The organism is Krasilnikovia sp. M28-CT-15 (assembly GCF_047159595.1).
Lineage (GTDB): Bacteria > Actinomycetota > Actinomycetes > Mycobacteriales > Micromonosporaceae > Actinoplanes.
In genome coordinates, this window is sequence record NZ_BAAGAK010000001.1 from 1,027,178 (window position 1) to 1,084,848 (window position 57,671).

The following is a 57,671-nucleotide window of genomic DNA, read 5'->3' on the forward strand; positions in this document are numbered from 1 at the left end:
TGGGCCGGTGACGGCTGGTCGATGTGGCCGGGGTTCATCGAGCGCCGTTACAACTCCTGCGCGGACTCGAACCCGCAACACAAGACCGGGGACCTGTGCTGGTTCAACAGCAACGCCACCCTGTCGCTCAACGGCCACGCCGGTGAGCTGATCAAGGACGGGCCGGTGTGGCGGCTGAAGAACGACGACGGCACCATCGCCGAGAAGATCACCGACAACGCCCGCGGCAACGGCGACAACGACAACGAGTACTGGAAGGTCACCACCGCCGACGGAGTTCAGTTCTTCTTCGGCTACCACAAGCTGCCCGGCTGGAGCAGCGGCAACCCGGTCACCGACTCGACCTGGACCGTCCCCGTGTACGGCGACGACGCGGACGACCCTTGCCATGACGACGACTTCGACAAGGCCTGGTGCCAGCAGGCGTGGCGGTGGAATCTCGACTACGTCGTCGACCCGCACGGCAACTCGATGGCCTACTTCTACGGCCACGAGACCGGCGCGTACGGCCGGAACCTGGATGCGGACAAGCGCACGACCTACGACCGTGGCGGCTACCTCAAACGGGTCGAGTACGGGATGCGCCGCGGCGCCGAGTACGACCAGGCCGCCCCGCTGCGCGTGGTGTTCGACACCGCGGAACGCTGCAAGTCCGACTGCTGGAACGGCGCGGCGTGGGATTCCACGCCGAAGAAGTCGGCGTGGCCCGACACCCCGTGGGACCAGTACTGCGAGCAGGGCGACCGCTGCACCGACCAGATCTCGCCCACGTTCTGGTCCTCGCGGCGCCTCGCGAAGATCACCACGCAGAAGCGGACCGGTGCGAGCGCGTACGCCGACATCGACTCGTGGACGCTGCGGCAGGACTTCATCAACGCCGGCACGGGCGAGTCCACCCCGATGTGGCTCAGCGGGGTTACCCACACCGGCCTGCTGAAGGACGTCGCGGACGACCCGAATCCGCACGACCCGGAAAGCAGCCCGGAGATCACGTTCGGCACCGGCGCGGAACCGCTGGACAACCGGGTCGACGCGGTCGGCGACGGCCGCAGCGACCTGGCCCGGTGGCGGATCAAGCAGATCCGCAACGAATCCGGCGGCGACCTGATCATCAGCTACTCACCCGAATCGGACTGCGACCGCGACCACCTGCCGAAGCCGGACAGCAACACCACCCGCTGCATGCCCGCCTACTACTCGTGGCCGGGCACCGGTGAGCCGACCCTGGACTGGTTCCACAAGTACGTCGTCACCCGGGTCGACCAGAACGACCTCGCCACCGACCAGCCGTCCACCACCACGTTCTATGACTACCTGGATGCCCCGGCCTGGCACTACCAGGACGACGAGATCACCAAGGACAAGTTCAAGACCTGGGGCGACTGGCGCGGTTACAGCAAGATGCGGGTTCGGCAAGGCATTGGTACGGGCGAGCAGAGCGTCGTCGAGTACCGGTACCTGCGCGGCATGGACGGCGACAAGCTCGCCGACGGCGGCAAACGCAGCGAATCCGTCAGCGACTGGGGCGGCACGGTCACCGACCATGAAGCGCTCAACGGGTTCCTGCGCCAGGAGATCACCTACAACGGGGCCACCGGCAGCAACGTCGGCCCCGAGATCAGTGCGACGGTGAACACCCCCTGGCGACGTGGACCCACCGCCACCCGTACCCGCAGCGGGGTGACCACCAACGCCTACATGGTGCACACCGGCACGTCGCGGACCCGCACCGCGCTGGCCGCGGGCGGATACCGCTACCGCACCACGACATCCGCGTTCAACGACGACGGCCTGGCCACCACCGTCAACGACACCGGCGACGAGGCCGTCAGCACCGACGACACCTGCATCCGCAACACCTATGCCCGCAACTCTGACGCCTGGATCCTCGACAAGGTCGTCATGAGCGAGAAGCTGTCGGTGCCGTGCGCCGACGCTCCCGAGACGGCGACGCCCGCGACGGTCGTCTCCCGCACCCGCACGTTCTACGACACCTACACCGACGACGCGTCATTCGGGAAAGCCCCGACCCGGGGTGACGTCGTCCGGGTCGAACAGCTCGACTCATGGTCCGGCAGCACCCCGAAATACGCCCGTACCCAATCGAGCGCCTACGACGCGGTGGGGCGGGTCACGGCGACCACGGACGCCCGCGGCTACACGACCAGTACGGACTACACGGTGACGAACGGGCTGGTCACCCGGACCGTGGTCACGAACCCGCTGCAGCAGAAGACCACCACGACCGTGGAACCCGCGTGGGGCGCGTCCACGACGATCAGCGACGCCAACAAAATCACGGCCACCCTGCGCTACGACGCATTCGGCCGGCTGACCACGGTCTGGCTGCCCGGGACCAGCACGAGTGCTCCCGCGGACACCAAGTTCACCTACAAGCTGCGCCAGACGGGCGGGCCCAGCTACGTCACCGCGGATAACCTGCTGCACAACGGCACCTACAAGAAGTCCGTCACCCTCTACGACGGATTCCTGCGCCAGCGGCAGTTGCAGACGCCCGCCACCGGCGGCGGCCGGCTGCTTACCGACACCTTCTACACCACCCGCGGGGTCGTCGACTGGACCTCCGAGCCGTATTACGACTCCACCAACAGTGGCGTCAGTACCGACCTCGGACGTCCGCAAGGACAGATCCCCGCCATCAACCAGACCGTCTACGACGGCGCCGGACGGGCCAAGGCCACCATCCTCACCGCCAACGGCACCGAGAAGTGGCGCACCACCACCACCTACGGTGGCGACCGGACCAGCGTCACCCCACCGTCGGGCGGGACCGCCACCACCACCCTGACCGACATCGCGGGCCGCCCCACCGTGCTGCGGCAGTACAAGAACCCCGCCGATGTCGGCAAAAACGACCCCGCCCTGTTCGACACATCGAGGTTCACCTACGACCTCGCCGGTAACCTCAAGACGCTGACCGACGCCGCCGGCAACACCTGGTCCTACACCTACGACCTGCGTGGACGGCGGACCGCCGCCAAGGACCCCGACACCGGGACCAGCACCACGACCTACGACGCGGCCGGCAACATCAGCACCGCCACCGACAGCCTCAACCACGTTCTCGCCTACACCTACGACGAACTCGGCCGCAAGACCAGCGTCCGCGACGGCTCCGCCACCGGCACCAAACGCGCCGAATGGCTGTACGACACCCTGACCAACGGCATCGGCAAACTGACCAAGTCGATCCGCTGGGCCGGCGGCGTCGCCTACGAGAACCGCGTCGACGGCTACAACACCCGTGGAGCGCCCACCGGCACCTCCGTGGTCCTGCCCGCCAGCGCCGGGGCGCTGTGCGCCAGCGAATCCGCCGCCCCCTGCACCTACAGCAGTCCGGTCACCTACAAGAGCCCCGGCACCCTGCTCAGCAGTACCCGCCCCCAGGCCGGCGGGATGGCCAAGGAGAAACTCACCTTCGGCTACAACGACGTCGGCGCGCCGACCAGCATCATCTCGCCCATCCAGATCTACGCCGACGCCGGGTACAACAAACTCGGCCAGCCCATCAGCCAGACGTTCGGCAACTACGGCTCCCGCGTCGCGGTCACCTCCAGCTTCGACGAACCGACCCGCCGGCTGATGAGCACCAACGTCGTCCCCGAGCTGAAGAACGAAGCCGTCAACTTCGGCTACGAGTACGCCAATTCCGGCAACGTCACCAAGATCACCGACACGGCGCAGGGCCAGACGCCCGACATCCAGTGTTTCGACTACGACTACCTCGGCCGCCTCACCACCGCCCGCACCACCGCGACCAACGACTGCGGCAGCGCACCCGGCCTCGGCAACCTCGGCAGCTCCTCGCCGTACTGGTATGCCTGGCAGTACAACACCATCGGCAACCGGACCAAGGAAACCCGCTACGCCGCGGCGGGTAACGCGGTCACCGACTACGCCTACCCCGCCTCCGGTTCTGCGTCGGTGCGCCCGCACGCGCTGACCCAGGTCATCACGACCATCGGCGGCCAGAGCACCACCCGCGCGTTCGGCTACGACAACGCAGGCAACACCACGACCCGGACCACCGAGTCCGGCACCCCGCAAACCCTGACCTGGGACGCCGAGAGCCACCTCGACACCCTCACCGAGGCCGGCAAGACAACCGCGTTCATCTACGACGCCGACGGCAACCGCCTCATCCGCAAGACCCCTTCGGGCAGCACCCTGTACCTGCCTGACGGCACCGAAGTCGCGGTGGCCGCGGGTTCCAGCACCGCCACCGCCACCCGCTACTACAACCACCTCGGCGCGACCATCGCCATGCGCACCACTGGCGGGCTGAACTGGATCGTCGGTGACCACCACGGCACCGCCGAACTCACCATCGCCGCCAGCGGCCTCGCCGTCACCAAACGCCGCACCCTGCCATTCGGCGACGCCCGCAGCAACCCCACCGGATGGCCTACGGCGTTCGACAAGGGCTTCCTTGGCGGCACCAAGGACCCCACCGAGCTGACCCACCTCGGCGCCCGCGAGTACGACCCCGGCCTCGGCCGGTTCATCTCCGTCGACCCGCTGCAGAACACCGCCGACCCGCAACAGTGGAACGCCTACGCGTACGCCGGCAACAACCCCGCCACCCTCGCCGACCCCAGCGGGCTCATGCCCCCGCTCAGCGACCGCGGCGACGTCCAGCACAGCTCCTGCTACGACGCGTGCCAGCGGGCGGCCACCGCCTCCTACCGCCGGTCCATCCCGTCCGGCACCGCCGAGGTCGACTACACCGAGGGCCACCCGAACGTCTGCGTCCGTGGCTACTTCTGCATGGACGACCGGCAGGTCACCCGCCCTCACGAGTACATCAACGCCTACAACGCGGAACTCGACCGCAGCCGCGCGAAATGGGGTGAGCTCACCGACGTCCAGATCAGTAACGCGATGGCCACCGCGTGCATGGCCCACGGCGACCAAGACCCCAACGACAACAACTGCAGCACCTGGACCTACAACGACCTGCAGAACATCGCCGGCGCCAAGACCGTAGCCGCCTACGAGAAGGCGCACGGCGTCAACAAATTCCGTGCTGCCGAGGCCTCCGGCTTCGCCATCCTCGAATTTGTCGCCGGCCTACCCGGCTGCATGCTCAAGGGTGCCGTCGGCGCAGACCGGCGCAGAAGTTTCTCCGGCGACACCGAAGTCTTCATCAGCGAGCACACCACCAAGAAGATCAAGGACCTCCGGGCCGGTGACGAAGTCTTCGCTACCGACCCCGAAACCGGCGACCACGGACTCCGCACGGTCGACATCGTGTGGGTCCACAAAGATGACCTTTACACCCTCATCGTCAACGGCGAACGCCTCACCACCACCGAAGACCACCCCTTCTGGAACGACACCGACCAGCAATGGGAACGTGCCGACCAACTCGACGTCGGCGATCGCCTCCGCACCCCCGACGGCGCCGCCGCCCGCGTCGATGGATTCACCACAGCCACGCACCACATCGCAGACGCCTACAACCTCACCATCGACGGCATTCACACGTACTATGTGCTCGCTGGCAACACCCCGGTGCTCGTGCACAACGACGGCGAATACCCAACTAGTGGCACCATCGTGTCCCGCGGTACGATGAAGATTCAAATCTATGCGAACGACCACGGGCCGCCCCATGCTCATCTCAAGGATGGTAAGTTCGATATTCAGATTGGCCAGAATGGTAAGCCGCTGAACTCGGATGTGACGCTGAATTCCAAGCAGCAGGCATTCGTCGATGAGAACATAAAAACAATTCGGGGAAGCATCGGAGCGAAGATGCGCGAGTATCGGCTGAGCGGTGGTGGATGCTGATGGGATCGCTTGATGACGCGGTAGGGCGGCTTGCTCGAGTTGTCGGCGTCACCCCTGGTGACTTGGGCGATGAACACGCTCGCTGGGAAATCTACCTTAAAGCGATGAACCTTCCTGCTGCACATGAGCTGCTGATTCGGGCTGTCGACGCTGAAAGTGACGACAACCTCGCGACTTCCGTCGTTCTGCGTATGATTGAAAAAAACGGCGAGGCGGAACGTATTGATTGGGTAAATGCGCTTCGAGGAGACAAACGGGACTACGCTCATCGTCGCGCGCTGGAACTGTTGGTCCTGGAGCGCATTATATCGGGAGCGATCGACTCGACCGAGGTGGCACAAAAAATAGACGGATGGACGGATTGGCTTCAGATGCGAATAGCTGATTCGGCTACCAGCCCGGGAATTCTCGATATCGTGGGCGAGGTTGGGAGAACTCGACGTATCCGCAACGCGGCTAAGGGTCGGCGAGCGGAAGTCGGAGGAGAGTGATGGCGGCCAATGGTGAACAGTTTGTGCGTGGTACGGCGGCTACAGTCGGTCAAGGCGGTGCCTCCAGAGGCGTGATGGTGCGCTCGGGTTGCCGTCATCGGGTGGATTGCGTCGGCCAGCATCGATCTTCGGGCCGGTGCGCGGAAATCGGATGGCGGCAGACCTTGTAGACCCAGGGCAGTCAAACCTGTCCTGGGTCTCGGCGAAGCACCTCGCGGCCCCATTGGGGGACGATCTGGACTGCACGTTGGTGCCATCGGCGATGGTGGCGTGCGCGCGGGGTCGGAACGGCTTTAGCGCGTGCGCGCAGTCCGGCGCAGCCGGGCCGTTTCTTGATTATGTAGAGCAGTTTTGAACCAGCCTGGTCGCGGCCGGATTACTGCTTGGGTTCGCGGGTGCGGCTGCTGCGCAGCTTGGCGGGCGCGGCTGGCGGCTCGGCGTCACTGGTGACTGCCGCGATGGCGGGTGGCTTGGCGAAGTTGCCGTGGTCGGTCTGGTATCTGATCACTTCGTCGATGAGCGGGCCGTGGGTGTCGGCGTGGTCGAGCAGGTCTTGCAGGGCGGCGTTTTTGTCGGCGATGGTGTGGGCCTGGTGGGTTGTGACGCAGGAATCATTCATTACACGATCGCGCACGACCGCTATGGGGGATGCCCGTCGTTGGTCGAGCACAGGTGCTCCAGAACTCGAGAAATGACGGAGCTCCGCCGGTAATTCTTGCTACCCCGCCGTTGGAACCTGGCGCTGGCATGGGCTCGGATAGGGAAGTCGAAGTGGTGAATAATGCGTCGCGAATGATTGGCCTGGCAGTCGCTGAATGGGTAGGTTCTCCACTCTTTCCCAGCCATTCCGCTGATGCCGTGTGCTTGATACATATCGAGGGCGCTGGGCTCGACTTCGGCGATTTCGCTGCGATAGCACGAGGCGCTAGTCGGGCGATCGAGGTTCATGGCGGTGAGCCCAGGTAGATTGCAGAGAGAGTGCGGGATGGGTGATAATTGGTATGCGACTGAATGGGAGATGTACAAGTCTGGTCTTGCCGTTCGGGTCGGCAACCGTTCGTGGGATAGCAGAACATTCTATGATGGCGGAAAGGTTGTGAACTTCCCGCAGCCAACTTTCCCCAAGCCAGGGGCTGAGTTGTTGCAGGTCATGACGTCTTGGGATAGATCCTTCAGGTTGTGGGACTACTCTATAAGCCACTCGACGCTACTTCTGCGCAGTGTTGGCAGTGGCAGCGAAATGCCGAGTCGGATCGATGTCGCATTCTTTGGAGTTCGAGCGCTCCATCTTCGGGACGACTATCAGAGCCTCAGTATCGAGAAGTCCTCAGAAATGTTTGCGGACGGAGTCCTCGACGTAAGTGTCACGGCAGCTGAGCCGCTCGCAAGATATCTGGTCAACGGCGGACCGGACTACATATCGGCAACGAATGTCGCTTGGGAAGAGGACGACGGAGATCATCGAAGCCCATCACGTTTCGGACCGCTGCGGGGGACGCCCTGAGGGTGAGGGCTGATGGGGCTGCAGGGCGATCAATCGTGGCGGCGTGCAAATTCGTGCCCTGGCGTGCGCCCCGGTTGCTGCCACGATTGATGTCAGGTGATCATCGACATGCGTGACATTCGATGTAATTGGGGGATCACGTGCATGAGGTTGGCGGTCCGCGTTTGCTCGGCGTGCATGCGGGCCGTAGGCCTTCGGCGGTGCGCGCGGCCCGGTCGTGGCTTCGACTACGTGTGAGGGACGCCCTGACGGCGGGGTTGGGCGGGCTGTAGCGACGACGTGTCCTCGCGGCGTGCTCCCGCCGACGTCGCCGCTGCTGCCGTTCGACCGCAAGGCCGAGCACTTCCAGGCCTTCACCGACATCGCCTGCGCCCTGGTCGGCTACCGCCGCCCTCAGAAGATCACCAGTTGAGACGCACCCTACGCATCTAACTCCACCTACTACTGGAGCTTGACGAAGCCATAGGGACACTGCCCGCCGCTCAGCAAGGGGTGCCCGGGCACGCAGAGCGTGCCGGGCACCCGGATCCCCGTGTTACGGACGGACTCGCTCGACGGCCAGCGTCCAGTCGTCGAGGCGCACCAGGGTCGCACCGGCCACCGTGCCGGCCTGGACCTGCACCCGGTAGGCGCCCGCCGGCAGGAACGGCGAGGTGCGTTCGATGGCGTGGCTCTCCCAGGTGTCGGAGGTGCTGCCCGAGTCGAACGCGAAGTCGGTGCCGACCACCGGGTTGAGTTCGAAGATGGTGCCGTTGGGCCGGATCACGATGATGCGCACGGAGCACCAGCCGCCGCCCGCGCAGTACGACTCCGCGCTGAACCGGGCGTCGATCATCTTGCGGGTGCCGGCGGGCACGACGACCGTGGTGGCGGCGCCGGGCACATTGACGTAGGCGGCAGCGGCGGTGGCCCAGGCGTCCGTCTGGTGGACGTACCGCTGCTGGTCGGTGAACGTGCCGACGCGACCGGTGAGTACCGCGTGCGCGACCGTGCCGGTGAGTACGACGGCCGCGAACGCGGCGACTGCCGTGACAATCTTGGCGAGCCTGGACATTGTGATCCCCCTCGATTCCGGCGCCGCGGCCCCCCTGCCGGGCGCTGGGTATTCAGAGTGGGGGTACAAAAGGTGTATTGCCACAAGAATCGGTGCGGGGTCCTTGATCCGACACTTCGGTGTGGATCGTCCTCGGAGGACTTCCCGTGGTCGGCATGCACCGGGTCGACGGCGATTGTCCCCGCCCTGCTCTGAGCGTGTTCATCCACGATGGATGGTGACGATCGTGGCGTGGTGAATGCGGAACCGCAGGCCGTTTTCGCATGATCAAGTTAGGTTGGGCTAACTTCTGCGGATAGCGGACGAACTGGCCGAAACGGATGCACGACCCGGTGGCCGGATGGAGACTACGGTCATGACGGCGACCTCGACGGACCTCGACCAACTGTCGATCAACGCGATCCGTGCGCTCGCGATGGACGCGGTGCAGGCCGCGAACTCCGGGCACCCGGGAACCCCGATGGCGCTGGCGCCGGTGGCGTACACATTGTGGCAGCGGTTCCTGCGCTTCGACCCCGAGCTGCCGATCTGGGCCAACCGGGACCGGTTCGTGCTCTCCGCCGGGCACGCGTCCACGCTGCTCTACTCGCTGCTGCACCTGTCCGGCGTCAAGGCAGTCAACGCCGACTACGAGACGATCGGCGACCCCGCGGTCTCCCTGGACGACCTGCGGAACTTCCGGCAGCTCGAGTCGAAGTGCCCGGGCCACCCCGAGTACCGGTGGACCTCCGGGGTGGAGACCACCACCGGGCCGCTCGGCACCGGCATCGCCACCAGCGTCGGCATGGCGATGGCCGAACGCTGGCTGGCCGCCCGGTTCAACCGGCCCGGCTTCGAATTGTTCGACTACGACGTGTACTCCGTGTGCGGCGACGGCGACATGATGGAGGGCGTCGGCCAGGAGGCGGCCAGCCTCGCCGGCCACCTGCGGCTGGCCAATCTCTGCTGGATCTACGACAACAACCGGATCACCATCGAGGGCGACACTCACCTGGCGTTCAGCGACGACGTCGCGACCCGCTTCATCGGGTACGGCTGGAACGTCACCCGCGTGGGCGATGCCAACGACCTGGCGATGCTCGACCGGGCGTACACGGTGTTCCGGCGGGAGGACGACCGGCCCACCCTGATCATCGTCGACAGCCACATCGGGTACGGCGCCCCCACCAAGCAGGGCACCGCGGCGGCGCACGGAGAACCGCTCGGCGTCGACGAGGTACGGGCGGCCAAGGAGTTCTTCGGCTGGCCCACCGAGCCCGCCTTCCACGTGCCGAAAGAGGTCTACACCCACTTCGCGAACGGCGGCGGCGCCCGCGGAGCCGAACTGCGGCACAAGTGGGAGGCCGAGTTCGCCGCGTACGCCCAGCAGTTCCCCGACCTGGCCGACGAACTCAACCGGATGCAGAAACGCACCCTGCCCGACGGCTGGGACGCCGACATCCCCACGTTCGAGGCGGACCCGAAAGGGCTGGCCACCCGCGAGTCCAACGGGCGGGTGCTCAACGCGGTCGCGGGCCGGGTCCCGTGGCTGGTCGGCGGATCAGCCGACCTCGCCCCGTCCACCAAGACCCTGATGAAAGGGCAGGGCTCCTTCGAGCCCGGCGGCTACGACGGGCGCAACCTGCACTTCGGTGTCCGCGAGCACGCCGCGGCCGCGGTCGCCAACGGGCTGGCGCTGTCGAAGCTGCGCGCGTACCAGGCCGGGTTCCTGATCTTCCATGACTTCCAGCGCGGCGCGGTCCGGCTCTCCGCCCTGATGGAACTGCCGGTGATCCACGTCTACACCCACGACTCGATCGGGGTCGGGGAGGACGGTCCCACCCACCAGCCGGTCGAGCACCTGGCCTCGCTGCGCGCCATGCCCGGCATGATCGACCTGCGGCCCGCGGACGCCAACGAGGTCGCCGAGGCGTGGCGGTTCCTCATGCCGCTGCGGCACGAGCCCGTGGCGCTGGTGCTGTCCCGGCAGGCGCTGCCCACCCTCGACCGGTCGAAGTACGCGCCCGCCTCCGGCCTGGCCCGCGGCGCGTACGTGCTGGCTGACCCGCCCGGCGGCGACCCCGAGGTCATCCTCATCGCCACCGGCAGCGAGGTGTCCCTGGCGGTGGCCGCGCACGAGGAGCTCACCGGCGAGGGGATCCGCAGCCGGGTGGTCAGCCTGCCGTCGTGGGAGCTGTTCGCCCGGCAGCCGAAGGAGTACCAGGAGCAGGTGCTGCCGCCCGCGGTGACCGCCCGGGTGGCGATCGAGCAGGCGTCCGCGTTCGGCTGGGAACGGTACGCCGGCACCGAGGGCGCGATCGTGGCCATGTCCACGTTCGGTGAGTCCGCGCCGCTGAAGGCGCTGCAGACGCGGTTCGGATTCACCCCCGAGGCGGTGGCGCAGAAAGCCCGCGAGCAGATCGCGCGGCACCGGGGAGACGGCTCCACGGTCAGCGCCCCGGATCACGGCTGACACGCGAAACATCCGCCCCGCGAACCGCGGGGCGGATGTTTCGTCAGCCCGTACACCGGAGTTGCGGCGCCGGTGCGGGCCGGGGGTCAGCCGTTGGCGCGGAACGCGACCCAGGCGTCGCTCATCCGCTTGGCCTGACCCGGGGTGAACATGTTCATGCAGGCGTCCTGCGTGTAGTCCATGAAGTTGTGGATGGGGTCGAGCCCGGGCGCCGTGCAGGTGTCCGCGCCCTCGGGGCAGTTGAACTGCGCGGCCGCCTCCGACGGTGTGTCGTCGACGTGGTCGCCCTTCTTCTTGCACCCGTTCTCGAAGGTGTGCTCCAGCGCCAGCCAGTGCCCGGTCTCGTGGGTCAGGGTGTCGCCCTCGGAGTAGTCACCCGCGGTGCCGCCCGGCATCGTCTCGCCGATCATCACCACGCCGTCCATGTAGCTGCGGCCGTTGGAGGTGACCTTCTTCGGGAAGTACGACCAGCCGAGCACGCCGTCGGCGATGTTGGCCGCGTACACGTTCAGGGTGCGGGCGCCGCCGGAGTGCAGCGCCGTCTTCATGGCCTTCTCCGCCTTGCCCGGCTTGATGTTGTACCAGGCGCTGTTGACCGTCCACGTCGTACCCGTGAGCTTGAAGCGGAACGGCGTGTCCGACGCGTTCTTGGCGGTCTTACCCGAGTACGAGTTGTTCAGCACCGCCATCTGCGCGATGATCATGCCCTGCCAGCGCGCCTTCTCCGCCGCGCTGTACGCGTGGTCGGAGATCATGTGGAAGACCGTGGGGACGGTGACGCTTCCGTTCGGCAGGCGCTTCGAGTTCTTCATGCCCTCGTACACCTTGGCGTCGGCACTTCCGTACCGTTCCGGGTCCTGGACCTTGCTGCCGCGGGCCAGGCGGGCCTGGTTGGACGCGTCCGCCGCGCACGCCTGGACGGCGGGGGAGGCCGCCAGGGCCGAGGTGGCGCCGACCGTGCCCGACGCCGCACCGGACGCAGCGACCAGCGCCGCTCCACCGGTCAGCAGCGCCAGCCGCTGGGTCCAACTCCTGTGCATAGTCTGCGCCCTTCGTGGTTCGGGATCGCCGGCGCCGCGGTCCGCGACGCTTGTCGCGGGCGGCATCCGTGCGGTTCGCACGGTGGCCGTGATCGCTGTTCCCATCGGACGCGCTGCTCAGCGCAGACTCAACTGAAGATCAAACGTGGCTCAAGCTCGGTCGGCCAGCTGACCGCGCGGGTCGATGCAGACCCGGTTGCGGCCCGCGTCCTTGGCCGCGTACAGCGCCTCGTCGGCGCGCGCCAGCACGGTCGCCGGCGTGCAGTCCGCGGTGGCGGCCGTGACGCCGACGCTCACCGTCACCGGCAGCCCGCCGGTGATCTGCCCCCACGGATGGTCGGCCACCGTCCGGCGCAGATCTTCCAGCCGGAACGCGGCGCCCGCCAGGTCGGTGCCCGTCATGGCGATCAGGAACTCCTCGCCGCCGAGCCGCGCGACGAACCCCGACGGCCCGGTGCGCATGCCCTCCAGCAACTCGGCGACCGCGACCAGCACCCGGTCGCCGGTCCCGTGTGAGCGCAGGTCGTTGACCCGTTTGAAGTGGTCGAGGTCGAGCAGGGCCACCGCCACGCCGGTGCCGTCGGCCCGCGCCTGAGCCAGCAGTGCGGGCAGCCGCTCGTCGACCGCACGCCGGTTCTTCAACCCGGTCAGCGGGTCGTGACGGGCCTGCTCCCGGAACGTCTCGGCCTGCCGCCGGGCCTCCTTCACCTCGAAGACGGCCTGCCGGTTGCGCGCCTGCGCCTCCCGCTGCCGGCAGTGCAGCTCCTTCTCCGCGAGGTGGTACTCGTGCAGCGTCGTGTAAGCGCGCTCGAAGTCCCGGGCCGCGGCGTAAAGCTGGCTCTGCTCGTACAGTGCGCGAACGGTCAGCAGGCGGAAACCGTGCGTCTCGCACAGCTTCCGGCTCTGGTCGAGGGTGGCCTGCGCGGCGGCCAGGTCACCACGGCAGCGCTGGGCCGTGGCCAGGGTCTGCAGGATCTCCGCCTCGGCGTCGCACTCTTCCTTCTCCGTCGCGTACCGGGCCAGGGCCTGGCGGGCCATCTGCTCGGCCGCGTCGTAGTCGCCCAGCCGCAGCTGCACGTGTGCGAACGTGTCCAGCTCCGACGAGTCCAGCTCCCACCCGCACGCCACGCTCACCTCGCGCAGCCGCTCGAGCACCGCCTGGGCGCGGTGGGCGTCCCCGAGCGTGCATTCCTTGTACGCGTAGTTGTTCAACGCCATGGTGCGGCAGCTGACCTCGCCCAGGGCGATCGCCGCCCGCTCGGCCTGCTCGTACCGTTCCCGGGCCTCGGGCATCGAACCCGTGTCGGCGTACGCGTCGGCCAGCTTGACCAGGTACGAGATGTGCAGCGCCGGCTTCGTGCCCTCGTCCAGGGCGTCCACGGCCTGGATCATGTGATCGAGGTTGGCGCTCAGGTCACCCATCGTCAGGTGGGTGCGGGCCAGCAGCATGTGCGCCCGCGCCAGCAGCGGCCGGCAGTCGTTGTCGGCGGCCCACGCCTCGGCCTGCCACATCAGCTTCACCGCGTCGGCCAGCACGCTGCGGCGGTCGAGCAGGTCGGCGCGCAGCAGGCGGGCGCGCCACAGCACCGTCTCCGCACCGGCCGCCGCGGCCGCCTCCTCCAGAGCCACGACCCGGGGCATGGTCTGGTCGACGTCGTACGCGCCGTGCGTCTCCAGCTCGTCCAGCTGCGCAGCCAGGGCCTCCGCGATGCGCGCGGAGCTGTCGTCGGGGGACGGCGCGGTGCGCGGACGGTGCGCCGCCGACACGTCCATGCATCGCCTCCCCTGGGCAGATCCCCGTTCGCGGACCACACCCTGATCCCCGGCGCTCATCGACCGCGCCGGGCGTGACTTGAGGATTCCGGGCGGCGGACGCTCGTGCGTTTCACACCCGTTTCGTTCCGTCCCACGAGCCTCATGAGAGCGTGGTCACATCGTCACGGTCCGCAAGCGTCGAGCGTGGCGGTTCGATTGACAGTCGGCCCGGGGCGCGTCTAGTCTCGCAACGCAGTGAGAACTCTGCGCCACGCTGGGCGCAGGCCGGGGTCGAGAGGCGCTGCGACGGACCGGAGCCGCGGGAGCGGACCGGGTCCGCCACGCTCGGCCCCCGGTTGACGAATCGCTAAGGGCGCCTCCTACCGGAGGTGCCCTTTCTGCATCTCCCGGTACATGGAAGCGTTAGCCGGTCCAGCCGGCTCAGGCACACATGGAAGGGACGCAATGAGCGCCAAGCTGCAAGAGATCAACGGGGTCCAGTTCGCAGTGGCTGACCTCTCGCTGGCCGCGTTCGGCCGGCACCAGATGCGCCTCGCCGAGCACGAGATGCCCGGCCTCATGTCCATCCGCGAGGAGTTCAAGGCCGCGCAGCCGCTGCGTGGCGCGCGGATCGCCGGCTCGCTGCACATGACCATTCAGACCGCCGTGCTCATCGAGACGCTGGTCGCGCTCGGTGCCCAGGTGCGCTGGGTGTCCTGCAACATCTTCTCGACCCAGGACGAGGCCGCCGCGGCGATCGTGGTCGGCCCCGAGGGCACGGTCGAGGCCCCCTCCGGCACTCCGGTCTTCGCCTGGAAGGGCGAGACGCTGGAGGAGTACTGGTGGTGCACCGAGCAGCTGTTCGACTTCGGCGACGGCCTCGGCCCGAACATGATCCTCGACGACGGCGGCGACGCCACCCTGCTCGTGCACAAGGGCGTCGAGTTCGAGGCGGCCGGTGCGGTGCCCGCGACCACCGCCGAGGACAACCACGAGTACACGATCATCCTCGACACCCTGCGCCGCAGCCTGGCGTCCGACTCGCAGCGGTTCACCAAGATGGCCGCCGAGATCAAGGGCGTCACCGAGGAGACCACCACCGGCGTGGCCCGGCTCTACAAGTTCGCCAAGACCGGCGAGCTGCTCTTCCCGGCGATCAACGTCAACGACTCGGTCACCAAGAGCAAGTTCGACAACAAGTACGGCATCCGCCACTCGCTGGTCGACGGCCTCAACCGGGCCACCGACGTCATGCTCGGCGGCAAGCTGGCCGTGGTCTGCGGCTACGGCGACGTCGGCAAGGGCTCGGCCGAGACGCTGCGCGGCCAGGGTGCCCGCGTCGTGGTCACCGAGATCGACCCGATCTGCGCGCTGCAGGCGGCGATGGACGGCATGCAGGTCGTCCGCCTCGAAGACGTGGTCGGCGAGGCCGACATCTTCATCACCACCACCGGCGGCACCGAGATCATCACGGTCGAGCACATGGCCGCGATGAAGCACAACGCCATCGTCGGCAACGTCGGCCACTTCGACGACGAGATCGACATGGCCGGCCTCGCCAAGGTGCCCGGCATCGAGAAGGTCGAGGTCAAGCCGCAGGTCCACGAGTGGCGCTTCCCGGACGGGCACGCGATCATCGTGCTCTCCGAGGGCCGCCTGATGAACCTCGGCAACGCCACGGGCCACCCGAGCTTCGTCATGTCGAACTCGTTCACCAACCAGGTGATCGCGCAGATCGAGCTGTGGACCAAGCCCGGCGAGTACGACAAGCAGGTCTACGTGCTGCCGAAGCACCTGGACGAGAAGGTCGCCCGGCTGCACCTGGACGCGCTCGGCGTCCGGCTGACCACGCTGACCAAGAAGCAGGCGGAGTACCTCGGCGTGGACGTCGAGGGTCCGTTCAAGCCCGAGCACTACCGGTACTGACGACCGTGTCCGGTGCGCCGCCGCCCCGCGGTGGCGCACCGGGTGCGTGTCACCGCGGGGTCAGGGCCGCCCGCAGTGTCGTGGCGACCTGGTGCAGTGCGGGCTCCGCGGCGTCGAACATGGCCATCTTGCGGAAGAATCCGTGGCCCACACCGAGATAGCGCACCGCGATCGTCGGCACGCCCGCCTCCGTGAGCCGGGCCGCGTACCGTTCCGCCTCGTCGCGCAGCACATCGTTTCCCGCCGTGACGATCAGGGTCGGTGGCAAACCGGCCAGCTCCGCCCGCAGCGGTGACACGTCGGGCCCGGTCCGGTCACCCGGCACGTACGCGTCCCAGTAGAAGCGCATCTCCTCGGCGCCGAGGTCGGCGTCGCCCGCGTCCGGGTAGTCCATGTCCGGATCGATGACCGGATACACCAGCACCTGACAGGCGTACGGGCGGCCGTGGTCGCGGGCCCGGCGGGCGACGACCGTGGCCAGATGCCCACCGGCCGAGTCACCGGCCACCCCGACGCGTTCCGTGCTCACCCCGAGCGTTTCGGTGCCGTGCTCGTACAGCCAACGGACGGCGCGCTCGGCATCCTCCAGCGCGGCGGGATGAGGGTGTTCCGGCGCGAGCCGGTAGCCGACCGCCAGCACCGCGCAGCCGGAGAGGGCGACCAGTCGGCGGCAGATGCCGTGGTGGGTCTCGAAACCACCCATCACCCAGCCGCCGCCGTGCAGATACACCACCACCGGCGCGAGCGCACCGCCGGGATGGTAGAGGCGGCACGGTACGCCGCCCGCGTCGACGTCACGCTCCACGGTCGCCGGTGCGACATCGCCCACTTCGACACCGGCGGCGTCCACCATGCTCCGCCGGGCCGCCGGAAGGGTTTCGCGGGTCATCACCGCGCCCGGCTGGACGGCGGTGGCCGCGTGGGTCTGGGGGTGCGGAGGCATGGACGCTCGCATTCCTTGTCAGCGGGCAACTCGCGCCACCCTATCGACCGGCCGCGGTGCTGCCGACGGTGACCGGGCGCGGTCCGGTAGACCATGACCGCCGCCGTGCTGCCGACGGTGACCGTCCGCGCGGGACGGCCACCGTCAGTCGCGTTCGGTCAGCCCTGCCCGCCGCTCGACGCGGCCGAGCGCAGCCGGCGCACCCATCCGGCGGCGGTGTGCCTCGGCACCTCGTAGTGGGCGGCCACCGCCGACGTGCTGCCCAGCCGCTGGTGCACGGCGGCCAGATCCTCCGGCACCCGCCGGTACGCCCGTCCCGCCGTCTGCACGGTCGCGCCACGCCTCGTGGACTTCTCGGCCGCCTTGCGAGCGGTGCTGACCGGGTTCGGCTTCGCCGGTGCGTTCCGGGCCGTACCCCGAGAGGTGGTCTTCGCGGACGTGCCGGCCTTCTTGGCCGCCGGGCGTGCGGCCTTGGCGGCGGTTTTCACGGCGGGCTTGGTGACCTTGGTGGTGGGCCGTGCGGTTTCCGCGGCGGCCTTGGTGGCTCTGGTGGCCTTGGTGGCCTTGGTGGTGGGCGGCGCGGTCTTCGCGGTGGCCTTGGTGGTGGGTCGTGCGGTCTTCGCGGGAGCCTTCGTGGCCTTCGCGGTCGGCCGTGGGGCCGACGCCGTCGTGGTCTTCGCGGTGGCCTTGGTGGTCGGCCGGGTGCCGTTCGCGGTCGGCGTTGCGCTCGTGGCGGCCGCCTTCGTGGCCGCACCGCGCGGGGCCGCCTTGCGGGCCGCCTTCTTCGCCGGGCCTCGGCGGGTGGTCGTGCCCGCCGCCGTCCGGGTGGCGCCGCGCCGGGTCCTGGTCGGCTCGGCCGTGGCGTCGGCCTGCGGCACCGCGGCGTCGTCGGCCGGTGCCGCCGAATCCGTGGTGCCGATCGGCGTCGTGAGCTCCTCGGCGGACACCGGCGCGGTGACCAACTCCGCCGCCAGCGCCTCGGGATCGGCCGCCGGTGCCGGCTCGGCAGCGGCCGGTTCCGTGGTGGCTGCCGCGGGTACGGCCTGCTCGGTGGCGTCGGCTGATGCGCTGTGCTCGGCGGCGTCGGCCGCTGCGCTGTGCTCGGTGGCATCGGTCGCTGTTGCCGCATCCGCTGCGAAGGACGGGTCTTCCGCGGTGACCGGTGCGGAGGCGCCGATTGCCGAAGCGGTCGTCCCGGTCGCGCCGCCGGTGAGGGTGTGACCCGGCTGCGGCGCCGGGGCGCTGATCGCCCGCAGGAGCAGGTTGACGTCGACATTGGGCATCTGGCGCTCGCCGGTCAGGCCCTCGGCCGCGTGCAGGTGCACATCGGTGATGCGGACGTGGCCATCCGCCGCGCCGACCACGAGGGTCGTGGTGACGCCGTCGTCGTGATGAGGAGTGATGGTGATGGTGTACTTGTCCATGACAGTCCTTCAGGGAATGGGTATTGAGCCCGCGCGCTGAGCGCCTTCCCCCGACAGGCGATGACGCCGACCGTACCGACGTATGGTGAGGGTCGCCAATGTACCCGCTTGTGCAGAGGTGAGGTTAACTCACCTGCCTGTGAGTGAATCTCTTCGCCATCCGGGCACGGCGTGATAGACATGCATCCCCGTCGATTTCTCTGTCGCGAGGATGTTGGCCATGGGTCAGTGGACTGTCCGGTCATTGGTGATTCCCGCGATTGTCGCCGCCCTGGCGCCCTGGGCGCCGGCCTCGGTAGCCGGTCCGGATGACGGGCCGCCGACGGCCGCCCCCGTCATCCGTGCCGCACAGGCATGGACGCCGCCGCTGAGCACGCGGGGGCGGTACATCGTGGATGCCACCGGCCAGCGGTTCAAGTTGCGGTCGGGCAACTGGCACGGCGCCAGTGGCACCTGGACCGGCTCGGGCGATGTGAACGACAACGCCAACCACCACGCGGGGGAGAATTCGGGACGCATCCCGCTGGGTCTGGACCGGGCGCCGATCGATCAGATCGTCGCCGGTTTCCAGCAGGTCGGCGTCAACAGCGTCCGGCTTCCGTTCTCCAACGAGATGGTGCACGACCAGCAACCGGTGACCGACGTGGCGGTGGCGGCCAATCCGCAATGGCGCGGACTGACTCCGCTGCGGGTCTACGACGGGGTGGTCGCGGCGCTGACCGGCGCGGGCATCGCGGTGATTCTGAACAATCACACGAACACCACCCGCTGGTGCTGCGGCGTCGATGGCAACGAGCGGTGGAACGCGAGCCAGGCGACGTCGGCGTGGGAGGACGACTGGCTCTTCATGGCCCGCCGGTATCGCGACAACGGACGAGTGGTCGGCGCGGACCTCTACAACGAGGTACGCCGTTCCGTGTGGGACGACCCGAACTGGGGACTGGGCGACGACCATGACTGGTTCGCCGCGTCGCAGCGGGTCGGTGACCGGATCCTGCGGGAGGCCAATCCCGATCTGCTGATCATCGTCGAGGGCATCAACTGGACCGGCATTCCGGTCGACGGTTTCCCGCACGGGCGCCCCACTCTGACGCCCGTGCGGTCGTTGTCGCACACCCTGGTGGTCTCCGGCAAGCTGGTCTACTCGGCCCATTTCTACGACTACACCGGGCCGAATCACACCGGGGCGACCGGCATCGGTGAGACCAGCGACCCGCGCTACCGCGACCTGAGCCGCGACCAGCTCTACGACGTGCTGTACCAGCAGGCGTTCTCCGTGGCGGCGGAGACCGGGCAGCATTTCACGGCGCCGGTGTGGATCAGCGAGTTCGGCGCGGACGGCAACCCGTCGACCGCCCAGATCACGCGGGACTGGTTCGCCGACTTCGTCGACTATCTCATTCGGATGGACGCGGATTTCGCGTACTGGCCGCTGGTGGGATGGCTGGAGAACCGCGGCAACAACGGCTGGGGGCTGTTGTTCTGGGACCGCTCGGGCCGCCGGGCGGATGTGTTCAGCGGGGGCGACTGGCGGGTGGACGGCTGGGCCCGCCTGGTCGGCTTCGCGGGCCGCACGGGCCGGGTCGATCCGGTGCCGCGCTGGTCGATGCTGAGCCCCGACCACGGTGACTTCATCCAGTCGCTGCGGATGCGCGTCCGCCCGGACTGGGATCCGGGCGCCCGCAAGGCGGCCTGCCCGGACGGGCAGCGTCTCATCGGGCTGGCGCACACCGGCAACCGCGGATTGTGCACCGATGTCACGGCCGCCGATCTGTGGGCGCCGTCGGGCGCGTACACCGTCGTGACCGACGAGCGGTACGTCCCGCCGGGCGGCGACTGGGCGTCGGGCTACACGAAGCTGCAGTGCCCGGCCGGGTCCTTCGTCATCGGCTATGCCGTCCGGGGTGCCGCCATGTCGAGCGCGTTGTGCGCGGCGTCGGGCGTCGCGCTGGGCGCGGCGGGGCGCACGGTGTGGTTCGACCGTGGCGACAACCGGCCCGCGGACGGTACGGGCGGCGACTTCGCGTACGGCCGGTACAAGGGCCAGTGCGGCAGCCAGGAGTACGTGGCGGGCATCGCGTACACGGGCCGGTTCGGTTCGTCCCGGACGCCGGACGCCCTGTACTGCCGCAGCCTGCGCTGATCGTGATCGCGGAGTTTCATCGACGGGTATTGACGCCGATTCCGGAATGATGTGTCATTCATTAATGGCACGCACCGCTGAACCCGGCCGCCGCGACGCGATCCTCGACGCTGCGCACACCGTCTTCGCCCGCAAGGGCTACACCGCGGCGAGCATCGCCGACCTCGCCGGCGAGCTGGGCATCGGGCACGGCACGGTGTACCGGTACTTCGGCAACAAGCGCGACGTCGCCTCGGCCGTCCTCGACCGGGCGCTGGCCCGCATCGGCGAGGTGGTCGCCGCGGAACTGCCCGACGCCACCGAAACCCTCGACGAGTACCGCGCCCAGGTGTGGCGCATCGGCCACCGCCTGTACGAGCTGTTCGCCGCCGACCCCGCCCTGGGCCGGCTGGTCTTCTTCGACCTCGCCACCGTCGACGACGACCTGCGCGGGCGGCACTCCGAGGCGCTCGGCCGGTTCGCCGACTTCACCGCCGCGTACCTGAGGAACGGGGTTGATCGCGGCTTCCTGCGCGCCGACCTCGACGTCGAGGTCACCGCCCGCGTGGTCAACGGCATGGTCTTCGAAGGCGCCGCCCAGGTGGCCCGCGACCCCGGCGCGCTGGCGTTGCGCGACGCGTGGATCCGCGCCGTCGTGACCCTGATGTTCGACGGCCTCGCCGCCCCCACTGCCTGAAAGCCCCCCGGAAAGCCCCCACCCCCTGCAAGGAGAGCGTCATGGTCCAGGTCGACGTCTTCTGGTCGTACGCGATCGGTGCCGGCTGCGGTGCCGCCGCCGCGCGCGAGTCCCTGCGCGAACCCGCCCGCGAGCTGCTGGCCGACCGGCGGTTCACGGCGACCGTGCTGTTCCTCGGTTGTGTGTTCGCGCCGAGCGGGATCTGGCTGCTGTGGAGCTTCCCCGGCTGGGAGACGATGCACGCGGCGGACACCCACACCGACCTGCCCGGCTGGCTGGTGGCGGTATTCGCGATCACCAACATCACCCAGGGAGTGCTCGGCTACGTCGTCGCCCAGGCGTTGTGGCGGCGTGGCCACCACTACCTGTCGTGGGTGCAGATGCCGCTGGGGTATCTGGCGATGTTCTTCATTCTCGCGTACGGCTGGGACGGCAGCGGGTACCGGAGGTTCTTCGCCGCCACGACGGAGGACTGGCGTTCCGGCCGGTTCGACCCGATCGCGTTCCTCGGCAGCGACGTGGCCCTGACGCTGTACGCCATGGGGGTGGTGCTGGTGCCGCTGCTGCTGTGGATGCAGACGAGCTGGTGGGCGCGTGGCCTGCGTACCGATGACGGCGCCGGGCCGGGCCGGATCCGGCTCACCGGGCTCGTGCTGCTGGCGGTCTTCGGTCTCGGCCTCGGCACGGCGATCGCCGCCGCCGTGCTTCTCACCCTGCTCGGCCCGATCGTCGGCCTGGGCGCGGTGGCGGTTCTCGTGGTGGCTGTGCTGCATCCCCGCAGCGTGGGCGGTCTGCTGGCGCGCCCGTTCGTGGGCGCGCCCGCCGCAGCCGTGAACCCGGTGCCGGGGATCGGCCGCACCGTCGACGCCTGATCGGCAGCGCCTCCCCGCCCGGGGAGGCGCTGACCCGATCCGCGACGGATCAGAGCAACGGCGACCGGTGGCTGAAGCCGGAGGCCAGCCGCACCGCCGGGCTCAGCCCCTTGCCGGTGCCGGCGAACAGGACCAGAGCGCCGTTGGACTTCTGCACCGCGGCCAGGTCGGTGAACCCGTCGCGGTTGAAGTCACCCACGCCGATCAGGTCCCGGTAGGCGCGGAAACCCTTGCCGAGGCTGGCCTGCCGGGCGATCCCGCCGCCCTTGACACCCCGGTACAGGAACAGCTCGCCGGTCGAAGTGACCCTGGTGACGAGGTCGGGGTAGCCGTCCCGGTTGAAGTCGCCGACCCCGGCCAACTCCGACATGGTGTGCCAGCCGCCTGAGCCGATCACCTTGCGGGTGCCGAACTTTGCGCCCTTCTTGCCGGGGTACAGGTACAGCTTGTGGTTGCTGGTCTGCGCGGCGACCAGGTCGGGGTAGCCGTCCCGGTTCAGGTCACCGATCGCGGTGATCTCGCGCATCTTGGCGAAGCTCTTCGAGATCAGCTTCGCCTTGCCCAGGCGTCCGGTCTTCGTGGTGGGGTAGAGGTACAGGTGGCCGTTGGAGCCCTTGCGGGCCACCAGATCCTCGAACCCGTCGCGGTTGAGGTCGCCGACGCGCACGATCGCGTTGAACTTCGCCCACCCACCGCTGACCTTGCGGCGGCCGTTGACGTCGACGTACGTGCCGTTGCCGGGGTAGGCGAAGAGGTTGCCCGAGCTGGTGGTCCGTGCCAGCACGTCCGACCAGCCGTTGCGATTGAAGTCGGCGAACCTGGCGGACGGCAGCGGCGCGAAGTCGACGAGGTTGTTGTCGATGTTGATCGTGACCCCGCCCCAGGTCTCGGTGTGCCCGCCGCGGTACTGCTTCATCCGCCGGTGCGGCGCCCAGTACCCCGCGGGGATCCCCGGGTCGCTGGTGGTCGAGATCTTGTCCCAGCGGGCGAAGTCGATGTAGTCCGGGCGGACGTAGCCGGGGGCGGCGTAGTTGGCCACCTGGTCCGCGCCGCCCGAGCCCATGCTGCTGTAGAAGCCGGACAGGTACCCGAGATCGTGCAGCGTGGCGGTCCACGCGCTCATGAACGCGAGGACACCGCGACGGCAGTTTGCGTCGTCGGTCGCGTACGCCTCCATGTCGTAGATCACGACACTCTGCGCGGCCAGACCCAGCGCCGCGGCCTGACCCGCCGCGTCCCGCGCGGCCGCCGCGCCCTGCGCCGCGCCCTTGGTGTTGTCGATCAGGTTCTTCTTGCTCGTCACCTTGGTGCACGACGCCTGCGGGCCGACGTACAAGGGGAGCAGATGCCACCCGGCCGCGACCTGGGTCCGGACCCAGTCGGCGGTCAGGTTGGCCTGGGTGCAGCCCCGGTTGACCCCGCCGATGTAGATGCCCACCGCGCGGTACGGCGACGCCGACCGCCAGGCCGCCATGGTCGCGGTCGACGGCGCGGTGCACGCGTCGAAGGCTTCCCCCGCGAAGGTGCCCGGCTGAACCGTGCTCCAGCTCGTCGTCGTGGTCGCCGCGTCGGCCCGGACGAGGAACGAGGAGAGCAGCACAGCCGCCACCCCGAACGTCGCGCGGACCAGCAGCTTGCGACGCGTCGGCGTCAGGATGCGCATGTGAGCCTTTCTCAAGCCGGGCAGGACCCCCGAGCAAAGCAAGAGATCATGGAGGAGTCCAGGTCCGAACGTATGATCTTCGCGGATGAATGGACGAATCCTGTCCGGGGTGCCATGGTGCGGCGCTGTGCTCGACCGGGCGCCTGAGCGCGTGCTGGTACCCTCACCCGAGGGCCCAGTAGCTCAGGGGATAGAGCACCGCTCTCCTAAAGCGGGTGTCGCGCGTTCGAATCGCGCCTGGGCCACCAATCCGGAAACCGAAAGCGGCGATGCGTTCCGCGGTGGCCTCGTAGCCTCTAGTCATGCCGATGGTCAAAGTGCTGCCGACCGCGGTCGCGGGTCTTGAGCTGCGGGAGCTGCGCGGTGAGGACGCGGCCCGTTACCACGAGCTGGTTCAGCGCAACGTCGCCCACCTCACCAAGCTCGGGGACTACCAGGAGGAGGTCGCCGCCGGGGTCGAGGAGTTCGCCGAACTCTTCGCCGAGCCCGCGGACGCCCCCGTACGTTTCGGTGTGTATCTGACCGACGAGCTCGTCGGCCGGGTGGATCTCGTCCCGGTCGATCCGCCGAAGTACGGCCTGGGCTACTGGCTCAGCGAAGCGGCCACCGGTCGCGGCCTGGCCACGACCGCGGTGGCCGCGCTCCTCGAGTACGCGGGCACCGAGCTGCACGCCACCGATGTCTTCGCCGGGGTGACGCACGGCAACGAGCGCAGTGACGCGCTGCTGGAGCGACTCGGCTTCACGGTCGTGGCGACGTTCGACAACTACCGCCGATTCCATCGCCCGCTTCCGCGTTAGGGCGGTTCATCGGGTTTCCTCGCTGATCCACGACAGGTACCCGGGGTTTCCGGCGAGGATCGGCATCAGCACCACTTCCGGCACGTCGTAGCTGTGGTGCTCACGAATGTGTTGTTCCAGCGCCGGGTACCGCTCCCGCGTCGTCTTGAAGACGACGCACCATTCCTCGGCGTTCTCGACCGTGCCCTCCCACCAGTACGTGCTGTGGATGGGCCCCGAGACCTGCGCGCAGGCGGCCACGCGCGCATCCACTGCGCTTCGCGCCAGGGATTCGGCCGCCGCCCGGGAGTCGATAGTGGTCACGGCCTGAGCGAACTGACAGTCAATCACGTCGATCCTCCGTGTGCCCGGGCACGTGCCCGCAGGCCCCAGTAACGTACTGGCTCACGGGCGCGCCTCGCGGATGCGGGACGGCCACAGCCATCCCGTGACTGTCTTCTTTGCTCTCAGCAAGGTCCTTTGCTCTCAGCAAGGCGGAGCGGAGCCGATCAGCACTCCCGCATCCTCGATGCATTCACTAAAGGGTCATGACCGCGCCAAAAGCGCCGCAACCGGGTCATGCCGCCTTATATTCTGGCGAAGGTGCCGCCTCGCCGGTCCGATCTCCATACGAACCAACCTCGGACGGCCGGGTACGCGGGGCGGCCCGGCCTGCGACCTCCACGGTCATGACCCTCCCCGGGTCAATCGAGGCGACGAGGTTCGGTGAGTGCGATGACTCTGGTGCTGGTGGCGGACGACGACGCTGACATTCGCGATCTCGTCACCTTCAAGCTCGAGCAGCTCGGCGTGGAAGCGATCATCGCCGAGGACGGGTCGCAGGCCCTGGCGGCGGTCCGCGAGCGACATCCCACGCTGGCGATCCTCGACATCTCCATGCCGGGGTTGTCGGGCATCGACGTGTGCCGCATGATCCGGGCCGATCCGGAGATCGCCGACACGATGGTGCTCATGCTCACCGCGCGGGCGCAGGAGCAGGACGTCGAGCACGGCTTCGCGGCCGGTGCGGACGACTACGTCACGAAGCCGTTCAGCCCGCGCGAGCTGGTGTCCCGCGTCCAGACGATGCTGAGCAGGGCACAGACGTGATGGTGCCGGCGCTGCGCCGGCACCATCAGCGGCCGGTCACCGTGGCCGGGCTGCTGAAGAGGGCGTTCGCCGCGCTGGTCGCGGTGATCGTGATCGGCGGCACCGTCGGGGTGATCGCGGCGGGGCCGGCGTACCGCTCGACGAACCAGGGGCTCGCGGAAGGGGCGCGGACGCGCACCGCCAACCAGGAGGTGCGCCTGACGCTGGCCCGAGCCGCGCTGGCCCTGTACGGGTATCAGCTCACCGGCGAGGTGGCGTACCGATTCGATTACCAGGCTGCGCGGACCGCCTACGACGGCGCGCTGGCCCGGCTGGTCCGGGTCGCCGGTGCCCAGGACCAGGCGCACGTCGATGATCTGCGCGAGCACGGCCAGAACTGGTGGGCCCTGGCGGATCCGCAGATGGCTGCGCCGCCGGGCAGGCGGCCCACGGGTGGCGAGGTGGCCGCGACGCAGGTCCGGTACGCGCAGGCGGTTGCGGCCGCCCAGGCGCTCGACCGCCGCCTGACGGATCGGGCCGGCCGGTTGTTCCGGACCATCAACCAGCTCAACGTGGCGGCGCTGATCGGCCTGACCGCACTGACTCTGCTGGGCATGGCGGTGGTCGCTCTGGTCGGGTCCATGGTGACCCGCCGCATCACCAGCCCGCTCGGGCAGGTCGCGACACTGGTGGAGGAACTGAGCCGCGGCCACAGCGACGCGCGGGTCTCCATCACCGGGGCGCCGGTGGAGATCATGGCCGTCGCGGCCGCGGTCAACAACGCAGCCAACCAGGAGTTCCAGGAACGCCGGATGCTGGAGCAGTGCCGAGGGCTGAACGTGGCGATCCGGGAGCCCATGTCCCGGGCGGCCTCGCTGACCACGGCCGCGCGGGGGCTGGGCGACCTGCTCGACGCCGACCACGTGGTGATCGTGGGGGCGCCCGAGGGCGACGACGCCGTCGCCGAGGTCTGGAGCGCGCCGGACGCCGAAGGTGATCCGACCGCGTTGGCCCGCACTCCGGTGGACTGGGCGCTGCCGGGCGACGGCGTCTTCGTGGCGGCCGCCGTCCCGGACGAAGGTGAGACCCTGCCGGAGGCGGAGCGGGCCGCGCTGCTCGCCGCCGGTGCCGGTCCGGTCATCACGCTGGCATCCGGTGAGGGGGCCGACGCGACGGGCCATGTCACGGTGGTGCGGCGCGCGGGCAAGCCCGCGTTCACGCCGTTCGACGTGCAGTGCGTGACGATGGTGGCGGGCGCCCTGGGACGGGCACTGACCCAGGCGCGCCTGTTCGAACAGGAGCGTCGGCTGGTCGCCCGGCTGAAGGAGGTGGACGCGGCGAAGACGGAGTTCCTGTCCACTGTCTCGCATGAGCTGCGCACTCCGCTGACCAGCGTCACCGGCTACATGGAGGTGCTGCTCGACCAGGACGCCGGTCCGCTCAACGCGGCGCAGCAGCGGATGCTGCGGGTGATCGAGCGCAACGCCGAACGGCTCCGGTCGTTGATCGAGGACCTGCTCATCGTGTCGCGGATCGAATCGGATGCCTCCACGCTCAACACCGAGTCGGTCGACGTCGCTGCCCTGATGGCCGCGACCTGCCTGGCGTTCGATCCGGCGGCCACGAAGGCGGGCGTGACGCTGGTGTGTGCGGCCGAGGGCCCGCTGCCGGTCCGCGGCGACCCGGAGCAGTTGGACCGGGTACTGATGAACCTGCTCTCCAACGCCGTGAAGTTCAGCCCGGACGGCGGGACGGTCACGGTCGCCGCCCGCGCGGAGGGCACCGACATCCTGATCACCGTGCGCGACACCGGCATCGGGATCCCCGACGACGAGGTGCCGCACCTGTTCACCCGGTTCTTTCGGGCCAGCAACGCCACCCGGCGCGAGATCGCCGGGACCGGCCTGGGGCTGCCGATCGTCGCCGCCATCGTCGACCGGCACGGCGGCACGATCACGGTGGCCACCCGGGAGGGGCAGGGGACCACGTTCACCGTACGTCTGCCCCGGGAGACGGCGGCGACGGAGGAATCCCGATCCCCGGATGAATAGTGTCAAACACGGATATCATCGCCCATAATGCAGACCGCCGTGACCATCGCCATCCTCGTGCTGGCCGGCGCCATCGTCATCCTCGGCGGCGCCGCCGCGCTGGTCCGGGTCGTCCGCACGCTGCGGCAGCGCCGCCAGGATCGGCTGGCCGCAGCGCCGCGCAAGGCCCTGCTGGCGTTCGTCGCCGACAGCGGCGAGAGCGGCGCCGACGAGCTGCTGGCGATCTCGCCGCGCGCCTGGCAGGCCGTCGAACCGGTCGCGGTCGACATGCTCGGGAAGGTACGCGGAGACGCGCACCGGGCCCTCACCGAGGTCTTCGAACGACGCGGCGTCGGCGACCGCGCCCTGACCCAGCTGACAAGCTCCGACCCGGTACGCCGCGCCCGTGCCGCGGAAACCCTCGGCCACCTGCGCCGCCTGCACGCCCTCCCGCAGATCTGCGCCCTGCTCGACGACCGGCAACCCGACGTACGGGTCGTCGCCGTCCGTGCCCTCGGTGGCATCGGTGAACCCGCCGCGGCCGGTCCGCTGCTGGCCGCCCTGACCCGGCCGGTGCCCGCCCACCTCGTCGCGCACGCCCTCGCCCGGATCGGCGCGGGCACGGTGCCGACCCTGGAGGCCGCGCTGAGCCAGCCGGAGCCGCTGGTCCGGGCGACCGCGCTGGACGCGCTCGGCCTGATCGGCGCCACCGGCTCCGTCTCGGCGATCAACGACCTCCTGCACGACGAGGCGGACGCCGAGGTGCGGCTGGCCGCGGTCCGCGCGCTCGGCCGGCTGGGTGGCCGGTCCGCGGTGGCGCCGCTGCTGGCGGCCACCCGACCCGGGAACCCCGACACCCTGCGGGCCGCGGCCGCCCGGGCGCTCGGTGACATCGGCGCCGCCGCCGCCGGCAAGGAACTGGCGCTGCTGCTGGCCGACCCGGCGTACCCGGTCGCCCACGAGGCCGCACAGGCGCTGCGCCGGATCGGCCCGGCCGGCCTCGCCCACCTCACCGCGATCGCCGAGACCCCCGGGACCGAGGGACCGGTGGAGGACGTCAGCGGTGTCCTGCACGCGACCGACTCCGTCGTCGGGCTCGGGGAGACGCCGCCCTCGGTGGCCGTCGCGCATGCCCGCCAGGCGCTGGCGCTGGCGGCGTTGACCGCCCCGCCGGCGCCCGCGCCGCCCACCGGTCCGGTCCGGTCCGGCCTCACCCGCCGGTGAACGGCGGACTCGGGTGCCGGCCGGTGTGGACAGCGAGTGGCTGCGGTATGCGGTCCTCATCTTCGACAATCTGATCTTCACGTACTTCGTGCTGATCAACAGCAGCTACCTGATCCTGATCGGGCTGGCCACGCTGGACTTCGCGAAGTCGCTGCGCCGGGCGCCGGTCGCCGGGACGGACGACCTGTTCCGCAACCCGCTGTCCCCCTCGGTGTCGCTGCTCGTTCCCGCGCACAACGAGGGCCCGGTCATCGTGCCCGCGATCCAGGCGCTGCTGGCGCTGCGCTATCCGCGCTTCGAGGTGGTGGTGGTCGACGACGGATCGACCGACGACACGTTCGAACGGCTGCGCGAACAGTTCGACCTGGTCGAGCTGCCGTACGTGGTGGCCGGGGACGTGCCGCACCGGGGCGCGGTGGGCTCCGTGCACGTCTCGCGGACCGAACCCGACACGCTCGTGGTGGCGCGCAAGGCCAACGGCGGCAAGGCCGACTCCCTGAACGTGGGCATCAACCTCGCCCGCAACGACCTCGTCTGCATGATCGACGCCGACTCGGTGCTCGACCACGACGCGTTGCTGTCGGCGGTCAAGCCGTTCGCCGACGACCCGCTGCGGGTCATCGGCGCCGGCGGCGTGGTCCGCATCGCCAACGACTGCAAGGTGGTCGGCGGCCGGGTCGTGCAGGTACGCATGCCGCGCCGCTGGCTGGTCCGCATCCAGGTCGTCGAGTATCTGCGCGCGTTCCTGACCGGCCGCACCGGCTGGTCCCGCATCGGTGGCCTCGTGGTGATCTCGGGCGCGTTCGGGGTGTTCCGGCGCGACATGATCATCCGGGCGGGCGGGATGGCGCTGGACACGGTCGGCGAGGACGCCGAGGTGGTGGTCCGGATGCACCGGATGCAGCGCGCCGCCCGCGCGGACTACCGGCTGGTGTTCGTTCCCGAGCCGGTCTGCTGGAGCGAGGCGCCGTCCACCATGCGGGTCCTCGGCCGGCAGCGGCGCCGATGGCATCGCGGCCTCGCCGAGGTCCTTCGGGACCACCGCGCCATGATCGGCAACCCCCGGTACGGGCGGGTCGGTCTCGTCGCCCTGCCGTACTACGTGGTCTTCGAGCTGCTGGCCCCGTTCGTCGAGGCGCTGGCCCTGGTGCTGGTGCCGCTCGGCCTGCTGCTGGGCGTGGTGAACCTGGAATTCGCGTGGCGCTTCGCGCTGGCCGCATACGGCTACGGCATCCTGGTCAGCATGGCGGCGCTGCTGCTGGAGGAGGTGTCGTTCCACCGGTATCCCCGCTGGGCCGACATCTCCCGCGGTCTGGCCGCCGCATTCCTCGAGAGCGTGGGGTACCGCCAGATCCTGGCCTACTTCCAGATCCGTGGTGCCTGGCAGGCGTGGCGGCGCAAAGAGGCGAGCTGGGGCCGGATGACCCGCTCCGGGTTCGACACGCCCACCGGTTGACCCGGCCGGGTGGATCAGGCCGGGCGAGTGAACAACGTGAGCGCTCATTCACGCCGATCCGGGCCGCCGCTACTGGCCGGAACCAGGTCTTTACGGGCAGGATCGGGCCATGACCACGCTCGGCCGCCTGCCCTATCCGATCACCCTGACCGGCGACGGCATCACGCTGCGCGAGTGGCGGTCCGAGGACCTGGACGATCTCGTCGCCCTGCTCGACGAGGCGGACGTCGCACGGTGGACGCCGATGCCGTCGCCGTTCGACACCGAGGCGGGCGTGGCCTACCTCAAACGGGCCCACCAGGGCCGGATCAACGGGCAGCGGATCCAGCTGGCGATCACCGTGGACGATGGCCCGCCCCTGGGCGAGGTGCTGCTCTTCGGCGTGGACGCCGGGCTGCGTGAGGCCGAACTGGGCTACCTCGTGGGCGCCGGGCACCGCGGCCGCGGGCTCGCCACGCGGGCGCTGTCAGTGCTGTCCGGGTACGCGCACGACACGCTGCGGCTGCGCCGCCTGCTGCTGCGCATCGACCCCGGCAACACCGCCAGCACCGCGGTGGCCCGCCGGTGCGGATACCAGCTCACCGGCGAAGCGCCGATCCTGCAGGAGGGCCCGTACGGCCCGAGCAGCCTCGACACGTGGGAACTCGTCGTGGCGCGCGGACCCGGTCGGCTGGAACGGCTGCGCAACGTCGCCGCCCGGCGCTACGGTCGGCGCACCTGACCCTCCGCGACCGTCGCCCCTGTGGGCCCGGCGGCGCGACCGGCACCTGCGCTGGAGGCCGCCATGCTCGACGTCGACCGCGGTCAGGCGATGGCGTACCGGGTCGCCGCGCTCGGACTGGGCACGCGCGGCCGCAAACGTCCCGCCGACCTCGCCGTGCTCGACCTGGGAGTGCAGGAGTACACGCCGGACTCCGCGCGGGTGGCGCTGGCCGCCCGCACCACCGCCGCCCTGGACGACGACCGGCTGATCATGGTGTGGGCCACGCGCGGCGCCCCGCACCTGCACCGGCGCGCCGACCTGCCGACACTCGCCGCCCAGCTGTGGCCGGTCAGCGACGCGGACGCCACCGCCCGGATCACCAGCGGCCAGATCCCCGAGGGCATGAAACTGGGCCTGGCCGCGTTCGTCGCCACCGCGGACGCCTTTCGCGAGGTGGTCACGGAGACGATGCCGCGCGGCGAGGTGAGCACCCAGGTCAGCGCGCGGGTGCCGCGCTCGCTCACGTACGACTGCCGGGCCTGCGGCGCCCGGCACATCGCCGGGACGGTGTTCCAGCACGCCGGGCTCGCCGGCGGCGTGCAGGTCGAGTCCCGGGGGCGCGACGCGATGCTCGGGCCGATCCCGGACTGGCCCGGGCGTCCCGAGGCGAACCAGGGCATCGGCGAGCTCATCACCGCGTACCTGCGGCTGCTCGGCCCGGCCGCGCCCGCCGCGGTGGCGAAATACCTGGGCAGCGCGACCGCCGAGCTGCGTACGGTGTGGCCCGACGGGCTGGCCCAGGTGCGGGTGGACGGCCGTACCGTGTGGTTGCCGGAGGATCGGGTGGCCGCCCTGCGCAAGGCCGCCCCCGTGCCCGGGGTGCGGCTGCTGCCCCCGATGGACGCCCTGCTCCAGGCGCGCGACCGCGACGTGCTCGTGCCCGACCGCAAGCAGCAGCGGGAGGTGTGGCGGGTGCTGGGCAACCCGGGTGCCGTGCTGTTCGACGGTGAGATCGCCGGGGTGTGGCGGGCCAAACTGGGAGCCAAGCGGGTCGAGCTGACGGTCACCCCGTTCGGCGGGTTGAGCGCGTCGGCCCGCAAGGCGCTGGAGGCGGAGGCGGCCGCCGTGGCCCGGGCCCGGGCCGTGCCCGACGCGACCGTGCGGTACACCTGACCGCGCCGGCGCGCTGACCGTCCATGCCGGTCAGCCCTCCGCCCGGGCGGCGCGGAAGACCCAGATGCGCATCAGCAGGAACCGCACGCCCGTGGCCACCAGGTTCGCCGCCACGAGCACGGCCAGCTCCACCGCCCGTGGCGCCCCACCGTCGAGCATGCCGAGGGCGCCACCGGTCAGCCCCAGGCCGATCGCGAAGACCAGCAGGCCCTGCGCCTGGTGCTGCCACGCCCGCTCGGCCCCGCGCACCCCGAACGTCAGCCGCCGGTTCGCGGCCGTGTTGGCCACCGCGGTCACCAGCAGCGCGATGAGGTTGGCGGCCTGCGGTCCGACCCCCACCCGCAGGAACGCGTACAGCACCAGATACGCCAGCGTGCTGGCCACCCCGACCGCGGCGAACCGCAGCAGCTGACCGGTCAGCCCCGCCGGGACACCCGCGACCGGCCGCGGATCCCGGCCGAGCTGTTCGCGCAGCGTGGCCACCGGCAGCCGTCCCGAGGCCAGCCCGCGGGCCAGGCGGACGATGCCGGTCAGGTCGGCGATCGCGGTGGCCACGATGTCCACCCGGCTGTCCGGATCGTCCACCCAGTCCACCGGCACCTCGTGGATGCGCAGCCCCGAACGCTCCGCCAGCACCAGCATCTCCGTGTCGAAGAACCAGCCGGTGTCCTCGACCAGCGGGAGCAACTGCTCGGCCACGTCCGCGCGGATCGCCTTGAAACCGCACTGGGCGTCGGAGAACCGGGCCGCCAGGGTGCCGCGCAGGATCAGGTTGTAGCTGCGGGAGATGAACTCGCGTGTGGCGCCGCGCACCACCCGGGAGCCGCGGGACAGCCGCGAGCCGATGGCCAGGTCGGAGTGGCCGGAGATCAGCGGCGCGACCAGCGGCAGCAACGCGGCCAGGTCGGTCGACAGGTCCACGTCCATGTACGCCAGCACCGCGGCGTCGGAGTGGATCCACACGTGCTTGAGCGCCCGCCCGCGGCCCTTCGCGGCCAGCCGTACGGCGACGACGTCGGGCAGCTCCGCGGCCAGCCGGGCGGCCACCTCCGCGGTGGTGTCGGTGCTGGCGTTGTCCGCGATCGTGATCCGGAACCGGTACGGGAACTGGTCGGCCAGGTGCGCGTGCAGGCGGCGTACGCACGGCTCCAGGTCGACCTCCTCGTTGTAGACCGGGACGACGACGTCGAGGACGGGAGCGGTCAGCGGCGTGGCGGTGGCCGCGGCGGAGGGAAGCGTCGAAAGGCTCATGCCTGAACACTCGGTCGCGGTGCTTTGCCCCGCGTGTGCCGATCCTGTGCGGGCTCTGTGAGCCTGTTCGGGCTGCGGGGCGTCCACATCGGATGCGGACACGCCGCGCAGGCGGCTTCCCATCAGGGGAGCCGCCTGCGGGCCGGAGTGGCGCTCGGTCACTGCGCCGTGGTCGGCGCGGTGAGGTCGTACACGGTCGTGTTGCCCACCGTGCGGGCGTCGAAGTTGGCGGCCACCCACGCGGCGATCGCGGAGCCGGCACGGCTGCCGCCGCTCTGCCCCGGCCCGCCGCCGGGTGCCCCGGCTGTGGTGCCGCCCGCAGTGGCGAAGCCGCGGCCGCCGAACCCGCCACCGCCGATGAAGTAGTGGATCTTTCCTTCCCGCACGTACTGCTGGAACCGGGCCAGGGTGGGAGAGGGGTCGCTGCCGTTGAAGCCGCCGACCGGCATGACCGGCCGGCCGGTCGCGAGCTGGTAGCCCGAGGCGCTCTGCGAGCCGACCGCCGCCGCCACCCAGGTGTACGAGTCGGCGCCGGTCTCCAGCAGCGCCGTCATCTCGGAGCTGACGGTCGCCGCGTCGAGCAGGCCGCCACCGGGCCGTCCACCGCCGGGGAACCCGCCGCCGGGCATCCCTGTCCCGTTGGGCATGCCGCCAGGGAATCCACCGGTTCCACCCGGAGCGTTGCCGCCCGGTCCGGCGCCGCCCGGGAAGCCGCGACCCGCCCGGCGTGCGCCGCCCGGCCCGCCGAAGCCGCCACCGGCGACCACCGGTCCCGCCGACGGGATCGACCCGGTGTGCGCCTGCCCGGCGGTCTGCACCGCGTACGCCGCCGGACCGGCCAGCACCGCGGCCAGCGCCACCCCCGCGGAGATCGCCGCGGCCCGCGCGCTCAGCCGCAGCGAGGCGCCGAGGACCGCGACCGCCGCGACCAGGCCGCCGACCAGCACCACGGGGCGCAACCAGGGCAGGAAGTCCGCGCTGCGACCGAGCAGCACGGACGACCACCAGGCGGTCACCGCGATCGCCGCGGACAGTGTCACGGCGGCCAGCCAGTGCCGCCGGACCCGCCACAGCAGGACCGCGCCCATGCCCACGACCGCGCCCACGGCGGGGGCCAGCGCAACGGTGTAGTACGCGTGGAAGATCCCCTGCATGAAGCTGAAGACCAGGCCCGTGCCGAGCAGCCAGCCACCCCACAGGATCAGCCCGGCGCGGCGCCGGTCCGTACGGGCGGAACGGGCCGTCAGCACCAGCCCCGCGACCAGCACGATCAGCGCCGCCGGCAGCAGCCAGGAGATCTGTCCACCCTGCGAGGCGTCGAACATGCGCAGCAGTCCGGTCTGGCCCCAGCCACCGCCGCCCGGCCCGCCGCCATCGCCGACGCTGCCGGTCTCGTTGCCGCTCAACCGGCCCAGCCCGTTGTAGCCCAGGGCCAGTTCCAGCAGGCTGTTGTCCTGCGACCCACCGATGTACGGCCGCATGGATGCGGGCACCAGCTCCACGATCGCGATGTACCAGCCCGCCGAGACGACCACGGCGAGCCCGGCCAGCAGCAACTGCCAGATCCGCCTGCCCAGTCTCGGCGGTCCCGCGATCAGATAGGCCAGCGCGTACGCGGGGACCACCAGCAGGGCCTGCAGCATCTTGGTGAGGAAGCCGAAGCCGACGAGCACCCCTGCCAGCACCAGCCACCGGGTCGCGCCCCGCTCGATCGCCCGCACGCTCGCGTACGCCCCGCCCACCATCAGCAGCACGAGCAGCGCGTCCGGGTTGTTGAAGCGGAACATCAGCACGGCCACCGGGGTCAGCGCGGCCACCGCCCCGGCGATCAGGCCCGCGGCCGGGCCGAACCAGCGCCGCACCGTGGCGAACAGCAGGCCGACCGTGGCGACGCCCATCAGCGCCTGGGGGACGAGCAGGCTCCACGCGTTCAGGCCGAACACGCGTACCGACAGCGCCATCACCCACAGCGAGGCGGGTGTCTTGTCGACGGTGATCGAGTTGGCCGCGTCGGACGAGCCGTAGAAGAACGCTTTCCAGCTGACCGAGCCGGCCTGGACGGCAGCGGAGTAGAACGCGTTCGCCCAGCCCGAGGCGCCCAGGCCCCACAGGTAGAGCACCGCGGTGACGGCCAGCAGGGCGAGCAGGCCGGGCCGGGCCCAGGCCGGGTCGGTGGCGGGGCCGCGCAGGAGCGCCGACCACCGGGAGCGGTGACGGTCCGTCGGGGGCGGCGGCGGGGGCTCCACCGGCGCCGCCATCGGCGGTACGGGCAACGTCGAGGTCATCGGGAATCCTTCGGACGGAGGTCGGATGTCTACTCCGACGACTCTCGGCCCGCGCCCTGTCCCGCCCTTGTGCCCTCCCTATGCGCCTGCTGTGAGTCTCGTCAAGAGCTGTGGGTCACACCGTGCGGCGCTTGGCGGCCGCCTGGGCGAGGCGTTCCAGCACGCCGACCGTGGGGTCCCAGCCCATGCAGGCGTCCGTGACCGACTGGCCGTACGTGAGCTCTCCACCCAGATCCTGGCGGCCCGGCACCAGGAAGCCCTCCAGCATCACCCCGGCGATGCCGTGCTGCCCCGCCTCCATCTGCGCGGCCACATCGTCCGCGACCAGCGGCTGGCGCAGGTGGTCCTTGCCGCTGTTGCCGTGCGAGCAGTCGATGACCAGCCGCTCCGGCAGCCCGGCCTGGGCCAGCAGCCGCAGCGCCGCCGCCACGTCGGCCGCGCCGTAGTTGGGCTTGCCGCCGCCGCCCCGCAGCACGAGGTGGCAGTCCGGGTTGCCGCGGGTGTGCAGGATCGCCGGGGTGCCGGAGTAGTCGATGCCCGGGAAGACGTGCGAGGCGGCCGCCGCGTTGATCGCGTCGATGGCGGTGGAGATGCTGCCGTCGGGGCGGTTCTTCATGCCGATCGGCATCGACAGGCCCGAGGCGAGCTGGCGGTGCACCTGCGACTCCACCGTACGGGCGCCGATCGCACCCCACGCCACCGTGTCCGCGATGTACTGCGGGGTGATCGGGTCGAGGAACTCCACCGCCACGGGCAGCCCATGGCGGACCACCTCCAGCAGCAGCGACCGGGCCACCCGCAGGCCGGTGCCGACGTCGCCGGTGCCGTCCAGTGCCGGGTCGTTGATCAGGCCCTTCCAGCCGACCGTGGAGCGCGGCTTCTCGAAGTACACCCGCATGACGATCAGCAGGTCGTCCGCGAGCCGGGCGGCCTGCTCGCGCAGGCGGTCCGCGTACTCCCGGGCGGCGTCCGGGTCGTGCACCGAGCAGGGACCGACCACGACCAGCAGGCGCTGGTCCCGGCCCTCGACGATGTCCTCGACCTGGCGGCGGCTGTCCAGCACGGTGTCGTGCAGCTCGGCGACCAGCGGCAACTCGTGGTGCAGCAGCGCCGGACTCATCAGCGGCACGACCTTTTCGATGCGCTGGTCCCGGACCCGCTGCACCTCGGGGATGGTCACGACAGTCTTCCTTCCGCCGGGCGCTCGCGGGGCCGGCGCCCCGAGCGCGAGCCGGCATGCTCGTCACAAACGAAAAGGCAGCGACGTGGTCGCTGCCTCGGCCGGCTCTGGCGGGTGTCTCAGGTCATGGGGTCATGGCCGAGGCACCGGCGGGAGCCGGCCTCGTAAACCACGAATACCACCACGACACGTCGCACAGCATAACCGCTGCCCGCCGTCACCGGGGGGTGTGGGCGGTCACTGCGATCCGGGGACAGCGGGCCGGGATCGGCCGCCGTCAGTGTCCGGCCTCGGTCGTGACCTGGGCGCCGTCCGGAATCCTGCTCTCGTGCGTCGTCCGGCCTGCCGACCCGGCGGCAGGCAGCCGGACCGTGAACTCGGTGCGGCCGGGCTCGCTGTGCACCGACACCGTGCCTGCGTGCGCGCTCACCACCGCGTGCACGATCGACAGGCCGAGCCCGGTGCTGCCCGCCGCCCGCGAGCGGGAGCTGTCGCCGCGGGCGAAGCGTTCGAAGATGTGCGGCTGCAGCTCGGCGGGAATGCCCGGCCCGCGGTCGGTCACCCGCAGCACCGCGCCGTCCGGGGTTGCGCTCACCGCGACGGTCACGCTGGTGCCTTCGGGAGTGTGGGTACGCGCGTTGGCCAGCAGATTGGCCAGCACCTGGTGCAGCCGGGCGGCGTCGCCGAGCACCGTGACCGCTTCCTCGGGCACCTCCAGCCGCCAGTCGTGACGGGGACCGGCGGCGTGGGCGTCGCTGACCGCGTCCACCACGAGGGCGGTGAGGTCCACCGGGTCGTGTCCCAGGGGACGGCCCGCGTCGAGGCGGGCCAGCAGCAGCAGGTCCTCGACCAGGGTGGTCATCCGCTGCGCCTCGGACTCGACGCGGCGCAGCACGTGCCCGACCTCCTCCGGGACGGGTTCCCGGCTGCGGCGGCTCAGTTCCGCGTACCCGCGGATCGCGGCCAGCGGGGTACGCAGCTCGTGGCTGGCGTCCGCGACGAACTGGCGTACCTGCATCTCGCTGGCGTGCCGGGCTTCCAGGGCGTTGCCGACGTGGTCCAGCATCCGGTTGAGCGCGGCCCCGACCCGGCCCACCTCGGTCCGCGCGTCGGTGTCGCCCTCGGGTACGCGCTGGGCCAGGTCGACCTCGCCCCGGTCCAGCCGCAGCTCGGAGACCCGGGTGGCGGTGGCCGCCATCCGCTCCAGCGGGCGCAGGTTGCGCCGCACGATGATGGCTCCGGCCCAGCCCGCGATGATCAGCGCCACGACCACGGCCGCCGCGGTGACCCCGGCAACGGCCAGCAGCGTCTGCTGGGTGTCGGCCAGCGGCAGCCCGGTGACCAGCCACCCATCCGGGGTCGGCACGGACATGACCCGGTACGCGCCGAGGTCGTCCAGGTAGACCGTGATCGGCTGCCCGTCCGGGACGACCTCGGCGAGCTCGGTCGGTGCCGACTCCGGCAGCGTCCGGTAAATGCCGCGCAACCGGGGGCCGCCGACCCCGGGCTCATCCTGCGGGTACTGCACCCGGCCGCCCCCCGCGACGGTGTACCCACGCACACTGGGTGCGCCGTCGGTGGGCGCGCCCGGCGTGGGGGCTGAGTCGAGCACGAGGACGATCGTGCCGGATGGGGCGCCGGGCGGCGGCTGCTGTGCCCACACGTCCGTCGGGTCGAGCCGTCCGTCCCGGCCGCGCTGCGGCCCGAGCGCGCGCTGCGTCGCCTCATCGAGCTGGACGTCGACCTGGTGGTACAGGGTCTTGTGCAGGAAGACCTGCGCGGTGGCGCCGACCACCAGGCCGAGCACCGTGAGCAGGCCGATCATGACGGCGACCAGCCGGGCCCGCAGGGACCAGCCGGACGGATGCCGCCACCGCGCCGCCGTCACCTCAGGCGGCGGGCTTGAGGACATAGCCCGCTCCGCGCATCGTGTGGATCATCGGTTCGCGGCCCACGTCGATCTTCTTGCGCAGGTACGAGATGTACAGCTCGACGACGTTGGCCTGGCCCCCGAAGTCGTAGTTCCACACCCGGTCCAGGATCTGGCTCTTGCTGAGCACCCGGCGCGGGTTGCGCATCAGGTACCGCAGCAGCTGAAACCCGGTGGCCGTGAGGTTGACCAGGGCGCCGCCGCGGCGTACCTCGTGGCTGTCCTCGTCGAGGGTGAGGTCGCCGACGACCAGCTGGGAATCCGCCCGCAGCGCGGCGCGCCCGCTGCGGCGCATCAGGGCACGCAGCCGGGCGACGACCTCCTCCAGGCTGAACGGTTTGGTGACGTAGTCGTCGCCGCCCGCGGTGAGCCCGGTGATCCGGTCCTCGACCGCGTCCTTGGCGGTCAGGAACAGCACCGGCACGTCGGGCGCCTCCCCGCGCAGCCGGCGCAACACCTCGAGGCCGTCGATGTCGGGCAGCATGATGTCCAGCACGACGGCGTCGGGGCGGAAGTCGCGCGCGGTGCGTACCGCGGTCGTACCGTCGCCCGCGCTGCGCACCTCCCAGCCCTCGTAGCGCAGGGCCATCGAGAGCAGCTCGGCCAGCGTGGGCTCGTCGTCGACCACCAGGACCCGGACCGGCCCGCCGTCGGCACGGCGCAGCTCGGTATCGGCGTTCGCCATCGTCATGCCCCAACTGTCGGAGGCGCCGCTGTGCGCGTTCTTTCCGCCCCCTGTGTAGCACCTGTGGGTTGCCGGGCCTCGGCGCCGCACGGGGCGGAACACTCGCCGTACGCCCGATGTTGTGCCAGCGTTGAACTTCGGCGACGCGAACGTGGGGAGCATCGGCGTGGATCTTCTCGACGAGTACCGCAGGGCGACCTTCGCCTTCGAGGCCGGTGATCCGGCCGGGGCCGCGCGCCTGCTCGAGCCGATCCTGGAAGCGGAGCCGCACAACACGGCCGTACGCCAGCTGCTGGCCCGGGCGTACTTCAACTCGGCGCAGCTGGCGGGTGCGGAGGCCCAGTTACGGGTCCTGATCGAGCGGGATCCGTCTGACCATTACGCCCACCACGTGCTCGGCCGCACCCTGGAACGGGCGGGCCGGTTCTCCGAGGCGTTGCCGCACCTGCGGCTGGCCGCCGCGATGAAGGAGCACGACGACTACGCCGAGGCGTTACGCCGGGTGCAGCTGTGGGTGGGCAAGCACGGCGGCCGCGCCGCGGGCGCCGCATAGGATCGTGGCGTGAAGCTGAAGCTGGACCTGCACGACATCTTCAACAAGGGGCAGGAGATCGACCGCGCCCTGCGCGGCATCATCGACGAGGCCATCCAGAAGAAGGCGACACTGGTCGAGATCATCCCCGGCAAAGGGTCCGGCCAGCTGAAGAAGAAGGTGCTGCGATTCCTGGACCAGAAGGAGATCAAGCAGCTCTACCACCGGGTCGAGAAGGACGGCGACAACTGGGGCCGTCTGTTCATACACTTCCGCTTCAACTCCCCGGCCGGGCGCGGCCGTCGCGGGCGCTGACCCGTCACACCGTCACCGTACGGGCCATGGCCACACCTCCGGGGTGAGGCCGAGCCCGCGCAGCGTGTCCACCAATCGGGTACGGACGCGGTCGTTCGCGGGGCTTCCGGCCACGTGCGGTTCGACCGCCATCGACGGAACGAGCCCGAACGCGCGCCCGCACGGAACGCCCCGGGGGTTGCGGCGGCCCCGGCGGGCGCAGCCCAGGGGCGATGGTCACGCCGACCGCGACCAGCGCGGTCACGCCGCCGCCCCGGCCAGGCCGCGGTGAGCTGGGTGGACCAGGCAGCGTACGGGAGGCAGTCGCATGACAACCGTCTGAACGCGGACGAGTGCCGACGGGTACCCGATGGATCACCCGGGGGTGTGGCATAGCGTGGACGCGTGACCGAGCCACTCGACCCCACCGCCGTGCTCGCGGAGTTCATCGACCGGGTGGCCCACTTCGACCCCGCGCCGGACGCCGCGCCGGTCGCTGTGCTGGGCCTGCGCACCGCGTTGAGTGAGGCCACCTTCACCGTGGGTGACCACGTGGTGCGGGCGATGTGCAAGGCGCTCGCCTCGTACCGCGATCCCGCCGACCATGGCGTCTGCATCCAGTGCGGCAGCCGCCGCCTCGACGAGAATCTGCACTGTCGCGAATGTGGACAGTTGCACGGCATCCTGGGTCAGGTGATCGCCCAGCACGCCCGCCGGGTCGCCAAGGAGACGGGCGCCGAGGAGGAGCCAGTCGTGGACGCCAGCGCCGTGAGCGAAGCGAGACCGTGACGGCTGCCCGCCCCGCGCCTGCCGGAGCGGCCGCCCGATCACCGGAGCGGCTGCGCGTCCTGCTGGTCGAGGACGACGAGGGTGACGCGTACCTGGTCCGTGAGCTGCTCAACGAGGCCGACACCGCGTTCGACCTGCAGGTGGCGACCACCCTGGGGCAGGCGCGGGACCTGATGGCGGGCATCCACTGCGTGCTGCTGGATCTCGGGCTGCCGGACGCCGAGGGCATCGACGGGCTGCGCAAACTGCTGGCGGTCGCGGGTCACGCGGCCGTCTGCGTGCTCACCGGCCGCAGCGACGAGCACCTCGGAGTCGCCGCGGTCGCCGAAGGCGCCCAGGACTACCTGGTGAAAGGCCAGGTGGACGGCGTTCTGCTGAGCCGCGCGCTGCGCTACGCGGTCGAGCGCAAGCGGGCCGACGAGAACACCCGGCGGCTGCGCGAGGCGGAGCTACGCCAGGCCGAGTCCGCCCGGCTGGAACGGGGCCTGCTGCCGCAGCCGCTGATGGACACCACCGAGGTCACGGTGCACACGTTCTACCGTTCCGGGCGGGCGCTCGGCCTGCTCGGCGGCGACTTCTTCGACGTCGTCCAGGTCGGCGACGACCGGCTGCACGTGATCGTCGGCGACGTCTGCGGGCACAGCGTGGACGAGGCCGCCCTCGGCGTGGAACTGCGGGTCGCGTGGCGGGCGCTGGTGCTGGCCGGGGTGCCCGACGGGCAGATCCTCGGCGCACTCGAACAGGTCCTGATGTCGGAGCGCCGCGCCCGGGAGATCTTCGCCACGGTCGCCTCGGTGGTGCTCGACCTGCCGGGCAACCGGGCCACGGTCCGGCTGGCCGGTCACCCCGCGCCGCTGCTGCTGCGCGGGGGCCGGGCCGAGCCGGTGGCCGCCGCCCGTGGCATCGTCCTGGGGGTGCAGCCCGCCCCCACCCCCGCGACCGAGCTGGACCTCTCCGGCGACGACTGGTCCCTGCTGATGTACACCGACGGACTCATCGACGGCCGCACGGGCACCGGCGACGACCGCCTCGAGGTGCCCGGCCTGTGTGCGCTGCTGGACGAACCGGACGCCCGGAAGGTCCCCCTGCCCGCCCTGCCCCCGTGGCTGGTCGGCCGGGCCGAACGGGCCAACGGCGGGCCGCTGGCCGACGACGTGGCGATGCTGCTGCTCTCCCGCGGCGGCGGTCGATGAGGCTGTTCGCCGCGGACGTGTGGACATTGCGGCGCCGGGTGATGGCGCTGTGTTTCGCGGTCGGGCTGGTCCTGGCCGGGCTGGGCCTCGGCGCCGCGATCATCGCGGGCCACAGCAACGAGCACATCGACAACCTGATCAACCGCACCGGTCCGATGCGCATCGCGGGGGAGAGCCTGTCCACGGCCCTGGTCGACCAGGAGACCGCGGTCCGCGGGTTCGCGATCAGCGGCAAGGAGCAGAACCTGCAGCCGTACCTGTCGGGGCGGATCGCCGAGCAGGTGGCCGTCGAGCGGATCGACAAGGCGCTCGGCCCGGACGGCGATCCGCAGATCCGCGCCGCGCTGGTGGGCGCGCAGCGCAGCGCTGCCGCGTGGCGGGCCGCGGTCGCCGATCCGATCATCGCGGCCCGGCGCGCAGGCGGGACCGAGGCCGCGCGGGCGGTGCAGCTGGCCGGGGACACGACCAATTTCGACCCGGTACGGACCTCCGTCGCCGAGCTACAGCTGCACATCGCGGAGTCCCGCGAGAAGTCCGTGGCCGACGCCCGGCAGACCGCCGGCACTCTGCTCGTGCTGGAGGTCACCGCGGCCGGAATCGTGCTGGTCGCGGGCGCGCTGCTGCTGTTCCTGCTGGACCGTATGGTCACCCGCCCGATCGTCGACCTGGCCACCCAGGTACGGGAGGTGGCCGCGGGCAACTACGAGCGGCGTATCACCAGTGGTGGCGCGCCGGAGCTGGTCGCGCTGGCCGCGGACGTGGACGCGATGCGCCGCCAGATCGCTTCGGAGCTGGCCGAGGTACGCGAGGCGCGGGGGCAGGTCGAGTGGGTCAACGACCAGCTCAAACAGCAGGCCGATGAGCTGACCCGGTCCAATCGCGACCTGGAGCAGTTCGCGTATGTCGCCTCGCATGACCTGCAGGAGCCGCTGCGCAAGGTGGCCAGCTTCTGTCAGCTGCTGCAGCGCCGGTACTCGGGCCAGCTCGACGAGCGCGCGGACCAGTACATCGCGTTCGCGGTGGATGGTGCGCAGCGCATGCAGCAGCTCATCAACGACCTGCTGGCGTTCTCCCGGATCGGGCGGTTGACCGCCGGGTTCACCGACGTCGACCTGGATCAGGTGCTGACCCAGGTCTCCGAGCTGCAGTCGCGGTCCGGTGCGGACGGCCGGGTGGAGTGGTCCGGCCTGCCCACGGTCGAGGGCGAGGAGACGCTGCTCACGACGCTGTTCGTCAACCTGGTCGGCAACGCGCTGAAGTTCCACCGCCCCGGCGTTCCCCCACTCGTGCGGGTCAGCGCCGAACAGGGCGACCACGAGTGGCGGATCAACGTCCGCGACAACGGCATCGGCATCGAGGCGGAGTTCGCCGACAAGGTCTTCGTGATCTTCCAACGGCTGCACCCCCGCGACGCGTACGAGGGCACCGGCATCGGGCTGGCGATCGTGAAAAAGATCGTCGAATACCATGGCGGCCGGATCTGGCTGGATCTCGACGTGGCCGAGGGCACGTCGATCTGGTTCACGCTGCCTGCCGACCCCGACAAGGAGATTCCCGGATGACGGGTGCGACACGGCCGGAGAGCGCGCCGATCGAGGTGCTGCTCGTGGAGGACGATCCCGGCGATGTGCTGATGACGCAGGAGGCGTTCCAGGAGCATCAGGTACGCAACCGGCTCACGGTGGTGCCCGACGGCGCCGAGGCGCTGGCCTACCTGCGGCGCGAGGGGTCGTACCCGGACGCGGTCCGGCCCGACCTGATCCTGCTCGACCTCAACCTGCCCAAACGGGACGGTCGCGAGGTCCTCGCCGAGATCAAAGAGGACCCGGACCTGGGCCGGATCCCGGTGGTGGTGCTCACCACCTCGGCGGCCGACGAGGACATCCTGCGCAGCTACGAACTGCACGCCAACGCGTACGTCACCAAGCCGGTCGACTTCGACCGGTTCATCTCGGTGATCCGGCAGATCGACGAGTTCTTCGTCGGCGTGGTCAGGCTGCCACCCCGTGGTTGAGGAGGTCGCCGCGCTGGTCCGGGAGGTCGCCCGCACGGTCGTGCTGCCGCGCTTCGGGTCGCTGGCCGCCGACGACGTGCGGGAGAAGGCGCCCGGTGACGTGGTGACCGTGGCCGACGCCGAGTCCGAGCGGGCGCTCACCGCCGGGCTGACCGGCCTGCTGCCCGGCTCGGTGGTGGTGGGTGAGGAGGCGGTGGCCGCCGACCCCGCAGTGCTGCAACGGCTCGGCGACGAGGGTGCGGTGTGGGTGGTCGATCCGGTCGACGGCACGGCCAACTTCGCGGCCGGGCGGACCCCGTTCGCGATGATGGTGGCGCTGCTGCGCGGCGGGGAGACGGCCGCCGCCTGGATCCTCGACGTGCCCGGCGACTCGATGATGGCCGCCGAACGCGGCAGCGGTGCCTACCGCGACGGCGTGCGGATCACGGCCCGGGCCGACGTCCCACCCGCGGGCACCCTCACCGGCTCCGTGCCGACCCGGTACTTCCCGGACGACCTGCGGCGCCAGGTGGACGCGCACGGCCCGGAACTGGGCACGGTCACCTCGGGCAGGCACTGTGCCGGTTACGAGTACCCGGCGGTCGCCACGGACACCCAGCAGTTCGCGCTGTTCTGGAAGGTCATGCCGTGGGACCACCTGCCGGGCGCGCTGATCGTGCGTGAGGCGGGCGGCGCGGTCCGGCACTTCGACGGCAGCGAGTACCGCCCCGGCGCCGACGGGCCCGGCCTGATCGTCGCGGGCAACCCCGGCATCTGGGACCTGGTCCACGACACGCTGCTGCCCGGGGAGCGCTGATGTCGGCGTACCTGGAATCGCTGTTCGGTCTGCGCGGGCGCACCGCGGTCGTGACCGGCGGCAGTTCCGGCATCGGCCGGGCCATGGCGGTCGCGCTCGGCGCGGCCGGCGCCCGGGTCGTGCTCCTCGCGCGCCGTCGCGGCCCGCTGGAGGACGCGGTCGCGGACCTCGTGGCCGTGGGCGCCTCCGCGGGCGCGATCACCGCGGACCTCGGCGACCGGGCCGCGGTCACGGCCGCCGCCGACGAGATCATCGATCGGTACGGGGACCCGGACGTGCTCGTCAACGCCGCGGCGGTGAACCACCGCCCGCCGCTGCCGCAGCTCACCGACGCCGACTGGGACGGCACCCTCGCCGCGAACCTCACCGCCCCGTTCCTGCTCGGCCGGCGGTTCGCCCCGGCCATGGCCGCGCGCGGCTGGGGCCGGATCATCAATGTGGTCTCCCAGCAGGCGTTCCGGGCGTACGGCAACAGCGGCGCCTACGGCGTGTCCAAGGCCGGGCTCGTCGCGTTGACCCGGTCGCAGGCCGAGGCATGGTCGCGGTACGGCGTGTGCTGCAACGCGGTCGCCCCGGGTGTGGTGGAGACCCCGCTCACCGGGGAACTCTTCGCCGACCCGGCGCGGGTCGCCGGGCACGCCGCCCGCGCGATGATCGGCCGCAACGGGGTGCCCACCGACTTCGCGGGCTGCGTGCTGTTCCTGGCGGGCGAGGCAGGCGCCGCGGTAACCGGCCAGACACTCTTCGTCGATGGTGGGTATTCAGCCACGTGAGCGGTCTGCCACCAGGGCATCCGGCGAGGTAGAGTCACCGGCGCTCATGATTGGTGGAGGTAGACCGTGGCGGCGACTCTCCTTCGGCGGTGCTGGTCCGTGCCCGTCGTGCTGCTGGCCGTCCTCGCCGCGTTCCTGATGGTCGCGCCGACCGCGGCGCACGCCGACCCGGAGGGCGGCACGAAGACGCTGCGCGACGCCCTGGAGTCGGCCGCCAAGGGCCATCTGGAAGCCACCGCGAAGCTCAACGCCTCCAAGAAGCGCCAGATCCAGCTGGGCGGCACCCTCAAGCGGGCACAGGCCGACGCCGCCCGGATGCAGACCCAGGTCGAGGTCACCGCCGGACGCGCCTACCGGTACGGACGGGTCACCACCATGACGCTGCTGCTCAACAGCAGCTCCCCGGACACGTTCCTGGAACGGATGTCCCGGCTGGACACGATGGCCCAACTGGACGGCCGCGCCCTCGCCGACTACCGCCGGGCCGTGGACACCACGAAGGCGGCGCAGCGGGCGATCGGCCGCGAGATCGGCGAGCAGCAGAAGCAGGTCGACATCCTGGCCCGCAAGAAGAAGGAGGCCGAGGCGGCGCTGGCCAGCGTCGGCGGCGGCAGCGTGGCGGGCGGCTTCATCGACGCCGACTCCCCGCTGGCCAAGCCCGCGCCCCGCACCTCGAACGGGTCGTGGCCGAAGGAGTCGTGCACGGTCAACGACCCGACGACCACGGGCTGCATCACGCCCCGGCTGCTCAACGCGTACCAGCAGGCGCGTAGCGCCGGTTTCAACCACTACACCTCGTGCTTCAGCCATCGCGACTCCGGGGAACATCCGAAGGGCCGGGCCTGCGACTTCTCCGCCAACGCCAGCACGTTCCGCAACGTGGCCGCGAGTGGCGGCGACAAGGCGTACGGGGACCGGCTGGCCGGATACTTCGTCAAGAACGCGTCCCGGCTCGGCGTCATGTACGTGATCTGGTTCCGGCAGATCTGGCTGCCCAACACGGGCTGGCGGGCGTACAGCGCCTCCGGTGGCCCGGCCGCCGTGCACACCAACCACGTCCACTTGTCCGTCCTCTGACCGGTTCCGGCCGGTAACATCCGCGCGATGGACGCACCACCGCGCGCGCTGCCGTCGGGACTGGCCACCGCCCTGGTCTTCGCCGCCAGCGGGGCCGTGCTCGTGCTGGAGATCGTCGCGCTGCGGCTGGTCGGCCCGTACGTCGGGATCACCCTGCAGGTGAGCAGCTCGGTCATCGGCATCTCGCTGGGCGCCATCGCGTACGGCACCTGGCTGGGCGGGCGGCTGGCCGACCGGTACGACCCGCACGCCCTGCTGGCTCCGGCGCTCATCCTCGCCGCCCTGGGTACCGCACTCACCCTGCCGCTGGTCCGCTTCGGCGGGGAGATCCTGCGCGGCGGTGCCGCCTCGGCGGTGCTGGTGCTGGCCGCGCTCGCGGTCTTCCCGCCCGCCTTCCTGCTCTCCGGCATCACCCCGCTCGTGGTCAAGCTGCAACTGCGCGACCTGCACCGGACCGGGCGGGTGGTCGGGCGGCTCTCCAGCGTCGGCACGCTCGGCGCGATCACCGCCACCCTGGTCACCGGGTTCGTCCTGGTGGCCGCGCTGCCCAGCAGCTGGATCGTGCTGGGCCTGGCCGGGCTGCTCGGGGCGGGCGGGCTTGCGCTGGGTGCCTGGCTGCGCCGTCACGAGGCCGGGCGGCCACGAGCCCGCGCGGTGGTGACCACGGTCGGGCTGCTGGCGGCGGGCCTGGGGGCGAGTGCGCCGACCCCGTGTGACATCGAGACGGCGTACCACTGTGCCCGCGTGGAGCGGGACCCGGCGGTGCCGGGCGGGCGGACCCTGGTGCTCAACTCGGCCGAACACTCGTACCTCGACCTGGCCGACCCCACCCACCTGGAGTTCGCGTACGTGCGGTGGCTCGGCGCGGTCGCCGACGTGCTGGCCCCGCGCGGCGCCCCGATCGCCGCCCTGCACCTGGGCGGCGGCGGGTTCACCGTGCCCGGGTACGTGCGCGCCACCCGGCCGGGCAGCGACCAGCAGGTGCTGGAACTCGACGGCGCCCTGGTCGACCTGGATCGGCGCGAACTGGGCCTGCGTACCGGCTCTGACCTGCGGGTCCGTGTCGGCGACGCGCGAGTCGGGCTGGCCGCCCAGCGCGGCGCCCGGTACGACCTGGTGGTCGGCGACGCGTTCGGCCACCTCGTCGTCCCGTGGCACCTCGCCACCCGGGAGATGGCCGCCGACGTCGCCCGGGTGCTGCGCCCCGGCGGCTGGTACGCGCAGAACGTCATCGACTACCCGCCGCGCCGGTTCATCCGCGCCGAACTGGCCACGGTCGCAGCGGTCTTCCCGTACGTCGCGCTGGTCGCGCCGCCGGCCGCGCTGACCGGTCCGGCAGGGGCGAACTTCGTCATCCTCGCCGCCGCCCGGCCCCTGCCGCTGACCGTGCTGCGGGCCCGGCTGGCCGAGGTCGATCAGTCCGTCGCCGTGCTGGAAGGGCGGGACTTGGCCGCCTTCGTCGGCGACGCTCGGGTGCTCACGGACGACTACGCGCCGGTGGATCAGCTCCTGGCGGGCTGAGCCTGCGCCGCGTGTTCGAACCGCCTCCGTCGCGTGTTCGAAGAGCGCGGCCGAGTTCGCACCGTTTTCGCGGACGGCCCGTCCGGGGGTGGCCGCCCGGGCAACAATCGGCTCATGGGGTGGGTGGCGCGGGGCGGCAGACAGGACACCGGCCACATCGGGGGCCGATACCGCCTCGTGGAGCGGCTCGGCACCGGCGGGATGTCCGTCGTCTGGCGAGGCTTCGACGAGATCCTCGGCCGCGAGGTCGCGGTCAAGGTGCTGTCCCCGCAACTCGCCCGCGACGCCGCGTTCCGCGACCGGCTGCGCCAGGAGGCGCTGGCCGCGGCGCGGCTGTGCCACCCGCACATCACCGGGATCTTCGACTTCGGGGAGTCCCCGCTGTCCGAACGGCTCACCGTCCCGTACGTGGTGATGGAGCTCAACGACGGCGAGTCCGTCGGCGCCCGGCTGCGCCGCGACGGCCCGCTGCCCTGGCGCGAGGCGATCGCCGTGGCGGTCGACGTGGCGTCGGCGCTGGCCACCGCGCATGCCCGGGGTGTCGTGCACCGCGACGTCACGCCCGCCAATGTGATGCTCACCGGGTCCGGCGCCAAGGTCGTCGACTTCGGCATCTCGGCGCTGGTGGGCCAGCGGGACTCGGCCCCCGACGGCAGCCTGCTCGGCACCCCCGCGTACCTGGCGCCGGAGCGCCTCGCGGGCGGCCAGGTCTCGCCCGCCACCGACGTGTACGCCCTCGGGCTGCTGCTGTACCGGGCCCTGACCGCCCGCCTGCCGTGGCCCGCCGAGACCACCACCGAGGCGCTGCGCGCCCACCTGTACGCCGACCCCGAACCCGTGCCGGAGCTGCCGGGGATGCCGGTGGAGGTGGCGCTGGTCTGCCTGCGGTGCCTGGCCAAGGACCCGCAGGACCGGCCCGGGGCGGCGGAGGTGGCGCACACCCTTGCCGAGATCATCGGGGTGCAGCCGATCATCCCGCCGGTCGGGAGCCCGGAACGGGGCGCGGCCCGGGCCGCCGTACCGGTGGATCTCGACGCGACCGTCCCCAACGCGTGGCCCGCAGGCCGCGCCGACGCCGCGCCGGAGGTCGCACCACCGCTCGCCGCCCGGGCCGTGACGCCATCCCCGACCCCTCCGGCAGAGGCCAAGCCATCGCTTGGCCAGGCCGCGACGACGGCCGAGCCGTCGATTGGCCGGACGCCCGCGAAGGCCGGGCCACCGACCGCCCCGACTACGGCGGTGCCCTCGGTGGTGCACGTCGCCAAAGCCTCCGCCCGACGCGCCGCGCACGGACTCGGCGACCGGCGTACCGCGCGCGCCGGGACCGCGCCGCGCCGACCCGCGCGGACCGGCGGGCCCGCGATCACCTGGCGCCGGATGTCGTCCCGAGCCCCGGCCCGGCCCGGAGCCCGGGGCACGAAGGGGACCGGCGCGGCCGAGCCGAGCGGGCCACCCGCGCGCGGCGACCGTCCGGTCCGGGCCGCGGTCCGCGTGCTGCGGCTCCGGGCCGGGCTGCGGATCGGCGCGGCCCTGCGGCTTGGCACCGCACGGCCGCTCGGCGGTGGCCTGTTCGCCGGGGGCCGCCTGCGCCGCCGCCACGTGGCGGCCGGCAAGCGGTTGCCCGGCGACGGCCGGGGCGGCGGGGGCGCCGGGCGCCGCTGGGCGGCACTCGCGGCCCGGCACGGGTTGCAGGCCGTGGCGCTCACCCTGACGCTGCTGGTGGCCGTAGGGGTGGCCTGGTCGGCGACGCGGGAACCCACCGACGTGGACGACAACCAGGCGGCCGCCGCGGGCCCCGGGACGTCCGCCGTGACGCTGCGCCGCCCGGATTGCAAGGTCCGCTACCAGGTCCGGCAGGACACCGGCACCGGCTTCGAGGCATTCGTGTCCGTCTTCAACACGAGCGAACGCGTGATGCGCGGCTGGCGGATGTCGTTCCTCTACCCGGGTAGCCAGCGGGTCGTCGACCCCCCGCGTACGGTCACCCAGCGGGGCCGCAAGGTCGTCCTGCGCGCCGCCGCGGGCACGACACTGGAGCCACGCCGGGGGGTGTCCGTCACGCTGCACGGCGCGTACCGGAAGACCAACCCGTTGCCGCTGGCGTTCACGCTCGACGGCAGCCCGTGCCGGGCCGAGGTGCTGGGCGTGGCGACCACTACGGACGACACCGACGACGCCCCGGTCACCGAGGCCGCGGGCGACGGGCGGACCGCCGGGCGCGGCACGGACCGCAGCACCGGCAGCGGCGTGGGCGCCGGATCCGGTGCCGCCACCGCACCGGCCGCCCGCCCGGACGGCGGCGCGGGATCCGGCAAGACCCGGGGGCGTACCTCGATGATCGGGACCGGTGAGACACCGGCCGGCGTCCCGGGCGCCGGTGTGCCGAGTCCTGGCCCGACCGGTGGGAACGGCGCCGACCTGGACGTCGAGACGGTGCCCGGGGTGGGTGGACGCGGGTTCGTGACAGCTCCGCGCCTCGTCTGACGTGCCGCTCCGGTCTGCTCAGCGGGGTGTACCCCGGCGGCCGGGGCGGCTGACCGCGCCGGTTCCGCGGACAGGTCGCGATCTAGAGTCAGGGCATGACGAGGCTTGCGGTGGTCAGCGGGGGCGGTACGGGCATCGGCCGGGCGACGGCGGGGATGCTGGCGGGCGAGGGGTACGACGTGATCATCGTCGGCCGCCGCCCCGAGGTGCTGGCGGAGGCGGTGACGTGGATCGGGCCGCAGGCGACCGCGGTCACCGCGGACCTGACCGACCCGGACCAGATCGGCGCGGTGGCCGAGGCGGTCGGCGACCGGGCGGTGGACGTGCTGGTCAACAACGCGGGCGGGTTCACCTCCGAGGACGGCACCGGGCTGCCCGCGGTGGCGGCGCAGTGGCGGGCCGCGTTCGACGTCAACGTCATCACCGCGGTGCTGCTGACCGAGGCGCTGCTGCCCCGGATGCGCCGTCCCGGCGGCCGCATCATCCTGACCAGCTCCCAGGCGGCGCAGCGCGGCGGGGCCGGACCGTACGCGGCGGCGAAGGCCGCGCTGCACGGCTGGATGTTCGAGCTGGCCACCCGGCTCGGCCCGGACGGTGTCACCGCCAACGTGATCGCCCCCGGGTACGTGGCGGACACCGAGTTCTTCGCCGACCGGATGACCGCGGAGGGTCACGCGACCCGGGTCGCGGCGACCCTCGTCAAGCAGTCCGGCGAGCCGAGCGACATCGCCGAGGCTGCCCGCTGGCTGGCCGGTCCTGGCGGCGGGTACGTCACCGGTCAGATCATCAACGTCAACGGGGGCTCGGTGCTGGGCCGCTGAGGCCTCTCCGCCATCCCGGGGCGTTCAGGAGGCCCGGGGCGTTCAGGAGGCCCGGGGCGTTCAGGAGGCCCGGGGCGTTCAGGAGGCCCGGGGCGTTCAGGAGACGCGGACCTTCCAGGCGGCGCTGGTTGCGGTGAAGGCGAGGGTGGACCCGGCCGCCACGATCCGCAACGAGCGGGTGCCGCGGGTCAGGCGTTTCGTCTTGATCGTGAATACGCCCTTGGTGGTGGCGTACGTGCTGGCCACCAGGGCCTTGCCGACGTACAGCGACACCTTCACCCGGGCGCCGGGGTTGACGGTGCCCTTGACCGTGTAGACGCGCTTGGCGCGAGCCTTGAGCGGCTTCACCGAGACCGTCACCGCGGAGTTCACCTTCACGGCTGTCTGGGTGCTGTCGATGGCGCCGGCCGGGGTCACGCGCACCTCGGTGCCCGTGGTGGAGACGACCGAGCCGGTGCCGGTCCATCGCAGCAGGTAGGTGGTGTGCACGGTGGGCTTGGGAACGAACGTGACGGTCCCGGCCGGGGTGGTGGTCTGGGCGCCGACCGCCCGCCAGGTGGTCGTGGGCGTCTTCGCCCACAACTGCACCGCCTGTGCGCCGTATGCGGCTCCGTTGATGCGCAGCGACCCGGTGAGGATGACGGCCCTGCCGACCGGGACGCGGGCGGCGGAGACCGTCAGCGTGCTGGTGACCGGCAACACGAGCATCTTCGTCGTGGGCGTGGGCGACGGTGTGGGCGTCGGCGTCGGCGTGGGTGTGGGTGTGGGCGTCGGCGTGGGCGACGGCGATGGCGTGGGCGTCGGCGTCGGCGTGGGTGTGGGCGTCGGCGTGGGCGACGGCGATGGCGTGGGTGTGGGCGACGGCGTGGGTGACGGTGACGGCGTGGGCGTGGGTGACGGGGAGGGAGACGGGTCGGTCCCGCCGCCCACCGGTGCCGCCACCGCCCAGGTGAACGTCGCGGTGGCGCTGCGCTGGGCGGCGTCGGTGACGGTCACGGCCACCGACGAACTGCCCACCGTGGAGGGCGTTCCCGAGACGACGCCCGTGGTCTGGTTCAGCGTCAGACCGGCCGGGAGGCCGGTGGCCACCCATGTGTACGCGCCGGTGCCTCCCGTGGCGGTCAGGTTGAGGCTCACCGGCGTACCGGTCTGACCTGTCTGTGCTCCGGGCCCGGTGAGGACCAGCGGAGTCGGAACGGTCCAGGTGAAGGTGGTGGTGCCGGTGCGGGAGGCCGTGTCGGTGGCGGTGACGGTGACGGTGCCGGTGCCGGTCTCGGTGATGGTTCCGGTGATGGTGCCGGTGGTGGGGTCGAGAGTGAGGCCGGGCGGCAGGCCGGTGGCGGTCCAGGTGTAGGTGCCGGTGCCTCCGGTGGCGGTGATGGTGCTGGACACGGTGGTCCCGGTGAGGTCGTTGCGGGGGCCCGGGTTGGCCACGGTGACGGGGGTGGTCACGGTGATCGGGTACCACATGGTGGTGGAGATCTGGAGGTTGTCCGTGACGGTGATCTTGACGGTGGTCGCGGTGATGCTGGCGGGGGTGCCGGAGACGACGCCGGTGGTGGTGTTGATGGACAGTCCGGCGGGCAGGTAGAAGGCTTCCCAGGTGTACGGCGCTTCACCGCCGGTGACGGTGAGCGGCTGCGACATGGGTACGCCGAGCGAGGCGGCGGTCGGGCCGGGGTTGGTCAGTGTGGGGGCGGGACCGACGTTCCACTTGAAGCCGGTGGCGCCGCTGAGTCCGCCGCCATCGGTGGCGGTGGCGGTGATGTTGTAGGTGCCGGCGGTGGTCGGGGTTCCCGAGATGACGCCGGTGGTGGGGTCGACGCTCAGGCCCGGGGGCAGGCCGGTCGCGGTCCAGGTGTAGGTGCCCGTACCGCCGGCGGCCTTGAGGGTGAGGTTGGTGCTGGTGGCGCCGGTGGCGGTGCCGCGGTGGCCGGGGAACGTGACGATCACGCCGGTCACGAACGCGAACGTGGTGCTGCCGGTGATGCCGGTGGCGTCGGTGGCGGTGACCTTGGTGGTGGTGGTTCCGGCGGTGGTGGGGGTCCCGGAGATGACCCCGGTCGTGGAGTCGATCGTGAGACCGGTGGGCAGGCCGGTGGCCGACCACAGGTAGGGCCTGGTGCCGCCGGTCGCGGTCATGGTCCGGGAGTAGGACAGCCCGGTCGGACCCACCTGGCTGCCCGGACTCGTGACCGTGACCCGCGGGCCGACGGTCCAGGTGAAGGTGGTGGTGGCGGTGCGGCCGGCGGTGTCGGTGGCGGTGACGGTGACGGTACGGGTGCCGGTTCCGGTGATCGTTCCGGTGACCGTTCCGGTGCTGGGATCGATGCTCAGCCCGTCGGGCAGGCCGGATGCGGTCCAGGTGTAGCTGCCGGTGCCCCCGGTGGCCGTGATGGCGGTGGAGATGGTGCTGCCCGGCGGGTCGTTCTGGGGGTCCGGGGTGGCGACTGTGACGGGGTGGGTCACGGTGATCGGGTACCACATGGTGGCGGTGATCTGGAGGTTGTCCGTGACGGTGATCTTGACGGTGGTCTCGGTGATGCTGGTGGGGGTGCCGGAGAGGACGCCGGTGGTGGTGTTGATGGACAGTCCGGCGGGCAGGTAGGAAGCGGCCCAGGTGTAGGGGGCCTCGCCGCCGGTGACGGTGAGCGGCTGCGACATGGGTACGCCGAGCGAGGCGGCGGTCGGCCCGGGGTTGGTCAGAGCCGGGGGACCGCCGATACCCCAGTTGAAGCCCGTGGCACCGCTGAGTCCGCCGCCATCGGTGGCGGTGGCGGTGATGTGGTAGGAGCCGGCAGTGGTCGGGGTTCCCGAGATCACGCCGGTGGTGCGGCCGATGGTCAGGCCAGGGGGCAGGCCGGTGGCGGTCCAGGTGTAGGTGCCGGTGCCGCCGGATGCCCTGAGGGCCAGATCGGTGACGGCGTTTCCGGCGATGCTGCCGCGGTGGCCGGGGAAGGGGACGATCACGCCGGTCACGAACGTGAACGTGGTGCTGCCACTGATGCCCATCGCGTCGGTGGCGGTGACCTTGGTGCTGAGGGTCGCGGCGACGGTGGGTGTGCCGGCGATGGTGCCGGTGTCGGCGTCGATGCTCAGTCCGGTGGGCAGGCCGGTGGCCGACCACAGGTACGGGCTGGTGCCGCCGGTCGCGGTCATGGTCCGGGAGTAGGGCACCCCGGTCGGACCCACCTGGGTATCGGGGAACGAGACGGTGACGCTGTCGATCGCCGCGCGGGCGGGCGCGGTGACGGCGAAGCCGGCCAGCAGAGCCACGACGGCCAGCGCCGCCACGATCGTCAGGCGGGCGCGGTGCCGTGCGAGGGCGACGACCAGCGACCCGGCAGCCCTGCGTGGGCTGCCGGTGCCGGTGGGGGCCCCAGCGAGCGACATATGGGGGGAATCGGCTCCAGCCCGTGGATCATGATCAGCCGAGTGGCCAGCTCACACATCGGGCGGGGGTCCGGCGGGAGCGGCGAGGCTGGAAAACATCGCCGTTCGGCCGAGGCGGGCCCCGGCTCCGCCGATGCGAAGTCCGGCGGGAGTCGTCAACCGGCACTTTGGTGCACAGGCGCACCAGGGGTACCAGCAGAATGCATTTCGCGGACGTTGGGTCACCAATCCGTCACTGCGTTTTCCTCAGGTCGACGATGAGGGGGGTGCGCGCGGGGCCGCCGCGCCTCGGGGCTGGTAGACATGCCCGATGGCTGAGATGACCCCCGCCGAGCGCACCGCCGTCCGGGAGTGCGCCGAGGAGGTGCTGCGCCGCCTGGCCGGGCCGGACGCCGTGCTGCGCGAGGATCAGTGGCGGGCGATCGAGGCGCTGGTCGTCGACCGGCGCCGGGTGCTGTGCGTGCAGCGCACGGGCTGGGGCAAGTCGGCGGTCTACTTCGTCGCCACCGCCCTGCTGCGCGACGGCGTCGCCGCGGAGCCGGGTGAGCCGGTCGCCGGCCCGACCGTGATCGTGTCGCCGCTGCTGGCGCTCATGCGTAACCAGGTGGAGGCGGCGGCCCGGGCCGGCATCCGCGCCCGCACGATCAACTCGGCGAACCTCGACGAGTGGGACGAGATCACCGCGGAGATCCGGGCCGGTGCGGTCGACGTGCTGCTGATCAGCCCGGAGCGGCTGAACAATCCGGATTTCCGCGACACCGTGCTGCCCGGCCTCGCGGCCAGCACCGGACTGCTGGTGGTGGACGAGGCGCACTGCGTCTCCGACTGGGGCCACGACTTCCGGCCCGACTACCGGCGGCTGCGGACGTTCCTGGCGGGGCTGCCGCCGCGGACCCCGGTGCTGGCCACCACGGCCACCGCGAACGCCCGGGTCGCCGCGGACGTGGCCGACCAGCTCGGCGACGCCCTGGTGCTGCGCGGCACGCTCGAACGCGACTCGCTGCGCCTGGCGGTGTTGCGCCTGGGCGATCCGGCGCACCGGCTGGCCTGGCTGGCGGACCACCTCGACCGGCTGCCCGGCTCCGGCATCGTCTACACGCTGACCGTGGCGGCCGCGACCGAGACGGCGGAGTTCCTGCGCACGCGTGGGTTCGCGGTGGCCTCGTACACGGGTCAGGTGGAGGACACCGAGCGCCGCGCCGCCGAGCAGGACCTGCTGGACAACAAGATCAAGGCGCTGGTGGCGACCTCGGCGCTCGGCATGGGCTTCGACAAGCCGGACCTCGGGTTCGTCGTGCACCTGGGCGCGCCGCCCTCACCGATCGCGTACTACCAGCAGGTCGGGCGCGCGGGCCGGGCGGTCACGCACGCCGAGGTGGTGCTGCTGCCCGGCCCTGAGGACGCGGCGATCTGGCGGTACTTCGCGTCGCTGGCCTTCCCGCCGGAGCAGCAGGTCCGGGCCGTGCTGGCGGCGCTGTCGCCGGACCGGCCGATGTCCACGCCCGCGCTGGAGCCGATCGTGGACCTGCGCCGGACCCGGCTCGAACTCATGCTCAAGGTGCTCGACGTCGACGGTGCGGTGCGCCGCACCCGTGGCGGCTGGCTCGCCACCGGCGAGCCCTGGACCTACGACACCGAGCGGCTGCGGCGGGTCGCGCAGGCGCGCACCGCCGAACAGCAAACCATGATCGAGTACGCGGAGACGTCCGCCTGCCGCATGGAGTTCCTGCGCCGCTGCCTCGACGATCCCGAGGCCGTCCGATGCGGGCGGTGCGACAACTGCGCGGGTCCCCAGTTCGACGCGGAGGTGTCCGCGGAGTCCCTGGCCGCCGCCCACGCGTTCCTGGGGCGCCCCGGCGTCGAGATCGCGCCGAAGAAGATGTGGCCCACCGGCCTCGAAGCGGTCGGGGTGCCGCTCAAGGGCCGGATCGCCCCGGGCGAGCAGGTGGCGCCCGGCCGGGCCCTCGGCCGCCTCTCCGACCTCGGCTGGGGCGACCGGCTGCGCACCCTGCTCGCCCCGGACGCCCCGGACGGCCCGGTGCCCGACGAGGTCGCCGCGGCCGTGATCGAGGTACTCAAGAGCTGGGCGCACGGCGACGACCGGTGGCAGCAGCGGCCCGCCGCCGTGGTGGCCGTGGGCTCGGCGCGGCGCCCGCAGCTGGTGCACAGCGTCGCGGCGCACGTCGCCGCGGTGGGCCGGCTACCGTTGCTCGGCACCCTGACCCGCACCGGCCCTCCGACGCCGGGACCGCGCGGCAACAGCGCCCAGCGGGTCCGCGCCCTGCACGACGTGTTCACCGTGCCGGACGAGGTCGCCGACGCCTTGTCCGATCTGGACGGGCCGGTGCTGCTGGCCGACGACCTCGTCGACTCCGGCTGGACGATGGTGCTGGCGGGCCGGGCGCTGCGCCGTGCCGGTGCGTCCGGTGTCCTGCCCCTGGC

General features: G+C 71.3%; 41 protein-coding genes and 1 tRNA gene (2 of these 42 running past the window's edge). 28 read left to right on the top strand and 14 right to left on the bottom strand.

The genetic code is table 11. The features are described from left to right. Both ACMCNO_RS04940 and ACMCNO_RS04945 read left to right on the top strand, forming a co-directional pair. Nucleotides 1–5,814, top strand: the 3' portion of a protein-coding gene (locus tag ACMCNO_RS04940; protein ID WP_412748237.1) for a polymorphic toxin-type HINT domain-containing protein. 1,017 nt of this gene lie to the left of the window's left edge; the window shows 5,814 of its 6,831 coding nt (coding positions 1,018–6,831); its start codon lies off the left edge, out of view; its stop codon occupies nucleotides 5,812–5,814. Then, a complete protein-coding gene (locus ACMCNO_RS04945; protein WP_412748238.1) occupies nucleotides 5,808–6,305 on the top strand; it encodes a hypothetical protein in 498 nt (165 codons plus the stop codon). Before ACMCNO_RS04940 ends, ACMCNO_RS04945 begins: the two co-directional genes overlap by 7 nt. A 376-nt stretch (nucleotides 6,306–6,681) precedes the next feature. On the opposite strand, the gene ACMCNO_RS04950 is transcribed toward ACMCNO_RS04945, so the two are convergent. Next, complete coding sequence (locus ACMCNO_RS04950; protein ID WP_412748239.1) at nucleotides 6,682–6,924, bottom strand: hypothetical protein; 243 nt, start codon at nucleotides 6,922–6,924, stop codon at nucleotides 6,682–6,684. A 1,420-nt stretch (nucleotides 6,925–8,344) separates the two neighbouring features. Next, complete coding sequence (locus tag ACMCNO_RS04955) at nucleotides 8,345–8,863, bottom strand: hypothetical protein (RefSeq protein ID WP_412748240.1); 519 nt, start codon at nucleotides 8,861–8,863, stop codon at nucleotides 8,345–8,347. 355 nt (nucleotides 8,864–9,218) lie between these two features. Between ACMCNO_RS04955 and tkt the strand changes: the two genes are divergently transcribed. Continuing rightward, nucleotides 9,219–11,315, top strand: a complete 2,097-nt coding sequence (gene tkt / locus ACMCNO_RS04960) for a transketolase (protein WP_412748241.1) — start codon at nucleotides 9,219–9,221, stop codon at nucleotides 11,313–11,315. 86 nt (nucleotides 11,316–11,401) lie between these two features. On the opposite strand, the gene ACMCNO_RS04965 is transcribed toward tkt, so the two are convergent. Both ACMCNO_RS04965 and ACMCNO_RS04970 read right to left on the bottom strand, forming a co-directional pair. Next, the gene (locus ACMCNO_RS04965; RefSeq protein ID WP_412748242.1) at nucleotides 11,402–12,355 is read right to left on the bottom strand and encodes a zinc metalloprotease; all 954 of its coding nucleotides are present in this window, start codon (nucleotides 12,353–12,355) and stop codon (nucleotides 11,402–11,404) included. Nucleotides 12,356–12,505: 150 nt separating this feature from the next. After that, the gene (locus ACMCNO_RS04970) at nucleotides 12,506–14,128 is read right to left on the bottom strand and encodes a diguanylate cyclase (protein WP_412748243.1); all 1,623 of its coding nucleotides are present in this window, start codon (nucleotides 14,126–14,128) and stop codon (nucleotides 12,506–12,508) included. Between the two features lie 447 nt (nucleotides 14,129–14,575). Here ACMCNO_RS04970 and ahcY point away from each other — a divergent pair, with 447 nt between their 5' ends. After that, complete coding sequence (gene ahcY / locus ACMCNO_RS04975; RefSeq protein WP_412748244.1) at nucleotides 14,576–16,036, top strand: adenosylhomocysteinase; 1,461 nt, start codon at nucleotides 14,576–14,578, stop codon at nucleotides 16,034–16,036. A 49-nt stretch (nucleotides 16,037–16,085) separates the two neighbouring features. On the opposite strand, the gene ACMCNO_RS04980 is transcribed toward ahcY, so the two are convergent. Both ACMCNO_RS04980 and ACMCNO_RS04985 read right to left on the bottom strand, forming a co-directional pair. Next, entirely contained in the window at nucleotides 16,086–16,979 is an 894-nt protein-coding gene (locus ACMCNO_RS04980) for an alpha/beta hydrolase (protein ID WP_412748245.1), read from the bottom strand. Between the two features lie 158 nt (nucleotides 16,980–17,137). Continuing rightward, entirely contained in the window at nucleotides 17,138–18,403 is a 1,266-nt protein-coding gene (locus ACMCNO_RS04985; RefSeq protein WP_412748246.1) for a hypothetical protein, read from the bottom strand. 220 nt (nucleotides 18,404–18,623) lie between these two features. Here ACMCNO_RS04985 and ACMCNO_RS04990 point away from each other — a divergent pair, with 220 nt between their 5' ends. From ACMCNO_RS04990 to ACMCNO_RS05000, 3 genes are all read left to right on the top strand, one after another. Next, on the top strand, nucleotides 18,624–20,546 hold the full coding sequence (locus ACMCNO_RS04990) for a glycoside hydrolase family 5 protein (RefSeq protein WP_412748247.1): 1,923 nt from the start codon (nucleotides 18,624–18,626) through the stop codon (nucleotides 20,544–20,546). A gap of 64 nt (nucleotides 20,547–20,610) precedes the next feature. Further along, nucleotides 20,611–21,222 carry a TetR/AcrR family transcriptional regulator gene (locus ACMCNO_RS04995; RefSeq protein ID WP_412748248.1) on the top strand — a complete coding sequence of 204 codons (612 nt, stop codon included), beginning with the start codon at nucleotides 20,611–20,613 and terminating at the stop codon, nucleotides 21,220–21,222. 41 nt (nucleotides 21,223–21,263) lie between these two features. After that, on the top strand, nucleotides 21,264–22,094 hold the full coding sequence (locus tag ACMCNO_RS05000) for a hypothetical protein (protein ID WP_412748249.1): 831 nt from the start codon (nucleotides 21,264–21,266) through the stop codon (nucleotides 22,092–22,094). A 49-nt stretch (nucleotides 22,095–22,143) separates the two neighbouring features. On the opposite strand, the gene ACMCNO_RS05005 is transcribed toward ACMCNO_RS05000, so the two are convergent. Beyond that, nucleotides 22,144–23,757: a glycoside hydrolase domain-containing protein gene (locus tag ACMCNO_RS05005; protein ID WP_412748250.1), complete on the bottom strand. Its 1,614-nt coding sequence runs from the start codon at nucleotides 23,755–23,757 to the stop codon at nucleotides 22,144–22,146. 172 nt (nucleotides 23,758–23,929) lie between these two features. Here ACMCNO_RS05005 and ACMCNO_RS05010 point away from each other — a divergent pair. Then, nucleotides 23,930–24,005, top strand: a tRNA-Arg gene (locus ACMCNO_RS05010). Nucleotides 24,006–24,059: 54 nt separating this feature from the next. After that, a complete protein-coding gene (locus tag ACMCNO_RS05015; RefSeq protein WP_412748251.1) occupies nucleotides 24,060–24,557 on the top strand; it encodes a GNAT family N-acetyltransferase in 498 nt (165 codons plus the stop codon). A gap of 6 nt (nucleotides 24,558–24,563) precedes the next feature. Here the strand turns inward: ACMCNO_RS05015 and cutA are convergent, their stop codons facing one another. Next, a complete protein-coding gene (gene cutA, locus ACMCNO_RS05020) occupies nucleotides 24,564–24,860 on the bottom strand; it encodes a divalent-cation tolerance protein CutA (protein WP_412748252.1) in 297 nt (98 codons plus the stop codon). A gap of 411 nt (nucleotides 24,861–25,271) precedes the next feature. On the opposite strand from cutA, the gene ACMCNO_RS05025 reads away from it, so the two are divergent. The 6 genes from ACMCNO_RS05025 (at nucleotide 25,272) to ACMCNO_RS05050 (ending at nucleotide 32,211) form a co-directional block, all read left to right on the top strand. Further along, nucleotides 25,272–25,646, top strand: a complete 375-nt coding sequence (locus tag ACMCNO_RS05025; RefSeq protein WP_412753616.1) for a response regulator transcription factor — start codon at nucleotides 25,272–25,274, stop codon at nucleotides 25,644–25,646. Continuing rightward, nucleotides 25,646–27,676 (top strand): ATP-binding protein, encoded by a 2,031-nt coding sequence (locus tag ACMCNO_RS05030; RefSeq protein ID WP_412753617.1) that lies wholly within the window; start codon nucleotides 25,646–25,648, stop codon nucleotides 27,674–27,676. The genes ACMCNO_RS05025 and ACMCNO_RS05030 overlap by 1 nt, the downstream gene beginning before the upstream one ends. A 27-nt stretch (nucleotides 27,677–27,703) precedes the next feature. Further along, complete coding sequence (locus tag ACMCNO_RS05035) at nucleotides 27,704–28,879, top strand: HEAT repeat domain-containing protein (protein ID WP_412748253.1); 1,176 nt, start codon at nucleotides 27,704–27,706, stop codon at nucleotides 28,877–28,879. Nucleotides 28,880–28,892: 13 nt separating this feature from the next. Next, a complete protein-coding gene (locus ACMCNO_RS05040; protein ID WP_412748254.1) occupies nucleotides 28,893–30,335 on the top strand; it encodes a glycosyltransferase family 2 protein in 1,443 nt (480 codons plus the stop codon). 109 nt (nucleotides 30,336–30,444) lie between these two features. After that, nucleotides 30,445–31,056: a GNAT family N-acetyltransferase gene (locus tag ACMCNO_RS05045; RefSeq protein ID WP_412748255.1), complete on the top strand. Its 612-nt coding sequence runs from the start codon at nucleotides 30,445–30,447 to the stop codon at nucleotides 31,054–31,056. Between the two features lie 63 nt (nucleotides 31,057–31,119). Next, entirely contained in the window at nucleotides 31,120–32,211 is a 1,092-nt protein-coding gene (locus ACMCNO_RS05050) for a DNA glycosylase AlkZ-like family protein (RefSeq protein WP_412748256.1), read from the top strand. A 30-nt stretch (nucleotides 32,212–32,241) separates the two neighbouring features. Here ACMCNO_RS05050 and ACMCNO_RS05055 read toward each other — a convergent pair whose 3' ends face one another. The 5 genes from ACMCNO_RS05055 to ACMCNO_RS05075 form a co-directional block, all read right to left on the bottom strand. Further along, nucleotides 32,242–33,462: a glycosyltransferase gene (locus ACMCNO_RS05055; protein ID WP_412748257.1), complete on the bottom strand. Its 1,221-nt coding sequence runs from the start codon at nucleotides 33,460–33,462 to the stop codon at nucleotides 32,242–32,244. Nucleotides 33,463–33,620: 158 nt separating this feature from the next. After that, entirely contained in the window at nucleotides 33,621–35,747 is a 2,127-nt protein-coding gene (locus ACMCNO_RS05060; RefSeq protein ID WP_412748258.1) for an ArnT family glycosyltransferase, read from the bottom strand. Nucleotides 35,748–35,862: 115 nt separating this feature from the next. Beyond that, nucleotides 35,863–36,927, bottom strand: a complete 1,065-nt coding sequence (locus tag ACMCNO_RS05065) for a 3-deoxy-7-phosphoheptulonate synthase (protein WP_412748259.1) — start codon at nucleotides 36,925–36,927, stop codon at nucleotides 35,863–35,865. A gap of 277 nt (nucleotides 36,928–37,204) precedes the next feature. After that, nucleotides 37,205–38,839 (bottom strand): sensor histidine kinase, encoded by a 1,635-nt coding sequence (locus ACMCNO_RS05070; RefSeq protein ID WP_412748260.1) that lies wholly within the window; start codon nucleotides 38,837–38,839, stop codon nucleotides 37,205–37,207. Then, nucleotides 38,817–39,548, bottom strand: coding sequence for a response regulator transcription factor (locus ACMCNO_RS05075; RefSeq protein WP_412748261.1), 732 nt, complete (start codon nucleotides 39,546–39,548; stop codon nucleotides 38,817–38,819). Before ACMCNO_RS05075 ends, ACMCNO_RS05070 begins: the two co-directional genes overlap by 23 nt. 160 nt (nucleotides 39,549–39,708) lie before the next feature. Here ACMCNO_RS05075 and ACMCNO_RS05080 point away from each other — a divergent pair, with 160 nt between their 5' ends. The 12 genes from ACMCNO_RS05080 to ACMCNO_RS05135 all read left to right on the top strand — a co-directional run bounded on the left by ACMCNO_RS05080 (nucleotide 39,709) and on the right by ACMCNO_RS05135 (nucleotide 51,836). Continuing rightward, the gene (locus tag ACMCNO_RS05080; protein ID WP_412753618.1) at nucleotides 39,709–40,095 is read left to right on the top strand and encodes a tetratricopeptide repeat protein; all 387 of its coding nucleotides are present in this window, start codon (nucleotides 39,709–39,711) and stop codon (nucleotides 40,093–40,095) included. A 9-nt stretch (nucleotides 40,096–40,104) separates the two neighbouring features. Continuing rightward, nucleotides 40,105–40,389: a Smr/MutS family protein gene (locus ACMCNO_RS05085; protein WP_412748262.1), complete on the top strand. Its 285-nt coding sequence runs from the start codon at nucleotides 40,105–40,107 to the stop codon at nucleotides 40,387–40,389. 384 nt (nucleotides 40,390–40,773) lie between these two features. After that, nucleotides 40,774–41,157 carry a hypothetical protein gene (locus ACMCNO_RS05090; RefSeq protein WP_412748263.1) on the top strand — a complete coding sequence of 128 codons (384 nt, stop codon included), beginning with the start codon at nucleotides 40,774–40,776 and terminating at the stop codon, nucleotides 41,155–41,157. Beyond that, entirely contained in the window at nucleotides 41,154–42,350 is a 1,197-nt protein-coding gene (locus tag ACMCNO_RS05095) for a PP2C family protein-serine/threonine phosphatase (protein WP_412748264.1), read from the top strand. The genes ACMCNO_RS05090 and ACMCNO_RS05095 overlap by 4 nt, the downstream gene beginning before the upstream one ends. Then, nucleotides 42,347–43,912: a sensor histidine kinase gene (locus ACMCNO_RS05100; RefSeq protein WP_412748265.1), complete on the top strand. Its 1,566-nt coding sequence runs from the start codon at nucleotides 42,347–42,349 to the stop codon at nucleotides 43,910–43,912. The genes ACMCNO_RS05095 and ACMCNO_RS05100 overlap by 4 nt, the downstream gene beginning before the upstream one ends. After that, nucleotides 43,909–44,364, top strand: coding sequence for a response regulator (locus ACMCNO_RS05105; RefSeq protein WP_412748266.1), 456 nt, complete (start codon nucleotides 43,909–43,911; stop codon nucleotides 44,362–44,364). The genes ACMCNO_RS05100 and ACMCNO_RS05105 overlap by 4 nt, the downstream gene beginning before the upstream one ends. Further along, complete coding sequence (locus ACMCNO_RS05110; RefSeq protein ID WP_412748267.1) at nucleotides 44,357–45,160, top strand: inositol monophosphatase family protein; 804 nt, start codon at nucleotides 44,357–44,359, stop codon at nucleotides 45,158–45,160. Before ACMCNO_RS05105 ends, ACMCNO_RS05110 begins: the two co-directional genes overlap by 8 nt. Further along, a complete protein-coding gene (locus ACMCNO_RS05115) occupies nucleotides 45,160–45,933 on the top strand; it encodes an SDR family NAD(P)-dependent oxidoreductase (RefSeq protein WP_412748268.1) in 774 nt (257 codons plus the stop codon). The genes ACMCNO_RS05110 and ACMCNO_RS05115 overlap by 1 nt, the downstream gene beginning before the upstream one ends. A gap of 111 nt (nucleotides 45,934–46,044) precedes the next feature. Beyond that, on the top strand, nucleotides 46,045–47,010 hold the full coding sequence (locus ACMCNO_RS05120) for a coiled-coil domain-containing protein (RefSeq protein ID WP_412753619.1): 966 nt from the start codon (nucleotides 46,045–46,047) through the stop codon (nucleotides 47,008–47,010). 27 nt (nucleotides 47,011–47,037) lie between these two features. Beyond that, on the top strand, nucleotides 47,038–48,531 hold the full coding sequence (locus tag ACMCNO_RS05125; protein WP_412748269.1) for a fused MFS/spermidine synthase: 1,494 nt from the start codon (nucleotides 47,038–47,040) through the stop codon (nucleotides 48,529–48,531). Nucleotides 48,532–48,645: 114 nt separating this feature from the next. Continuing rightward, entirely contained in the window at nucleotides 48,646–51,015 is a 2,370-nt protein-coding gene (locus tag ACMCNO_RS05130; protein WP_412748270.1) for a protein kinase domain-containing protein, read from the top strand. Between the two features lie 95 nt (nucleotides 51,016–51,110). Next, nucleotides 51,111–51,836, top strand: coding sequence for an SDR family NAD(P)-dependent oxidoreductase (locus ACMCNO_RS05135; RefSeq protein WP_412748271.1), 726 nt, complete (start codon nucleotides 51,111–51,113; stop codon nucleotides 51,834–51,836). 96 nt (nucleotides 51,837–51,932) lie between these two features. Here ACMCNO_RS05135 and ACMCNO_RS05140 read toward each other — a convergent pair whose 3' ends face one another. Next, nucleotides 51,933–55,229, bottom strand: a complete 3,297-nt coding sequence (locus tag ACMCNO_RS05140) for a beta strand repeat-containing protein (protein WP_412748272.1) — start codon at nucleotides 55,227–55,229, stop codon at nucleotides 51,933–51,935. Between the two features lie 319 nt (nucleotides 55,230–55,548). Here ACMCNO_RS05140 and ACMCNO_RS05145 point away from each other — a divergent pair, with 319 nt between their 5' ends. Further along, a protein-coding gene (locus ACMCNO_RS05145; protein WP_412753620.1) for a DEAD/DEAH box helicase crosses the window boundary here: on the top strand, nucleotides 55,549–57,671 show its 5' portion. 19 nt of this gene lie beyond the right edge of the window; 2,123 of the gene's 2,142 nt are visible here — the first part of the coding sequence; its start codon is at nucleotides 55,549–55,551; the stop codon falls past the right edge of the window.

Excerpts from the sequence above, each read along its gene's own strand:
- ACMCNO_RS04945 (WP_412748238.1), top strand. The coding sequence starts at position 5,808 with ATGCTGATGGGATCGCTTGATGACGCGGTAGGGCGGCTTGCTCGAGTT.
- ACMCNO_RS04950 (WP_412748239.1), bottom strand. The coding sequence starts at position 6,924 with ATGAATGATTCCTGCGTCACAACCCACCAGGCCCACACCATCGCCGAC.
- ACMCNO_RS04955 (WP_412748240.1), bottom strand. The coding sequence starts at position 8,863 with ATGTCCAGGCTCGCCAAGATTGTCACGGCAGTCGCCGCGTTCGCGGCC.
- tkt (WP_412748241.1), top strand. The coding sequence starts at position 9,219 with ATGACGGCGACCTCGACGGACCTCGACCAACTGTCGATCAACGCGATC.
- ACMCNO_RS04965 (WP_412748242.1), bottom strand. The coding sequence starts at position 12,355 with ATGCACAGGAGTTGGACCCAGCGGCTGGCGCTGCTGACCGGTGGAGCG.
- ACMCNO_RS04970 (WP_412748243.1), bottom strand. The coding sequence starts at position 14,128 with ATGGACGTGTCGGCGGCGCACCGTCCGCGCACCGCGCCGTCCCCCGAC.
- ahcY (WP_412748244.1), top strand. The coding sequence starts at position 14,576 with ATGAGCGCCAAGCTGCAAGAGATCAACGGGGTCCAGTTCGCAGTGGCT.
- ACMCNO_RS04980 (WP_412748245.1), bottom strand. The coding sequence starts at position 16,979 with ATGCCTCCGCACCCCCAGACCCACGCGGCCACCGCCGTCCAGCCGGGC.
- ACMCNO_RS04985 (WP_412748246.1), bottom strand. The coding sequence starts at position 18,403 with ATGGACAAGTACACCATCACCATCACTCCTCATCACGACGACGGCGTC.
- ACMCNO_RS04990 (WP_412748247.1), top strand. The coding sequence starts at position 18,624 with ATGGGTCAGTGGACTGTCCGGTCATTGGTGATTCCCGCGATTGTCGCC.
- ACMCNO_RS04995 (WP_412748248.1), top strand. The coding sequence starts at position 20,611 with ATGGCACGCACCGCTGAACCCGGCCGCCGCGACGCGATCCTCGACGCT.
- ACMCNO_RS05000 (WP_412748249.1), top strand. The coding sequence starts at position 21,264 with ATGGTCCAGGTCGACGTCTTCTGGTCGTACGCGATCGGTGCCGGCTGC.
- ACMCNO_RS05005 (WP_412748250.1), bottom strand. The coding sequence starts at position 23,757 with ATGCGCATCCTGACGCCGACGCGTCGCAAGCTGCTGGTCCGCGCGACG.
- ACMCNO_RS05015 (WP_412748251.1), top strand. The coding sequence starts at position 24,060 with ATGCCGATGGTCAAAGTGCTGCCGACCGCGGTCGCGGGTCTTGAGCTG.
- ACMCNO_RS05025 (WP_412753616.1), top strand. The coding sequence starts at position 25,272 with ATGACTCTGGTGCTGGTGGCGGACGACGACGCTGACATTCGCGATCTC.
- ACMCNO_RS05030 (WP_412753617.1), top strand. The coding sequence starts at position 25,646 with ATGGTGCCGGCGCTGCGCCGGCACCATCAGCGGCCGGTCACCGTGGCC.
- ACMCNO_RS05035 (WP_412748253.1), top strand. The coding sequence starts at position 27,704 with ATGCAGACCGCCGTGACCATCGCCATCCTCGTGCTGGCCGGCGCCATC.
- ACMCNO_RS05045 (WP_412748255.1), top strand. The coding sequence starts at position 30,445 with ATGACCACGCTCGGCCGCCTGCCCTATCCGATCACCCTGACCGGCGAC.
- ACMCNO_RS05050 (WP_412748256.1), top strand. The coding sequence starts at position 31,120 with ATGCTCGACGTCGACCGCGGTCAGGCGATGGCGTACCGGGTCGCCGCG.
- ACMCNO_RS05055 (WP_412748257.1), bottom strand. The coding sequence starts at position 33,462 with ATGAGCCTTTCGACGCTTCCCTCCGCCGCGGCCACCGCCACGCCGCTG.
- ACMCNO_RS05060 (WP_412748258.1), bottom strand. The coding sequence starts at position 35,747 with ATGACCTCGACGTTGCCCGTACCGCCGATGGCGGCGCCGGTGGAGCCC.
- ACMCNO_RS05070 (WP_412748260.1), bottom strand. The coding sequence starts at position 38,839 with ATGTCCTCAAGCCCGCCGCCTGAGGTGACGGCGGCGCGGTGGCGGCAT.
- ACMCNO_RS05075 (WP_412748261.1), bottom strand. The coding sequence starts at position 39,548 with ATGACGATGGCGAACGCCGATACCGAGCTGCGCCGTGCCGACGGCGGG.
- ACMCNO_RS05100 (WP_412748265.1), top strand. The coding sequence starts at position 42,347 with ATGAGGCTGTTCGCCGCGGACGTGTGGACATTGCGGCGCCGGGTGATG.
- ACMCNO_RS05105 (WP_412748266.1), top strand. The coding sequence starts at position 43,909 with ATGACGGGTGCGACACGGCCGGAGAGCGCGCCGATCGAGGTGCTGCTC.
- ACMCNO_RS05115 (WP_412748268.1), top strand. The coding sequence starts at position 45,160 with ATGTCGGCGTACCTGGAATCGCTGTTCGGTCTGCGCGGGCGCACCGCG.
- ACMCNO_RS05125 (WP_412748269.1), top strand. The coding sequence starts at position 47,038 with ATGGACGCACCACCGCGCGCGCTGCCGTCGGGACTGGCCACCGCCCTG.
- ACMCNO_RS05130 (WP_412748270.1), top strand. The coding sequence starts at position 48,646 with ATGGGGTGGGTGGCGCGGGGCGGCAGACAGGACACCGGCCACATCGGG.
- ACMCNO_RS05135 (WP_412748271.1), top strand. The coding sequence starts at position 51,111 with ATGACGAGGCTTGCGGTGGTCAGCGGGGGCGGTACGGGCATCGGCCGG.
- ACMCNO_RS05140 (WP_412748272.1), bottom strand. The coding sequence starts at position 55,229 with ATGTCGCTCGCTGGGGCCCCCACCGGCACCGGCAGCCCACGCAGGGCT.